This is a genomic window from Shinella sp. 20P9.1.1, assembly GCF_057798995.1.
On record NZ_JBYOLC010000002.1, the window covers coordinates 165,404 to 220,946 of the forward strand.

Consider the following 55,543-nt stretch of genomic DNA (forward strand, 5'->3'; position numbering starts at 1 on the left):
GACCATGATCGCGACGCCGCCGATCACGGCCGCAATGGCGATCCAGGTATGCGTGACGACCTTTTCGCGAAACAGCATCCAGGCCATCAGCGCCGCGATCAAGGGAACGCCGGCCTGGATCAGCATGACATTGGCGACGGTCGTATAGGCGAGCGCCAAAATGAAGGAGGTGGAGGCGGTGGCAAAGCAGATGCCGACGGCAATGCCGGCAAGCCCCATGCCCCTGAAGAGCTGGACGGTGCCGCGCGGCCCGTCACGCACCAGCATGAAGCCGAGGAGGAACAGCGCCGCGAAAAGCGAGCGCCAGAAGACGACCGTCCAGCCATCCTCGATGTGCAGGAAGCGCGCCAGCGTGCCGCCGAAGCTCCAGGCAACGGCTGCACCCAGCACCAGGGCTGCGCCGAAACCCTGTCCACGGCTTTCCGGGAGCGTGGGGGTGACCGGAAGGGTGGGGGCGGAGGACATAGGGCGCTCGCAGAAAAGGGATTGTCGCGAGCATGACAGGGATGCGCCCGCACCGCTTCCATGCCAGCGACGAGGCGATGTCGCAAGCGGGCTGGCGTGCAGGTTGAGGAGGATGCCTAGGCCCAAAAACAAAACCCCGGCACTGGGCCGGGGTCTGTGTCTCAATCCTGAAACCGTCAGGACGATGGTTTGGCTTTTTTGCCGAACAATCCCTTGATGTTGTCGAAGAGTTCGATCTTCACGCCGTGACGCTTCATGATGATCGCCTGCTGGATGATCGAGAGCGTGTTGTTCCAGGCCCAGTAGATCACGAGGCCGGCCGGGAATGTCGCCAGCATGAAGGTGAAGATCAGCGGCATCCAGGTGAAGATCATCGCCTGGGTCGGATCCGGCGGCGTCGGGTTCATGCGCATCTGCAGGAACATGGTGACACCCATGATGAGCGGCCACACGCCGATCATCAGGAAGTGCGGCACGTCGTAGGGCAGAAGGCCGAAGAGGTTGAACAGCGACGTCGGATCGGGCGCGGAGAGGTCGTGGATCCAGCCGAAGAACGGGGCATGGCGCATTTCGATGGTGACGTAGATCACCTTGTAGAGCGCGAAGAACACCGGGATCTGCAGAAGGATCGGCCAGCAGCCGGCCAGCGGGTTGATCTTCTCTTCCTTGTAGAGCTGCATCGTGGCCTGCTGCAGCGCCATGCGGTCGTCGCCGTGCTTGGCCTTCAGCTCTTCCATCTTCGGCTGCATCTTCTTCATGTTCGCCATGGAAGCGTACTGCTTGCTGGCGAGCGGGAAGAACAGGCCCTTCACGACGATCGTGGTGATCAGGATTGCGATGCCGAAATTGCCGAAATAGCGGAAGAAGAAGTCCATCAGCTGGAACATCGGCTTGGTGAAGAACCAGAACCAGCCCCAGTCGATCATCAGGTCGAAATGCGGGATCGAAAGGGACGTCTTGTAGCCGTCGATGACGGGCACTTCCTTGGCGCCGCCGAAGAACAGGTTCTTGACGTCGGTCTTCTGGCCGGGCGCGATGGTGATATCGTCCTGGCGGTAGTCCGCCTGGTAGCGCGGGCGGCCATCCGTGAAGTAGGAAAAGCGCGTCTCGTAGGGCGTGGCCTGCGGGGGCACGAGCGCGGTCGCCCAGTACTTGTCGGTGATGCCGAGCCAGCCGCCGGTCGCCTTGCCGGGCGCAACCGTCGTGTCGTCCTCGGTCGTCTTGTACTTCACCTCGTGCAGGCCGAGATCGCCGAGCACGCCGATGAAGCCTTCGTGCAGCACGTAGACCGAGGGCGTCGAAGGCTTGAAGAAGCGCGTCGTGCGGCCGTACGGCGAGAGCGCGATCGCCGCATCCGTGCGGTTCTCGATGCTGTCGTCGATGGTGAACATGTAATGTTCGTCGACCGAGATGGTGCGGGTGAAGACGACGCCCTTGTCATTGGTGAAGGTGAGCTTCACGGGGGTCGTCTGCGTCAGCTTGCCGGTGCCGTCCTGCGTCCAGACGGTCTGCGGGCCGGGAACGGTGCCCGTCGCGTCGCTGCCGACATAGCCGACTTCGGCGAAGTAGCCATGTTCGGTCTCGGCCGGGCTCAAAAGCGTGATGATCGGGCTGGTCTTGTCGACGGTCTCGTGGAATTCCTTGAGCTTCAGGTCGTCGAAGCGGGCGCCGGTCAGGCTGATCGAGCCGGCGAGCGAGGGCGTGTCGATCTCGACGCGGGCGGACTTGGCGATCGCGGCATCGCGCGTCTCGGTCGTCGTGCCCGTGGCCGCGCCGCCCGGCAGGGTGCCGTTGGTCGCGGTCGTCGTCGTTGCGGTGCCGTCGGCAGCCGTCGTCGTCTGCTGCTTCTGGGTGGCCTGCTGCGCTTCGAGCGCGGCGCGGTCCTTGTCCAGCTTTGGGTTCACATAGAGGAACTGCCACGCGACGAGGATCAGCACGGACAGTGCGATCGCCACGAAATAATTGCGGTTGTTTTCCATCACTCTTTCCCGGGAGCAGCAGGGCGCTGCTGCTTTTGTTTCTGCCGCGTCGCGATCCGGTCCTTCAGACCGGCCTGCAAGGTTTCGAAGGACGCGCCGAGCACATCCCTTCTGGCGACAACCACATAGTCGTGTCCGGGCTCCATTGCAAACCCGGCCGATAGCCGCACCGCCTCTTTCAGGCGCCGGCGCATGCGATTGCGTTCCACGGCATTGCCGTGCTTCTTGGTAACGGTGAAGCCGACGCGGGGCGGTTCGTCCGGCATCTGCCGGTCGCGCACTTCGAGAAGGAACAGCGGTCCCTTGCGCTTCTCGCCCTCGCGCACAGAAAGAAATTGCGGACGGCTTTTCAGCCGTCCGACAGCAGATTGTCTAACTTTTTTCGTCATATGCCCGTCGCCTCTGTTCGGGCAGACACGGCCTTAGGCCGAGAGGCTCGCGCGGCCGCGTGCACGGCGTGCGGACAGGACCTTGCGGCCGCCCTTGGTAGCCATGCGGGCGCGGAAGCCGTGACGACGCTTGCGAACAAGCTTGGAAGGTTGGTAGGTACGCTTCGTCATTTATTTAATACCGCGGTGTGCGGCCCTTCTTGGGTTTTGCTTTACGCAATCAGCGTTGAAAGTCCGACATAGGCTTGCCCTCGCGGGAAGCCAGGCTGTCCGGACGTGCGCGGCTTATAAGGGCAAAGACGATCAAAAGTCAATTGCGGCTTTGACGCAGCTCCGCGTGTCACATTTGTTAAGATCGCGGCCATCTGCGGTTGCGTATTGCTTGCCTTTTGTCACTTTCAGCTAACGTTACGTCAGTCTTTATTCCTGATTTTCCTCAATATTTTTTACATTAGCAATTTCAGGCGGGACTTAAATGCCTGCTATTCGGGCGGTTGTATCAAAATCTAATTAACCTTTAGCGTTTACCGTCCTGTCCATGGGGGAAGGCGGCCAAGTCGTTTTCCTGGTGGTTGCTTGTGCCTTTGGAGTGTGACGTGAAGATACGCGGCAAGATTTATCTCATCGTGGGCGTGATGGGCTTCATTTCCGTCCTCATCGGCGCCATCGCCGTTCATGTGGTCTCGGAATACAGTGAAAAGCTGCATCAATACGAGAACGCCGCCGACCGCGCCTTCCTCGGCGAGCACCTGAACCGTCAGGTCACCGCCGTCGTCATGGAAGCGCGTGGCGTCTATGCCGCCAAGGATACCGACGGCGCCAAGAAATTCGCCGAAGGCATCGCCAAGGAACTCGACGGGATCGATGCGACGCTCAAGGAATGGCAGCCGCTCGTTCCCGACGCGCAGAAGGCCGCCTTCGACGCCGTGGTTTCGCGCGCCGCCGAATTCCGCACCTTCCGCATGGAAACGGCCCGCCTCGGCACGACAGAATCGATCGCCGCTGCCAACGAGCAGGGCAACAATGAGCTGAACCGCGCCAACCGCAAGGCCTTCCAGAAGGAGATCGACGCCGTCGTTCAGACGGACAACGAGAACCTGACGACCATTAAGGATGACATCGCCTCGTTCGAGACCCTGATGCTGACGCTCGTGCTCGGCACGGTTGGCGCCGGCCTTGTGCTGGGTGGCGGCATCGCCTTCTATATCGCGACCAACGAACTCAGCCGCCCGATCCAGAAGGTCACCGACACGATGAACCGGCTTGCCGGCGGCGATCTCGAGACGGAAGTGCCCTATGCCGGCCGCCAGGACGAGATCGGCGAAATGGCTGCGGCCGTAGCCGTCTTCCGCCAGAACGCCATCACCGTGCGCGACCTCAACGCCCAGGAACAGGTGCTGCGCGAAAAGAGCGCGGACCTCCAGTCCTCCATCGCGACCGTCGTGCATGCGGCCGCCGCCGGCGACTTCTCCTCGCGCATCAGCAAGGATTATCACAACGAGGACCTCAACCGCTTCGCCCGCTCGGTCAACGAACTGGTCGGCGGCGTCGAGGAGGGCATTGCCGAAACCCGCCGCGTCATCGGCTCGCTGGCCGACGGCGACCTGACGCAGACCATGAACGGCGCGTTCCGTGGCGCCTTCGCCGAGCTTCAGCAGAACGTCAACGCGACGCTCGCCACCCTCCAGCGCACCATGCGCGAAGTGCGCGGCTCGACGGATGCCATCAATGCCAATTCCGGCGAACTGCGCAGCGCCTCGGACGATCTGTCCAAGCGCACAGAGCAGCAGGCCGCCGCGCTGGAGGAAACCTCCGCCGCGCTCGAAGAGATCACCGCCGCCGTCAAGAATTCGACGGAGCGGGCCAACGAGGCGACCTCCATGGTCGGCGAGGCGACGCAGAGTGCCAAGCAGTCCGGCGCCATCGTCCGCAACGCCATCGACGCCATGGGCCGCATCGAGCAGGCCTCCAGCGAGATCAGCCAGATCATCTCGGTCATCGACGAGATCGCCTTCCAGACCAACCTTCTCGCGCTGAATGCCGGCGTCGAGGCCGCCCGTGCGGGTGAAGCCGGCAAGGGCTTCGCGGTCGTCGCACAGGAAGTGCGCGAACTCGCCCAGCGCGCCGCCAGCGCCGCCAAGGACATCAAGGGCCTGATCACCAAGTCGGGCAGCGAAGTGGCCGTCGGCGTGAAATATGTGCAGGAGACGGGCGCGGCCCTCTCCGACATCGAGAGCCGCGTCGTCACCATCAACGACCGTATCCATGCCATCGCCACCGCCGCCCGCGAACAGGCGACCGGCCTGCAGGAAATCAGCACCGCCATCAACCAGATGGACCAGGTGACACAGCACAATGCCGCGATGGTCGAGGAAACCTCGGCTGCGACGCACAAGCTGAAGGGCGAGGCCGACAGCCTGGCCGATCTCGTCGCCCGCTTCCGCACCGGTGATGCCGCTCAATATGTGGCACCCGCCCGCGCCGAGAGCCGCCCGGTCGAATCGCCGGCCCGCCGCATGATGGGCAATGTTGCCCGTGCCTTCGGCGGCAACCGTGCCGTGGCAACGGCCGCCGTCGCCCAGGAAAACTGGGAAGAGTTCTGATCCTCTCGGGATCGTTCGAAGTGCAACGCGGCGGTGGCGACACCGCCGCGTTTTGCATTTTGAACCGGCGTTGGAAAAATCGCCGCAATCTCTTATAATTACCGCATTGGCAGGGCGGGTGGCGCAGGGATGCGCTTCCGGCCCGCTGCCATTTGCCGAGCACTGTGCCGCCGGGAGTCGAGACATGATGGATAGAGACGCATCCGCGTCCTTGACCGGGACGCCGGTGCCGGCGGCCGGATATCTGTCCGGCCTGTCCGGCAGGCTGCTGCTGCTCACCGCCGCCTTCGTGATGATCGCCGAGGTGCTGATCTTCGCCCCCTCGGTCGCCAACATGCGCCTGCAATGGCTGCGCGACCGGCTGAACACGGCGGCCGCCGCCAGCGTCGTCATCGAGGGCCTGCCGGACCAGGAGCTGCCGCGCTCCGTGCAGCAGGAAACGCTGATGGCGACCGGCGCCAAGGCGATCGTGCTCAAGAAGGCGGATGCCTCGCGCATGGTGGCCGCGCTCGACATGCCGCCGAGCATCGACGCGCAATACGACCTTTCCGACGTCTCGCTGCCCACCGCGATCTACGACGCCTTCGACACGCTGCTTTTCGGCGGCAAGCGCGTCATCCGCGTCTATGGCCCGGTCGGCGAGACGAGCACGCGCATCGAGCTTCTGCTTGACGAGCAGAAGCTGCGCCGCGCCATGCTCACCTATGCGCGCAATGTGTTCATCCTCTCGATGATCATCTCGCTGGTCACGGCAAGCCCGATCTTCTTCGCGCTCAACCGCCTGCTGATCCGCCCGGTGCGCCGGATGACGGAAAACATCCAGGCCTTCACCGCCGATCCCGCCAATCCGGCGCGCGTGCTGGTGCCGTCAGGCGGCCGCGACGAGATCGCCGTCGCCGGCATCCACCTGGCCGCCATGCAGCAGACGCTGCAACGCACGCTGAAGGAACAGAAGAACCTCGCCGATCTCGGCCTAGCCGTGTCGAAGATCAACCACGACATGCGCAACATCCTGGCGTCGGCGCAGCTGATGTCCGACCGCCTCTCCGACGTGGACGACCCTGTCGTCAAGCGCGTCGCGCCAAAACTGCTGCGCAGCATCGACCGGGCAGTGGGCTATACGAACGAAGTGCTCTCCTATGGCCGCATGCGCGAGCCGGAGCCGCGCCGCCGCTTCGTGGCGCTGCGCCCTCTCGTGCAGGAGGTCTCCGAAGTGCTGGCGCTCGATACGCGCGGCGATATCGCTTTCGTGGTGCAGATCGAACAGGCCCTGGAGGTCGATGCCGATAGCGAGCAGCTCTTCCGTGTCATCCACAATCTCTGCCGCAACGCCGTAGAGGCGCTGGCGCAGGATATCGGCGCCGAGCCGCGGGCCGTCGTGGTGACGGGCCTGCGCACCGGTGCTGTCGTTTCCATCGCCATCGACGACAACGGCCCCGGCATGCCTGCCAAAGCGCGCGAAAATCTCTTCGCCGCCTTCCGCGGCTCCGTGCGCTCCGGCGGCACCGGTCTTGGCCTCGCCATCGCCCGCGAGCTGGTGCTCGCCCATGGCGGCACGATCGCGCTCGTTGAAAAGGCGACCCCCGGCACGCTCTTCCGCATCGAGCTGCCCGACCGCCCCGTCCCCCTCGACGCCTTCCGTCACCGCGCCTGATTTATCGGGGCTTTGCTGGCCGGATATGACGGCGCGATGAAAAAAGTGTATTTTTTCTGAGAAAGACGCTTGCAATAACCCGGAGTACCCTTTAGTGAACCGCCTCACAGACGGGCACCAAACGCCCCGCTGTCAGCGCACCCGTAGCTCAGCTGGATAGAGCACCAGACTACGAATCTGGGGGTCAGGAGTTCGAATCTCTTCGGGTGCGCCATTTCTCGTCCTGAACGATCTGGTTGATTGCGTTCTGCTTGAGCAGGTTGCTGGTGCGCCGTTTCGGCGCTTTTTTGCGTTTCTCCTTTCCCCTTGAAATCCACGCTCCCGTGATGCGATCAAAAAAATCGCAATCGGCAACTTTTGGCCGTTTACAATAGTAATACAATATGATGTTTTACACGGGCTGCTGAGGAGCAGCTTTCTTTGGGAGGACATCATGAAATTCAAAATCGCACTCGCAAGTGCCACGATCCTTGCTGCCTCGATGTTCAGCGCCGCATCCGCCGCCGACCTGACGATCGGCTTTTCGCAGATCGGTTCGGAATCCGGCTGGCGTGCGGCCGAAACCACGCTCACCAAGCAGCAGGCTGAAAAGCGCGGCATCGACCTGAAATTCGCCGATGCGCAGCAGAAGCAGGAAAACCAGATCAAGGCGCTGCGTTCGTTCATCGCGCAGGGCGTCAATGCCATTCTGATCGCCCCCGTCGTCGCTACGGGCTGGGATGAAGTGCTGCAGGAAGCCAAGGACGCGGAAATCCCGGTCATCCTGCTCGACCGCACGGTCGATGCCTCGAAGGACCTTTACCTGACGGCCGTCACCTCCGACCTCGTCCATGAAGGCAATGTCGCCGGCAAGTGGCTGGTCGATACCGTTGCCGGCAAGCCGTGCAACGTCGTCGAATTGCAGGGCACGACGGGTTCGTCGCCGGCCATCGACCGCAAGAAGGGTTTTGAGGAAGCGCTCGCCGGCAAGGACAACCTGAAGATCATCCGCAGCCAGACCGGCGACTTCACCCGCACCAAGGGCAAGGAAGTCATGGAAAGCTTCCTGAAGGCGGAAGACGGCGGCAAGAACATCTGCGCGCTCTACGCCCATAACGACGACATGGCCGTCGGCGCCATCCAGGCGATCAAGGAAGCCGGCCTGAAGCCGGGCAAGGATATCCTCGTCGTCTCCATCGACGCCGTTCCGGATATCTTCCAGGCCATGGCGGCCGGCGAAGCCAACGCCACCGTGGAGCTGACGCCGAACATGGCAGGCCCCGCGCTCGACGCGCTCGACGCCTTCCTCAAGGACGGCAAGGAGCCGCCGAAGTGGATCCAGACGGAATCGAAGCTCTACACCCAGGCTGACGATCCGCAGAAGGTCTACGAGGAGAAGAAGGGCCTCGGCTACTGATCTCCTCCCGGGAGCTCCGCGTCCAGCTCCTAACTTGACGCGGGGCATCTTCCCCCTAGCATTCGGCTGACACGGTTTCTCGCCGGATCGGCCGGCTCGCCTGCCGTCTCCCCTTGGGACGGCGGGCGGCAGACGTCACACGGGTGGGATCATGCAGGCGAGTACCTTCATTCTTTCGGCAACGGCGATCGACAAGATCTTTCCCGGTGCCCGGGCGCTCGACGGCGTCGATTTTTCGCTGCAGCGCGGTGAGGTGCATGCGCTGCTCGGCGAAAACGGCGCGGGCAAGTCGACGCTCGTCAAATGCCTGACCGGCGCCTATCGCCGCGATGGCGGGCGCATCCTGCTCGATGGCGCGGATGTCGATCCGCAGAGCACGCTGGAAGCCCAGAATCTCGGCATCGGCACGGTCTATCAGGAGGTCAACCTCCTGCCGAACCTCACGGTCGCCGAAAACCTCTTCCTCGGCCGCCAGCCGAAGCGCTTCGGCTTTATCGACAGCCGCGAAATGAACCGACGCGCGCGGACGCTGCTCGCCGAATACGATCTCGATATCGACGTGACCGCCGAGCTTGCCGCCTATTCGGTGGCGGTGCAGCAGGTCATCGCCATTGCCCGTGCCGTCGATCTCTCCGGCAAGGTGCTGATCCTCGATGAACCGACGGCCAGCCTCGACGCACATGAGGTGGCGATGCTGTTTCGCATCGTGCGCCGCCTCAAGGAGCGCGGCCTAGGCATCATCTTCATCACCCACTTCCTCGAGCAGGTCTACGACATCTCCGACCGCATCACCGTGCTGCGCAACGGAAAACTCGTCGGCACGCGCGTCACGGCGGACCTGCCGCGCCGCGATCTCATCGCCATGATGCTCGGCCGCGAGCTGGTGCAGGAGGTGGCGGCGGAGCATGGCGCGAAGGGCGAGGGCGGCGAGGTCCGTTTCCGCTTTCGCAATTTCGGCCGCAAGGGCCACATCCAGGCCTTCGATCTCGATGTGCGCAGGGGCGAGGTGGTCGGTATTGCCGGTCTGCTCGGCTCGGGGCGCACCGAGACGGCGGAGATTATGTTCGGTGCCGAGCGGGCCGACAGCGGCACGGTGGAGGCCGATGGCCGCACGCTCGACCTCTCCTCACCGCGATCCGCCATTCGCGAAAAATTCGGCTTCTGCCCCGAGGATCGCAAGATCGACGGCATCATCGGAGATCTCTCTGTGCGCGAGAACATCGCGCTCGCCTTGCAGGCAAGGCGCGGCTGGGCGCGACCGATCAGCCGCGGCGAGCAGGACCGGCTCGCCGACGACTACATCAAGGCGCTCGATATTCGCACGAGCGACCGGGAGAAGCCGATCAAGCTCTTGTCGGGCGGCAACCAGCAGAAGGCGATCCTGGCGCGCTGGCTTGCCACCAATCCGGATTTCCTGATCCTCGACGAACCCACGCGCGGCATCGATGTCGGGGCGCATGCGGAAATCATCCGCCTCATCGAGGAGCTCTGCAAGAAAGGCATGTCGCTGATCGTGATCTCGTCCGAACTGGAAGAACTCGTCGCCTATTCGAGTCGCGTCATCGTGCTGCGCGACCGGGCGCATGTCGCCGAACTCATGGGCCACCAGGTGACGACCGATGGCATCGTCGAGGCGATCGCCGCCTCGGCCGGGAGGACGGACGCATGAGCAAGACACTCAAGGCCTATGCGGTCAGGCTCTTTCCGCAGGTCGCAGCACTTGCCGTCATCCTGTTGATGGTCTCCATCGCCTTTCCCGGCTTCTTCCGGCTGGAAATGCAGAACGGCCGTCTTTACGGCAGCGTGATCGATATCCTGAACCGTGGCGCGCCCGTGGCGCTCCTTGCCATCGGCATGACGGTCGTCATCGCCACAAAGGGCATCGACCTCTCCGTCGGCGCCGTCATGGCGATCTGCGGGGCGGTGGCGGCGGCGGCCATCACATCAGGCCATTCGCTCGCCATGACGCTGCTGATCACGCTCGGCACCGGCATTCTCTGCGGCCTGTGGAACGGCATCCTCGTCGCCGTGCTCGATATCCAGCCGATCATCGCCACGCTCGTGCTGATGGTCGCCGGACGCGGCATCGCGCAGCTGATCACCGAGGGTGCCATCCTCACCTTCAACGATGCCGGGCTGATCTTCATCGGCAGCGGTTCGCTGTTCGGCCTGCCCATGCCCGTCGTCATCTGGCTCGCCTTCGGGCTGCTGGTGGCGCTGCTGGTGCGGCGCACGGCGCTCGGCATGCTGATCGAGGCGCTTGGCGTCAACCGCCGCGCCTCCATGCTCTCGGGCGTCTCGACGGGCGTGCTGCTGATAGCGGCCTATGTGCTCTCGGGCCTTTGCGCGGCGCTTGCCGGCATCATCGCCGCCGCCGACATCCGCGGCGCGGATGCCAACAATGCCGGCCTATGGCTGGAACTCGATGCGATTCTCGCGGTCGTCGTCGGCGGTACGTCGCTGCTCGGCGGGCGCTTCTCGATTGCCGCCTCGCTCATCGGCGCGCTGATCATCCAGTCGGTCAATACCGGCATCCTGCTCTCGGGCTTCCCGCCGGAATTCAACCTCATCATCAAGGCGGCGATCATCGTGCTGATCCTCGTCATCCAGTCGCCGCGTGCGCAGTCGGCTTTCGTCTTCCTTTCCCGTGCCCGCGCATCGGACAAGAAGACGGCCGGGGAGGCGAAATGAACCCGCGTTACCTTCCGCTCACCGCGACGATTGCGATATTCCTGATCGCCTATGCCGTCTGCATCGCGCAATATCCCAACATGCTGTCGACGCGCGTCATCGGCAACCTGCTGACGGACAATGCCTTCCTCGGCATCGCCGCTGTCGGCATGACCTTCGTCATCCTGTCGGGCGGCATCGATCTCTCGATCGGCGCGGTCATTGCTTTTACCGGCGTCTTCCTCGCCGTGCTGCTACAGGCGACGTCGATCCACCCGCTCGTCGCTTTCGTGCTGGCGCTCGCCATCACCACGGCCTTCGGCGCACTGATGGGGGCGATCATCCACCACCTGGAAATGCCGCCCTTCATCGTCACGCTCGCCGGCATGTTTTTGGCGCGCGGCATGGCCTTCGTGCTGTCGATCGATTCGATCCCGATCAAGCACCCGTTCTACGCCACGCTGAAGAGCCTCTATTACAAGCTGCCCGGTGGCGGGCGCATCACGCTGATCGGGGGGCTGATGCTGCTGGTCTTCGCGCTCGGCATCCTGATTGCCCACCGCACCCGCTTCGGCGCCAATGTCTATGCACTCGGCGGCGGTGCGCCGACGGCGCGGCTGATGGGTGTGCCGATCGGGCGCACGACGATTGGAATCTATGCGCTGTCCGGCTTCCTCGCCGGCCTCTCGGGCATCGTCTTTTCGCTCTACACCTCGGCCGGCTATTCGCTGGCGACGGTGGGCGTGGAACTCGATGCCATCGCCGCCGTCGTCATCGGCGGTACGCTGCTCACGGGAGGCTCCGGCTTTATCGCGGGCACGCTGGTCGGCATCCTTATCCAGGGCCTCATCCAGACCTACATCACCTTCGATGGCTCGCTGTCGAGCTGGTGGACGAAGATCCTGATTGGCCTGCTGCTCTTCGCCTTCATCCTGTTGCAAAAGGGGCTGATCCACGTCACCGACCGGCGGAGGCGGCATGCCTGATTTCCTGCGCACGCCGCCTCCCGTTCGCCCTCTCTGTTCCTAGACGGAGGGCGAAGCGGTGCGGAAAACAGGTCTGCTCGAAACCATGATGAAGGGAGCGGTGGCGCGCACCAGCCACTCGCAGGTGGTGGGCGAGCTCGGAAGGGCGATCATCGCCGGCGAGTTTCCGGTGGGTTCGACCCTGCCGGGCGATGCGGAGATGGAGGCGCGCTTCGGCGTGTCCCGCACCGTCATCCGCGAGGCGATGAAGACGCTCGCCGCCAAGGGCCTCGTCGTGCCGCGCGCCCGCATCGGCACGCGGGTGACGCCGAAGGACCAATGGAACCTCTTCGACAGCGATATCCTCACCTGGCACTTCGCCGTCGGCGTCGATGATGTCTTCCTGATCCACCTCAGCGAAATCCGCCTCGGCTTCGAGCCGCAGGCCGCAGCCCTTGCCGCGCGCCACGCGACGGAGGCCGATATCAACCAGATGATGCTGCTCGCCGTCGCCATGGGTGATCCCGAGCACACGCCGGAGACGCTGGCGCTGGCGGACCTGCGCTTCCATCTCGCAGTGATGGACGCCGCGCGAAACCCCTTCATGCGCACCGTCGGCAGCCTGATCGAGGCGGCGCTGGCCGGCGTCTTCAAGCTCAGTTCGCCGGCTTCCGACCGCATCAAGATCGGCGATGTCGCGGCAAACCACATGCGCATCGTCGAGGAAATCCGCCGCCGCGACGAGGATGGTGCACGCCGAGCCATGGAAAACGTCATTCGCGTGGGCCGCGCCCGCATCACGGATGCGCTGGGCAACCGACCCGCCGGACCGGCGTGACCGATATGCCACGCCGTGGCGTCGTCGATGGCCCAACCCCTCGGCTTCTCTTCTAAACCGCGCGCCACTCCGCTAAGCAGGGCCATCGGTGCGCCGCACCGGCGAAACTTTGGAAGCGGAAGGAAGCGGGACATGATGCACCGCGAAATGCCGCGCGTATTGCGTCGCGTGATTGTCGCCGGGGTCTTTTTGCTGGCAGGCTGTGCCGGCCGGCCCGAGGGCGTGCTGGTGCCGAGCGGCGAGACGCCGCCGGGTGTTTCGACCGTCGATCTCCTCGTCGCGACCACGCGCGCGCCGTCCGAGCAGCCGGGCGTGCTGTTTTCCGGCGAGCGGGGCTCGGATCTCCAGCTGCGCGACATCGCAATCTCCATTCCGCCGGATGACAAGCGCAAGGTCGGCCAGGTGCAATGGCCGAAGAAACTGCCGGCCGATCCGCTGAAGGATTTTTCGACCGTCAGCGTGAAGACGATCGACAAGGAGAAGGCCGGTAGCGCCTGGCTCGACCGCAACCTGCCGAAAAGCCGACGTGTGCTGATCTTCGTGCACGGCTTCAACAACCGCTACGAGGATGCCGTCTATCGCTTTGCGCAGATCGTGCATGATTCCAAGACGGATGCGGCTCCGATCATCTTCACCTGGCCATCGCGCGCCAGCATCTTCGATTATTCCTACGACAAGGAAAGCACCAACTATTCGCGCGATGCGCTGGAAGAACTGCTGAGTGCTGCGGTCGCTTCGCCGAAGGTCGGCGAAATCACCATCATGGCCCATTCCATGGGCACGTGGCTGGCCGTCGAGACGCTGCGCCAGATGGCAATCCGCAATGGGCGCGTACCCAAGAAAATCCAGCAGGTCATTCTTGCCTCGCCCGATCTCGACGTCGACGTCTTTGGCCAGCAGCTGCGCGCGCTCGGCAAGGAGCGTCCGCAATTCACGCTGTTCGTCTCGCGCGACGACCGGGCGCTGACGCTGTCGCGCCGCATTTCCGGCAATGTCGACAGGCTTGGCCAGATCGATCCGTCGCAGGAACCCTATCGCTCCATGCTGGAAAAGCAGGGCATCACGGTGCTCGACCTGACGGCGCTGAAATCCGGCGACAGCCTCAATCACGGCAAATTCGCCGAAAGCCCCGAGGTCGTGCGCCTCATCGGCAACCGGCTGATCGACGGCCAGACGGTGACGGATTCCGAAGTGGGCTTCGGCGACCGCCTCGGCGCGGTGGCGCTGGGCACGGCCGAGACGGTCGGTAGCGCGGCGAGCATCGTCGTCTCCACGCCGATCGCCGTCTTCGATCCGGTCACGCGCAAGAACTACGACGACCAGTGGCGCCGCCTCGGTCGGTCGGTCGAGGATACGACGGTCACGGCGGCCGGGCAGTAGGGCGGCGAATGAAAAAGGGCGGCCCCGCAGGGAGCCGCCCTTTCGATTTTCCTCTGCGTCCGGCTTAGCGGACCCAGATCACTTCGCGCGAGCTGCGATCGACGAGCACCGGGCGCTGGTCGACATAGATGTAGCCGTAATTCGGATTTTCCGGCACTTCGACGATCTGTACCGTATCGGGGATCACTGCACCGGCCTGGACGGGACCTTCCAGCACGACGGGCTCGACCGGGTGGCGTTCCACATAGGTGATGGTCGCCTCGGGAATGTCACCCGAAATGCTCGCCGTCGTCTCGACCTCCGGCGCGTAGATCACCTGGCGGCTGTCGGAGCGCACGATGACCGGGCGGTTGTCGACATAAACATAGGCGAGATCCGGATGCTCGGGGATCGGCGTCAGCGTCACGGTATCGTTGAAGCGCGTATCGGCGGTCAGCTGGCCATCCAGCACGACCGGCGGCGTCGGGTTTTCCATCACATAGACACGGGCGTCATCGGGAACCGCCGCTTCCGCGCCGATGACGAAGCCGACGGCGCCGCCGACGACAGCACCGACCGGGCCGCCGACAACGGCACCTGCGGTCGCGCCTGCGGCACCCATCGCAGCACCGCCAAGGGCTTCCTTGTCACGGTCGTCGGCATGGGCGACGGAGGCGCCGATGAGGGCCAGAGCGGCGCCGGCCATAAGAAACTTACGCATGTCTTTCTCCTTCGAAGATTGGGTTTCCCACCCCTTCGGCGGAGACAACGTGACACCCCCAAGTCGGTTCCATGGGAACGGCGCGAGGGCATCACGATGTGTAACGCGCGGTAACCGTCGGCCTCAGGCGATTTCTGATTCCAGCTTGGCGATTTCGTAGTCCTCGTGATGCACTTGCAGGCCTTCTTCCGTCACCACGACGATGCCGTAGGCGGCGGGCTCGTCGACCGAAAGCGAGGCGTTCGGCGCGTCGAAGGGCATGGGCTGCTGATGCACCGGGCTCTTGAAGATCGAGAAGGGAATGCCGCGATGCGAACCGCCGATCGTGCGGTGCACATGGCCGGCGAAGATATGGCGGACATTGCCGTGCTTCAGCACCAGGTCGTAGAAGGCGTGTTCGTTGGAGAGCCGGATCGCATCCATGCCGGTAAAGCCCGTCTTGTGCGGCGGGTGGTGCATGAAGAGAAGGACGGGCAGGGCGCCGGCGCTCGCCAGCGTCTTGTCGAGCCAGGCAAGACGCGTCTCGCAGAGATAGCCGGCATGGCTCAAAGGATAGTCGTAGGGCGGGGCGAAAAGCGTGTCGAGCAGCACGACACGGCAATCGGGAAAATCGATCGCCTGCTGCACGAAGCCGTTCTCATCCGGCTGGACATGGGTGAAGGTTTCCAGGAAGCGGTCGCGGTAATCGTGGTTGCCGATGGTGATGGCGGCCGGCGGCACGAGTTTGGCGAGCAGGCCGTGCAGGCGCTCATAGGAGAGCGTGTCGGCGCGGTGCGTCAGGTCGCCGGTGAAGACGACCCGGTCGGCATCCGTATGGTAGCGATTGACGTGTTCGATACCGGCAAGCAGCCGGTCATAGGGATCAAGGCCGATGATCTTCGTGCCTTCGGGCACCATGTGCAGGTCGGTAAAGACAATGAGCTTGGTCATGAAAGGGTCTCGCGGCGGGGCTGTTTCGGGCGCAGAATGAGGACTGCGCCGGATGCATTCGTAGAGTTGTCAGGGAAAAGTGGGAACCGGTTTTCCCGAAAGGACAAACGAAAACAAAAGAAGCTAGACTACGTCCGGTTCAGTCTGAACCGGACGTAGTCTAGCGTGCGAACCTGTCGTATGAAAAGCAGTTGGAACGCGTGACGATCTGATATATCAGAAGGGCGAAGCAGCCGGCGGGCTGGCCAAACGGAGCATAGCGACATGAGATGGAAGCGCACGATCCAGCTGCTGGACGTTCATTGCGAGGGTGAGATCGGCAAGGTGGCGATCGGCGGCGTGCCGAAAATCCCCGGCAACACGATCGCCGAGCAGCTCAACTACATCAACACGGTCGATGACAGTCTGCGCCGCTTCCTGTGCCTGGAGCCGCGCGCGGCCGCGACCGGCTCGGTGAACCTGCTTCTGCCCGCCAAGCGCCCGGAGGCCGATGCCGGCTTCATCATCCTGCAGGCCGACCAGGCGCATGCCTCCTCGGGCTCCAACTCGATCTGCATCACCACGGCGCTCCTGGAATCCGGCATCGTCGAGATGAAGGAGCCGGAAACAGTCGTCGTGCTCGATACCGCTGCCGGTCTGGTCAAGGCGACGGCGACCTGCCGCGACGGCCGCTGCGAGAAGGTCAAGCTCACCATGGTGCCGTCCTTCGTCGAGGCGCTGGATGTCGAGATCGACACGCCGCATTGGGGCCGCGTGCGTTTCGACATCTCCTATGGCGGCATTTTCTATGCGCTGGTCGATGTCGATCAGATCGGTACGAAGATCGAAAAGGCCAATGCCCGCGCGCTGGTCGATGCCGGCATGGCGCTGAAGGATCTCATCAACAAGTCGATGAAGGTCGTGCATCCAGAGATTCCGGAAATCAACGGCATCGCCTATGTCATGTTCCGCGACCGCGACCCTGACGGCACCGTGCGCACCGCCACCACCATGTGGCCCGGCCGCGTCGACCGCTCGCCCTGCGGCACCGGCAATTCAGCGAACCTCGCCACGCTGCACGCCCGCGGCCTCGTCAAGGTCGGCGATACGTTCCGCTCGCGCTCGATCATCGGTTCGCAGTTCGAGGTGGGTCTGGAGGCTGAGACTGTTGTCGCCGGCCGCACGGCGATCATCCCGACCATCACCGGCCGCGGCTGGACCTTCGGCCTGCACCAGATCGCGCTCGACCCGACCGATCCGCTGGCCGACGGTTTCGCCATGACCGACACCTGGGGCCCGCAGGCCGGCGAAATTCGCTGAGCCGATCGAAACCTTTCTTCCGTCGGCCGGGCCAAACCTCTCCTCCGTCATGGTCGGGCTTGACCCGACCATCCACGCCGCGCGCTCAACGCTCGCAGTAGTGGGTCCTCGGCTCAAGGCCGAGGATGACGTTTCGGGTGGGGGAAGGTGTTCTCATATTACTTTGCGGCGTAGTGCTTTTCGATGGCGCCAAGGGTGATCGGGTCGATCTCCGCCGTATCGGCGTCCTCGATCAGGTCCTGGTCGGCCAGCACCTGCTTGATGGCGAGGCGCGCATCGGCAGACAGCTGGTCCGGCTGGTCGCGCAGGATGACCTCGAGATCGACGTCGCGCATCTCGAAGGCGGCGACGAGGCTGGTCACGGCCTGCTCGATGTTCTTGACGATGCCTGTGCCGCTCTGCTGCATCAGGCCGATCTTGAGCTTGCCGAAACTGTCGCCCTTGTCGGCCGCCTGCTCGAAATAGCCGGCGGCGGCGGTGAGGTCCTGGGCAACACCTTCGCCCGATTCCAGCATGAGGCCGAGATTGATCATGGCATCGATGCTGCCGCGCTCGGCGGCAAGCTTGTAGTAGGCGGCGGCCCGTGCATTGTCCTCGGCAACGAGGCTGCCGTCGTCGAGCAGCACGCCGAGATTGAAGGCGGCAGTCTCGTCGCCGCTGGCGGCGGCCTTGTCGAACCAGCGGACGGCTTCCGCACCGTTCACCTCGGTGCCGATGCCATCGCGATAGGCGACGGCGAGATTGTAGGCGCCAAGCATGTCGCCCAGTTCGGCGGCCTTCTTGTAATGGCTGAATTCGGCGGCCGGATCGCCGCGTTTTCCAAGCATCGCACCGTAGTTCACCATGGCGACCGTATGGCCGAGCGCGGCTGCTTCGGCATAGAGCTTCATGGCGTCGAGATCCTGGCCGGCGCGCTCCAGGGCGCGCGCCAGCTGGAAGGCCATGTGGGGGCTGCGAAGGGAATTATAGGCTTCGCGGCAGGCCGAGAGCGCGGCGCCGATCTCGATGTCTTCAAGCGCCACCGGCGCGAAGGTTGTGTTGCGGGTCATGTCGTAGCGGCTGCCGGCGGCGGCATCGCATTTGGCATCGATGGTGTTGGCACGGGCGCCATCGGCACCGGCCAGAAGGACCGCGAAGAAAAGGGCGCGGCCAGCCGTCTTCAGCATATTGGATCGCATGTTCATGATCCGTCTCCCTTCGTTGATGGGGGCACCTTAGACGAACGGTGCAAAACGGCTGTTTCCGCGGGAACAGTGGGATGACGGGAGGCGGCGCATAAGGGTAGTCATTGCTGGCGGTGTGCACGGTGGATGTAGCGCGGCGCCCGGGTTCAATTCATCCAGGCGGGCATCCTGTCCCGCGAAAGGTGTGTCATGCCAACGCTCGATACGTTCCGCCCCGTCACCCTCAGCCGCAGGCTGTTCATCGCCGGCAGCACGCTGGCGCTTCTCGGCGCCGGCCTGCGCGCCACGCAGGCCAATACCATCATAGGCAAGGCCGTCGAGATCACCGGCGATGTCAGCCGCAAACATGCGGAACATCAGGAAGGCCTGAAGGCCGGCGCGAGCCTGATGGACCACGACTTCGTGAAAACCGGCAAGGACAGTTTCGCCGAACTGGCGCTCGGCGAGGATACCAGCCTGATGCTCGGCAGCGAGACGGAGCTTCTGATCGACACCTTCATCGCCGGCCAGGGCGGCATCATCGAGCTCGGCACCGGCCAGATGGTCTTCGACCGGCCGGAGGGCCTTGCCAAGATCGACCTCACCATGCGCACCGCCTTCGGCATGATCGGCGTGCGCGGCACGAAATTCTTCGCCGGGCCAAGCCGGAAGGCCCCCTTCGCCGTCTTCGTCGAGCACGGCCGCGTCGAGGTCACCGGCGGTGGCGTAACCAGATCGGTTTCCGGCGGCGAGGGTGTCGAGATCAGCGCACCGGGTGCGGCCCCCGGCGACGTCATCCAATGGGGCGAGGCCCGCATCCGCGAGGCCTATGCCAGCGTCGGCATCCGCTAATCCAGCGTAAACAGGTCCATCGTGCCGAAGCCGCGAATCTCGTGGTTGCCGATGGCGCGTAGTGTGCGGCTGGTTTCACTGGCGGCGCGTGGGCCGACGCAGATCTGGGTGCCCAAAAATTTGTTGGCATCCTGCAGGCGGGCGGCGAGGTTCACGGCGTCGCCATGGGCCGTATAGTCGAGCTTGCCGCCGATGCCGACTTCGCCCAGCACCGCCATGCCCGTCTCGACGCCGATGCGCGTGCGTCCGAAATCCTTCTCCAGAAAAGTGGTGCGACGGCGCATCTCTTCGGTCAGGCTGCGGATTTCGTCGGCGCAGGTGAGCGCCTTGTCGACATGGCGGTCGAGATCGTCTGGCGCGTTGAACAGCGCGTGCACGGCGTCGCCCACCACCTTGTCGACCATGCCTCCATGGCGCGCGACCAGCGCGTTCACTTCCGAAAAGTAGATGTCGAGCAGCTTGACGAGATCGTGCGGGCCGATTTTTTGTGCGAGCGCCGAAAAGCCCTCGATGTCGGTGAAGAGGGCCGTCACCTGCCGCTCCTCGCCGGCCACGCGCGCCATGTCCGGATTGTCGATGTAGCGCGAGACGACCGATTGCGGCAGGTATTGCCCAAAGCGCTGGCGCGCCGTCGCTTCCGCACGGCGGATATGGGTGAATTGCAGGAGGCCGGTGACAAGGGCTGCCGTGGCAACGACCAGCGAGACGCCGATCGCATCGGACAACAGCGCCGTGCGCATGTAGAGCAGTACCGACGCGCCGAAGACCAAACCGACAAGGGTGACGCCCGCAACTGCCGCAAGGAGCGGGCGAAGCCGCGTCGCCGCCAGCGCCGCCGCCGCGCCCATGAGGAAAGCAAAGCCTGCCTCGACGGATGCAAGGCCGGGATCGCGCATCGGGATATGGTCCGTCAGGATGGCATTGGCGACGTCGGCATGGATCTGCACGGAGGGCTCGAGCGGCATCGAGGCGCTGGCGCGCAAACCGCCGAGATTGGGCAGGCTGCTGCCGATCAGCACGACCTTCCCGGCAATCCTGTCCGGTGGGACTTTGCCCGTGACGACATCGGCGGCGGAAAAAGTTCTGGCACCGATAGCGGCCGCGTTGCTGGCAACGAAGCGTAAGCTGCCGTCTTCATCGAGCCTGAGGATGCGCGCATCGTGGCGCAGCCAGACGGGATTGCCGCCGAGAATGGGCGTGCGGGCACCGGCCGCAAGCCGTGCGGCCTCCACGCCGAGCGCCGGATAGGCGGCATTGCCGACGATCACGTAGGCCTGCACGCGCCGCACCACGGCATCCTCGTCGCCGACGAGGAAGGAGGCCGACGCTGAGATCGCCTTGTCCTGCAGGAAGGGGCAGGAGCTTTCCGTGCCGTCGATGAACCAGAGATCGGGCACGGTGACCGGCTTTTGCAGGGCGAGCGCCGGCACGGGATGCGGCGCGCCGTCCGTCGCCTCGCCGATTAGGAAGCCCAGCACGGTCGGCACCTTGGCGATGGCGCCGGAGAGCGCGGCATTGGCCGGTTCGTCGGCCGTGCAATCGGTGCTGAAGACGAAATCGAAGGCGATGGCGGTGGGTTTGGCGGCGGCGAGGCGGTCGATGAGAGCGGCGGTCTGGCTGCGCGTCCACTCGCGGCCCGGCACGCTCTGGAAGGCCTTGCGATCGATATCGACCACGACGATCTCATCGGTTTTTGCCGCCGGTATGGCCTGGGTCAGGGCGTCGAAATAGAATTCGCGTTGCTGCTCCAGCGCCGTTTCGCCCATGAAGTACAGGGCAAGCGCGCCGGCAAGGCTGGCGAGGAGGCCGGCGGCGAGCGGTCTGTATTTCTTGGCGATCATGATCGGCCGCTCCCGTTCCGGGCCGCCGGCCTGTTAGTCGTCATCCGGCTCGGCGATGTTCTGCAGCCGGCCGATATGGCAATGGATGATGCCGTCGTTGCGGCGGATCGCGCCGGCCTCTTCCAGCGCCAGGATCGACCGGTTGATCTTCGGCCGGCTCGCGCCGACGATGCTGGCGATCTCGCCCTGGCTGAGTGAAAGCTGAAGATTGGCGCTGTCGGGCAGTTCGTCGCCATGGATATTGCGCAGGGTTGCCAGAAAGAAGCGGGCGACGCGGGAATCGAGATCGTAGAGCGCGATGGTTTCCAGCTGCTCGGTCGTCTCGCGCAGCTTGGTGCAGAGATAGTGGATGATCGCGTGCGCGGCCGTCGGGTTGCGGGTCAGCACGTCGAGGAAATCGCGCTTGGCGATGACATAACCTTCGGTCGGCGTGACGGAGGTCGCGTCCGCCGAGCGCGGCTGGCCGTCGAGGATCGCCATTTCGCCGAGGATCGAACCGGCCTCGAGCTGGCGCAGCGACAGTTCTTTGCCCTGCGGCGTGATCAGCGACAGCTTGATGCGGCCGGAGACGAGCACGATGAGATAGGTGCCCTCGTCGCCGCGCTGGAAGATGACCGTTCCCGCCGGCCAGCGGCGCCAGGTCGCGATAGATGCGATCTCGCCGATCGTTTCCTTGCTGAAGCCCTCGAAAATCGGAAAAGAACGCCAGAACGCGGCACTCTTGTTGATCTCGTTCATATCCGGTTTCCCCCGGCCGCCCCTGATACGATGAAGACGGGCCGCTCAACCGAAATCTTCGCCCAGCCGGTGAGCGCTTGCAACAGAAAAGAACGGACAGTTTGGGCTGGTCCCGTCCTATTGGCAGATCCGCACACGTTTGGTGACGGTCTTGCCTGTGCGGTCTTCCGTGCGCATGCGCTTGGTTATGCAGGTCTGCTGGTAGTGGCCGTAGTAGCCCTGCTGGGCATAGGCATAGGAGGCGCCGGCCTGGCCGGGGGCACTGAAGGCGAGAGCTGCGGAAGCGAGAACCAGGGCGAGAACAGTGTGGCGCATGGAAGATCCGAAGAAGGGAGGCGGGGTGTTGTCTCCTTTTCGCACAGGGCCGCGCCGGTTTCTGTTCCGGCGGGAACAGGCGATCGTTCACTAAATGAGAACGATCTGTCTTCTGATGTGCTGACTAGTTTGACGACGGAAAGCTGGTATCTCTCTGCCAACGCAAACGCCAAGCCTCAGGAGCTTCCCATGCCGCAGAACGTAGTCGTCCTCGTCGGACGCATTCTTCTCTCCCTCATGTTCCTCACTGCCGGCTTCCCCAAGCTGATCGATCCCTCGGGCACCGCCTGGATGATCTCCAATGCCGGCCTGCCGGCCGCCACCGCACTCGCCTATCTCGCCGGCATCTTCGAAGTCGTCGCCGGCCTGTTCATCCTTGTCGGTTTCCAGACGAAGATTGCCGCTTACCTGCTCGCTGCCTTCTGCGTGTTCACCGCTCTCGTCTTCCACAGCGGCGCGATCAACAACCCGGACTTCCCGGAAGGCGCCAACGGCCTCCTCACCGTCTTCAACGGCCTGATGATGTGGAAGAACATCACGATCGCCGGCGGCTTCCTCGTGCTCGCCGCCTTCGGCCCGGGCTCCATCTCGGTCGATGCCCGCCGCGGCGCCTAAGCCAACGGCAAAATCCGGTCCTCTCGAAACCCTCCCCGGCCTCCGGGGAGGGTTTTTCGTTGCGCGAGTGCTGGAAAGCCGCGGCTCTTGCTGCTATGCGCACGAGGACAAAATCATGCGGGAGATGCCGATGTTTTCCAATTCCTTTCCGGACCGAGACGTGATGGCGGAGCTGATGGCCCGCATGCTGTGGGAGATCAAGGCGGTGCATTTCCGCCCCGAGGAACCCTACAAACTCGCCTCCGGCATGGCCTCCCCGGTCTATATGGATTGCCGCAAGCTGCTCTCCTATCCGCGCATCCGCTCGGCCATCATGGATTTCGCCGCCGCGACGCTGACCCGCAATGTCGGCTTCGAGCGCATCGACGTGATCGCCGGCGGCGAGACGGCCGGCATTCCCTTCGCAGCACTTCTAGCCGATCGCCTCGGCCTGCCGATGATCTATGTGCGCAAGAAGCCCAAGGGCCATGGCCGCAATGCGCAGATCGAGGGCGTGATGCCTGAAGGTGCGCGCGTGCTCGTCATCGAGGATCTCGTCACCGTCGGCGGCTCGATGTTCACCTTCATCGACGCCATCCGCGCGGCCGGCGGCGTGGTCGATCACGGCATGTCGCTGTTCTACTACGGCATCTTCAAGGAGGCCGAAGCCCGCTACGCCAGTGGCGGCGTCAAGCTGCACCATATCGCCACCTGGAGGGATGTGCTGGCCGTCGCGCGCGCCGAAAAGCTGTTCGACGATGCGACGCTCGCTTCCGTCGAGGCGTTCTTCGATGCGCCGCTCGTCTGGTCGGCCGCCCATGGCGGTGTGTCGGAACTGCCGACGTCGTAAATGGCGCTGGCGCTTTGCGCCAAGATCGCTTAAATCGATTGAAAATCGGTGGGAGGAATGCTGATGATCCTATGTTGTGGTGAAGCGCTGATCGACATGCTGCCGCGGACGACGACGCTCGGCGAGGACGCCTATGCGCCCTATGCCGGCGGCGCGATCTTCAACACGGCGATCGCGCTCGGCCGCCTCGGTGTTCCCACGGGCTTCTTCACCGGCCTTTCCGACGACATGATGGGCGACATCCTGCGCAGGACGCTCGGCGAAAGCGGCGTCGACTACAGCTATTGCGCAACGCTGTCGCGCCCGACCACCGTCGCCTTCGTCAAACTGGTGAACGGCCACGCCACCTACGCCTTCTACGACGAGGGCACTGCCGGTCGCATGATCACCGAGGCCGAGCTTCCTGATCTCGGCGACGATTGCGAGGCGCTGCATTTCGGTGCGATCAGCCTCATCCCGGAGCCCTGTGGCTCGACCTACGAGGCGCTCCTGAAGCGCGAGCACGATAAGCGCGTGATCTCGCTCGACCCGAACATCCGCCCCGGCTTCATCAAGGACAAGGATGCCCATATGGGCCGCATCCGCCGCATGGCTGCGATGGCTGACATCGTCAAGTTCTCCGATGAGGACCTCGCCTGGTTCGGCCTCGAAGGCGACGAGGATGCGCTCGCCCGCCACTGGCTGCACCATGGCGCCAAGCTCGTCGTCGTCACGCGCGGCGCGGAAGGCGCGGTAGGCTACACCGCTGCGCACAAGGTCACGGTGCCGAGCGAGCGCGTGACGGTCGTCGATACGGTCGGTGCCGGCGATACGTTCGATGCCGGCGTGCTCGCCTCGCTGAAGATGCAGAACCTGCTCACCAAGCAGCAGGTTTCGGCCCTCTCGGAAGACCAGATCGCCAAGGTGCTGGCACTCGGCGCCAAGGCCGCTGCCGTCACCGTTTCCCGCGCCGGCGCCAACCCGCCGTGGGCGAAGGAAATCGGGCTGGCGTAAGCCGCTCGGCCCCTTCATTCGCCTGTCATCGCCGCATGGTCAAAGGGGCCATGTTCGATCACACCGCATCAGATTCGCTCGCTCCGGCCCGTCCTGATGGACAGTCCCCGACCATTCTCGTCGTCACGGATGCCTGGCGTCCGCAACTGAACGGCGTCGTGCACACGCTGGAAGAGCTTGCCCGCTCCATAGCGGAAGAGGGGGTCGAGGTCGTCTTCCTGACGCCGGAAAAGTTCGCGACGGTGCCGCTGCCGTCCTATCCGGAAATCCGGCTCGCGCTGACCTCGAAGCGCCAGATGCTGGCCGAGATCGAGGCGATCGCACCCGACTATATCCACATCGCCACCGAAGGACCGCTCGGCATGGCGGCGCGGCGCGCCTGCCTGCAGCGCCGGCTGCCCTTTACCACCGCCTATCACACGCGCTTTCCCGAATTCATCAGCGCGCGTCTGCCCATCCCCGAAAGCTGGAGTTACTGGTGGCTGCGCCGCTTCCACAATTCCGGCCAGGGCATGATGGTGGCGACGAAATCGCTCGGCGCAGAAATGGCGGCGCGCGGTTTTACCCGGATCAAGCGCTGGTCGCGCGGGGTCGATACGAAGCAGTTCGATCCGGGCAAACGCCGCGATCTCGGCCTGCCGCGGCCGATCTTCCTCAACGTCGGGCGCGTGGCGGTGGAAAAGAACCTGCCGGCTTTCCTCGCGCTCGATCTGCCGGGCAGCAAGGTCGTGGTCGGCGATGGGCCGGATTTGGCCATGCTGCGCCAGCGCTATCCGGATGTGCATTTCCTCGGCCGCAAGACCGGCGAGGATCTTGCATCGATCTACGCCTCGGCCGACGTCTTCGTCTTCCCGAGCCGGACGGACACGTTTGGCAATGTCATGCTGGAAGCTTTGGCGAGCGGTGTGCCCGTCGCCGCCTTCCCGGTGACGGCGCCGCGCGACGTGCTGGGCGAAGCGGGAGTGCTGTCGGAAGACCTGCGGGAAGCCGCGCTTGCCGCGCTCGACATTCCCAAGGAAGTCGCTCTTGGCCGGGCGTCGACCTACAGCTGGCGCGCCTGTGCTCTCGAATTCCTGGGTAACCTGACGCGCGTGCCGCGCGATGCTTTCGCGGCACGCCGTCTCAGCCTGCGCTAGGCTTACTTCGCCGCCTTCAGCAGCGCGGCAACCAGACCGGCCGTCGAGCTGTCGTGGCCGGCAGCGCTTTCCTTGCCTTCGACGACCGGCAGCAGACCCGTCGCCAGCTCCTTGCCGAGCTCGACGCCCCATTGGTCGAAGGAATTGATATTGAACAGCGCGCCTTCGACGAAAACGCGATGCTCGTAGAGCGCGATCAGCCGGCCGAGCGCAAAGGGCGTCAGGCTGTCATGCACCATGGTGATCGACGGGCGGTTGCCGTCGAAGACGCGGTGCGGCGCAATCCTGTCGGCCTTCGCCTCGTCCATGCCCTTGGAGGTGAGCTGGGCTTTGGCCTCTTCCAGTGAGCGCCCCTTCATCAGGGCTTCCGACTGCGCCAGGCAATTGGCGATCAAAAGCTGGTGCTGGTGGCGGAGATTTTTCTCGTGGCCGTTGGCCGCGATCATGAATTCCGTGGGGATGACCGAGGTGCCCTGATGGATGAGCTGGTAGAAGGCGTGCTGGCCGTTGGTGCCAGGCTCGCCCCAGACGACCGGGCCGGTCTTGCAGGCGACGGGCTTGGAATCCATCGTCACGGACTTGCCGTTCGATTCCATGTCGAGCTGTTGCAGATAGGCGGGGAAGCGCGACAGGCGCTGGTCATAGGGCAGGATGGCGCGCGACGGGTAGTTCAGCACGTTGCGGTGATAGTAGCCGATGAGGCCGAGCAGGACGGGGATGTTCTCCCGGATCGGCGCCTCGCGGAAATGGGTGTCGATGGCATGGCCGCCGGCGAGGAATTCGCCAAAACTCTCCTTGCCGATGGCGATCATCAGCGGCAGGCCGATGGCCGACCAGATCGAATAGCGCCCGCCGACCCAGTCCCAGAAGCCAAAGACGCGCTCCGCGCCGATCCCGAAGGCCGAAACCTTGTCGAGCGCCGTGGAGACCGCGCAGAAATGGCTGCCGACGGCGGCGTCACCGAGCTTGTCGGCGATGAACTTGCGGGCCGTTGCGGCATTCGTCATCGTCTCGATGGTCGTGAAGGTCTTCGAGGCGACGATGAAGAGGGTGGTTTCAGCTTCGAGCGTCTTCAGTGTATCGGCGATATGCGCGCCGTCGATATTGGAGACGAAGTGCAGGCGCGGGCCGTCGTGGTAGGGCGCGAGCGCCAGTGTCGCCATGACCGGGCCGAGATCGGAACCGCCGATGCCGATATTGACGACGTCCGTGATCTTCTTGCCCGTCGCACCCTTCAGCGCGCCGGAACGGATGCCGTCGGAAAAGGCGCCCATGGCGTCGAGCACGGCATTGACGTCAGGCATGACGTCCTTACCATCGACGATGACCGTCGTGTTGGAGCGGTTGCGCAATGCGGTGTGCAGCACAGCGCGCTCTTCGGTGATGTTGATGATCTCGCCCGCGAACATCGCGTCGCGCTTCTTCTCGACGCCGGCTTCCTTGGCGAGCGCTTCCAGCGCGTCGAGCACGGCGTCGTTCATCGCGCATTTGGAATAGTCGAAGAGGAAATCGCCAAGCGTGGTGCTGTAGCGGGAGAACCGCTCGGGATCGGCCGCGAAGGCCGCCCGGATGTCTGTGGCGTTGGTGTCGCGGACGATGGATTTCAGCTTTTCGACAAGCGCGTTCATCGGCGTCTTCCCTTGCTTTGGACGATGCCGCTAGCTAGTCGCTTTGGCACCGTCAAATCAAGACCGAAAACGCGCCTGCGGCTAAAAAATTAAATCGATTTAGGAGCGGTTGTGCCGGGGCTGCGCTCAGCCCCGGAGATCCTTGCGCAATATCTTGCCGACATTGGATTTCGGCAGGTCGGTGCGGAACTCGATGAAGCGCGGGCGCTTGTAATTGGTGAGGTTCGCCGCGCAATGGGCCTTCACGTCGGCCTCCGTCAGGGCCGGATCCTTCTTCACCACGAAGAGCTTCACCGCCTCGCCGGAATGCTCGTCCGGCACGCCGATCGCCGCGCATTCGAGAACGCCGGCAAGCGACATCGCCACCTCTTCCACCTCGTTCGGGAAGACGTTGAAGCCGGAGACGAGGATCATGTCCTTCTTGCGGTCGACGATCTTGGTGAAACCATCCGGCGTCATGAAGCCGATATCGCCGGAGCGGAAGAAACCATCCGGCGTCATCACTTTCGCCGTCTCGTCCGGCTGCTGCCAATAGCCGGCCATGACCTGCGGACCGCGAATGCAGATTTCGCCGACCCCGCCCAGGGCAAGCGTGTTGCCGTCGTCGTCGCGGATCGCGATCTCGGTGGAGGGGAGCGGCAGGCCGATCGTGCCGGTGAACTCCGCCCGGTCGAAGCGGTTGGCGGTCGCCACCGGCGAGGTCTCCGAGAGGCCGTAGCCTTCGATGATGGCGCAGCCCGTCATCTTCTGCCAGCGTTCGGCGACCGGCCGTTGCACCGCCATGCCGCCGCCGAGCGTCAAAAGCAGGCCGGAGAGATCGAGCTTGGCAAAGTCCGGATTGTTCATCAGCGCGTTGAACAGCGTGTTGAGGCCGGGGAAGATATGGACGCAATATTTGCCCAGTTCCTTGACGAAGGCGGGAATGTCGCGCGGGTTGGCGATCAGCACATTGTGGCCGCCGAGCGCGATGCCCATCAGCCCGTTCACCGTCAAGGCGAAGATATGGTAGAGCGGCAGCGCGCAGATGAAGACGAGCTGGTCCGGCCGCTGCTTCACATGGAAGATCGGCTCGATCCACAGCTTGATCTGCTCCATGTTGGACAAGAGGTTGGCATGCGTCAGCGTCGCGCCCTTGGAAACGCCCGTCGTGCCGCCGGTATATTGCAGAAAGGCGGTATCGCCGGGGGCGACGGCAACCGGCTTCAGCGTGCCGCGCGCACCCTCGGCCATCACTTGGCTGAACGGGATGTGCCCCGGCAGCGACCAGGCCGGCACGAGCTTCTTCACCCTACGCACGACGAGATTGACGATCAGCCCCTTGAGGCCGAGCATGTCGCCCATCGTGGTGACGACGACGTGCCTCACGGCGGTGCGCGAGACGACCTGCGCCACGGTGCTTGCGAAGTTTTCCAGCACGAACAGCGCCTTGGCGCCGGCATCCTTCAGCTGGTGTTCCAACTCGCGCGGCGTATAGAGCGGATTGACGTTCACCACCACGAGGCCGGCGCGCAGGATGCCGAAAATGATGACCGGGTTCTGCAGGATGTTCGGCATCATCACGGCGACGCGGTCGCCTTTTTCGAGCCCCCTGGCCTGCAGCCAGACGGCGATCTTTTTCGAGGCGGTCTCGAAATCGCTGAAATTCAGCGTCTTGCCCATGCTGGTAAAGGCGGGGCGGTCGGCAAATTGTGCGCAGCATCGCTCGACCAGCGCGCCGATGGAGGCATGCGCCAGCGGCGCGATGTCGCCGGCCATGCCTTCGGGATAGTTGGCAAGCCAGAAACGGCCGGCCGGCTCGGTGGAAGGGGCCTCTGATATGGCCGTCATGCGTGCTCTCCTCCTTGGGCGCGGGCATCGTCCGTCCCGCCGGCCCCGCAAGGTCCTCCAACCCGGCGATACGGACAAGATGATGCTTTTGGCAGGCGCCATCAAGGATTATCGCTATCTTACATTGACGTAAACGTCAACAAGCGCCGCGGGCGGAACAAATCGCTTTTTCGTGAGCGGAAAGCGCCGGACTGCGGCGTCTCACCGCGCCTTCCACCAAAAAACCGCGTATATGTTTAACATTCATCGGATACACCTTATCTAGGGGATCCCGGCCGGACGCCGGAGACAGTGGAGTGCATGAGTTTGCTGCATCAGGAACACCGCAGAAGTGAGCCCAGGTTTCTTGGTGCGGCGCGCACCGGCGGGGCTGCGCTCGTCTCGCCGATCTCGGCGGCGCGCTGGCTCTTGGTGCTCGTCGTCTTCGCCGGCATCTACTTCTTCCACGGCTTCGTGGTTCCCGTGCTCGCCGCCCTCGTCATCGCCTTTGCCAGTTGGCCGCTCTATACACGCCTGCTTGCGCAGGTGAACGGCAACCGCACGCTCGCCGCCTCCATCGCCATCCTGCTCATCCTCGCCTTCATCATCGGCCCGATCGTGATTGCCTCCACCTATGCCCTGCACGAGGTGCGCGACTGGGTCGGCTGGGCGGTGGAAACCAATCGCACGGGGGCCGCGACGCCGGAATGGATCCGCGTGCTGCCGGTCATCGGCGGCTGGCTGGACATGCAGTGGACGCGCTTCCTCGACCATCCCGGCGCCATCGGCGAGCTGACGCAGGTCGTCAGCGGCGCCAATATCGGCAATATCTACCGCGTGGCGCTGGCGGCCGGCGGCAAGGCCTTCAACCTGCTTCTCGCCGCGCTCTTCATGCTGATCGCGCTGTTCTTCATCTATCGCGACGGCCAGTCCTTCGCGGCCCAGGTGGACCGCCTCGGCGAACGCATCCTGCCGATGCGCTGGGAGCGCATTTCCCGCATCGTGCCGGCAACCATCAGTTCCACTGTAACGGGCATGACGCTGATCGCCATCGGCGAGGGCATCGTGCTCGGCGTCGCCTACTGGATCGCCGGCGTGCCGTCTGCCGTGACGCTCGGCGTCATCACCGGCATCATGGCGCTCTTCCCCGGCGGTGCGCCGCTCTCCTTCACGCTGGTCTCGGTCTATCTCGTCTCCAGCGGTTCGCCGGTCGCAGGCCTTGCGTTGCTCATCTGGGGCTCCGTCGAGCTCTTCATCGTCGACAAGACGCTGCGGCCGCGCCTCGTCGGCGGTCCGATCAAGCTGCCCTTCCTGCCCACCTTCTTCGGCCTCATCGGCGGCGTGAAGACCATGGGCTTCCTCGGACTTTTCATCGGCCCGGTGCTGATGGCGCTGCTCGTCGCCATCTGGCGTGAATGGATCCGCGAAGTGGAGGCGACCGATCCGCCGTCGCCGATCATTCTCGATCCCCATGCGGAGCCGCCCGCGCGGTCCGATCCGGAGCGCAATGCCGGCTGAGCCGGCAAGCGATACCCGCTAAATTGGCTGCCGCAATCGCTTGCAAAGGCAAGAGACGGAGCCATAGTGTTTCCGGCGCATTTTGCGCGACTTGAGGGGAAGACACCATGACATCCGCCAGACGGACAGCGCTTGCCGCGCTCGTCCTCACGACTGCTTTTGCAGCCTCGCAGACCTCGGCGCTCGCCTGGGGCTGCATCGCCGTGTCGGAAGAGGGCAGCTACGGCTATAGCTACAGCTATGACGACGAAGCCGATGCGCGCGAAAAGGCGCTAACGGAGTGCGCCAACCGCACGACCGAAGAAGCCGTGTGCGAAATCACCGAATGCGACGAGGACGATTGAGACAGCTCGATTGCGGAGCCCGCTAGAGTTTGTCAGGGAAAAGTGGGAACCGGTTTTCCCGAAAAGACAAACGAAAACAAAAGAATCTAGAGTATGTCTGGTTCAGCCTGAACCAGACATACTCTAGTGCGGGCTCCGTTTCTGGTCGCAATCCGGCAGGTTCGGCGCCCCGTCTCAGGAAATAGGATGCTGCGGCAACCGCCCGTTTCCGCCATCCCGGCAAAAGAGCGCAAAATCCCGCAGAAAAGCCTCCGCCGCGACCGGGGCGCTCACAAGGCGCTGAACGATGGCCTCGGGCGTTTCCTTCATGACCGGAAAACGGAAGAAAAGGCTTTCCGTGAAATTGGAGCTGATGGTCGACAGCACCGTCCTGAGCGCCGCCAGCATGTCTTCGCCGCGATGCGAGGCGTGGACGAGCGCGATCGGCTTGCCGACCACCTGGTCGCCCGAGACCAGCCAGTCGATGGCATTCTTCAGGCCGCCGGGAATGCTGCGCACATATTCCGGGCTGGACAGGATAAGTGCGTCGCATTCGGCAATGGCCTGCTGGAAGTGCCGGACGCTGTCAGGCAGATCAGCGCCTTCGAGATCGGGCGAGAAGACCGGCAAGTCTCCAATGCCGTCATAGACCTGTACGGCGATGCCGTCGGGGGCGATCACTTGGAGAGCGCGGAGCAGGGCTGTGTTGGTGGACAGTCGGCGGGCGCTGCCGGAAACGGCGAGGATCTTCATGGCGGAAGGCTAGCGCACGGCGCTGTTATCGGCAACGCAGGTCCGCCATTGCGCTCGAAAGAAAACGCCCAGCCGGAACCGGGCTCTTTTTGCGATGTCGCGGAGCCGGTCAGAACCGGCCGCGAAGACCGATCTGCAGGGACATGGTCTTGAACGATGCGCCGGATGCGTTTGCATAGTTCGTCACGCCACCGGTCGTCGTGTCGATAACCCGCGCGTCGCCCCGCTTGTTGAAGACATTCTCGAAATTGCCGGCGAAGTAAAGCGAAGCACTCGGCGTCAGCTGATAGTCGATCGCCGCATTGGCCATGACGACTGGTGCCGGCTTCATGTTACTGAAGAAATTGGTCTGGACCGCCCAATGATTGTCGATATCGTCAATTCCTTTGGTGACGCCCGCCTTGACGCCGCCAGACAGGGTCAGGCGATCGATATGCGCCGCGCCGTCCAAGCCGAGAAAGACTGTCGGGATTTTCTGCTGATAAGTGATCGTCTTGGTGCCTGCAAGGGAATCGCCGATCGTGTCGCGAAAACTGTCGGTGCTGTAGATGTACGATCCACCGTAGGAACTCCAGCGTACATCGGTATATTTGAAGCCGGCATTGATACCGAAAGTGCCGCGGTCGTCGCTGAAGATATCGCGGCCGATTTCCAGCGAGCCGTTGAAATACCGGTCGAGGCGCGTGTCGGGGCTGATGGATCGATCGCTCCAGCCATCCATGCTCTGGTCGTTTGTAAAGTCCGGATTCCAGTCGTAATCGACCATATGCCCGTTGCCGCCGAAGCCGACGTCGATCTTGCCCTTGACGGTCCAGTCGTTGCCGAGATCGGCATGGGCCGTGGCCGAATAAAGCACAACGCCCTTGGTATCCCAATCGAGCTGGCTGGCCTTGTTGGCGCCGTCCCAGACATATTCGTGCGCCTCGATGTTCATCAGGCCGACACCGCCCGACAGCCAGAAGCTGCCATCGGCGGAACTGGCAATCATATCCTCCGCATAGGCGGAAGATGCGCTCAATGCCAAAGCCATCGCGGCAAGCTTAAGAATTAGAATTTTCATATATACCATGCCCCTCGGTAAGACTTCCTTAACGTCTTGCCGTATCGCGGCCGGGGTGCCAACGGAACAATCGGGTCAAAACCGACAAAATGAAAAGGCGTGGCAAATCTGCCCCGGCGTTTCACAACGCTTGACCCGTATCATGAACAGCAAATGGGATGCATTTGGACGGCCAGCGTGATCTCGCGGCAGCAACGTGACGTCAATCGGTCGCCCGACCCCGATCTAAAACTATCGGCAGTCGCGTCCGGTGCCGCTTTTGACAGACCAGGAGGACGGCGTCCAGCCTTAAACATCGGGAGACGCGGCCTGCAAAGCCCGATGCTCGCGCGAGGAGGCTAAGCAAAGGGTATCTGTCGCATTTTGCGAGAGGCGGGACAGGGGCGGCACCACAGGCGCCGCCCCGAAAGTTTAACAAAGACGGATCAGCCGTTTGCTCTCAGCTTGGCGGCGCACAGGCTCCAGTAACCGCCGCCCTTCTGGATCCATTTCAGATCGTTGAGCGTGCCTGCTTCTTTGTTGGCGCGATAGGCATCCACGCAGGTATGAAGCCGGGCTTTTCCAGCGGCTTCACTTGCATATTTCTTATCGACGGCGCTCGGGAAGGTAACGCCCTTCGGCGCCTTCGCCGTCGATTTCGTCGGCTCTTTCTCAGGGGTCTTGGCGATGTCCGCTTCATCAGCGGCATCGGCAGCAGCCGCGTCCGCACCGCAGAATTTTGCGCGGAAGTCGTTCCATTTCACGTCGGCGGCACTGCCGTCCGCCTTCGCGGCTTTGTATTTGGCGCTGCATTCCTTCATCGTCAGTGCGGAGGCGGGCGAGCCGGCAGCGAGCGCTGTGAGAAGGGCTCCGGCAGCAATGAAAATCAGTTTCTTGGTCATGACATCACCTAGTTGAGGAGGACGTGCGATTTGGAACGATCAGGTGGGCAGGGTGCCATTCGGACTGGCCGTATCGACCATCTTTGGCAGATGTTCGGCCAGGATCTGGGGAAGCTGGCTGACGTCGACTCCAAAGGACTGCGCCAGATTGCGCAGGGTCTCGGAAGACAGCGCGGTTTTGATCTGGTCTTCGGAAATCGGCAGGTTCGAACCGGTCCCGATCCAAGAGGAGACCTGTTCTCCCAGCCCGGCTTGATTCAGCTGGCTGACGATACCGTTGAGGCCGCCGGCATTCTGCAAGACCTGCCCCGCCACTGCCATGAGATCGACCGGTTTTCCACTCAGTGCATCACCGACGATAGTCTGTAGTCCATCAAGTAATCCCATGGATTCTCCCTTTTAAAGTTTGATCGGCCCTTCGCCTACAAGAGGAAACTAAAATGTGATCAAACAAAGGCAAACGTGGCGAACCTGCAGGCCGGAAAACGCTTGTGAACCGTCATCTCAGATTTCCGTCAAAGTTGCAGCCTTGTGGGCCGATATTTCAACGGCAAGGAGAGGCGAGATGCCCCATGCTCAAAGGCAAGGGAAACAACCGCACGACAAGCCTGCGGGCGTCGAACATATTCGGATTCTGTCGCGGGATTTGATCGCGGAGCGCTTTGGCGCTTGCCGAACTATCGAGTGAATTGCTTGTAAAGAATGGTGCCGCTTACGTGACTCGAACACGTGACCCCGTCATTACGAATGACGTGCTCTACCAACTGAGCTAAAGCGGCACTTCTGTGGCCCCGAAGCGTGTCGGGACAGGAATGGGTGCGCTGATAACCGCAATGGGAACAGATTTCAAGCGGGTAGTTTCAACTTCCGCATTTTTCCCACGCGGTTTCTCTCTGCGCCGAGCTCAGCCGGCGCAAATGCGGGTGCGGGCGGTCTGGTATTCGCGGTCCAGGCGGGCGACGAGGTTTTCGACGGGGCCGATGGCCTTGACCGCGCCGATGCCCTGGCCGCAGCCCCAGATGTCCTTCCAGGCCTTGGCGCCGGTCGTTGCGGTTTCGAAGTCCATCTTGGAGGGGTCGGCTTCCGGCAGGTGATCGGCGTCCATGCCGGCGGCGGCGATGGAGGGTTTCAGGTAGTTGCCGTGGATGCCGGTGAAATAGTTGGAATAGACGATGTCGGCGGCGGCGCTGTCGACGATCATCTGCTTGTAGGCGTCGGCGGCCCGCGCTTCCTCCGTCGCGATGAAGGGGGAGCCGATATAGGCCATATCGGCGCCCATCGCCTGGGCGGCGAGGATCGCGCCGCCGGTGGCGATCGCACCGGACAGCAGGAGAGGGCCGTCGAACCATTCGCGGATTTCCTGGATCAGCGCGAAGGGCGAGAGCGTGCCGGCATGGCCGCCCGCACCGGCCGCAACGGCGATCAGGCCGTCGGCGCCCTTGCGGATCGCTGAGCTGGCATGGCGATTGTTGATGACGTCATGCAGCACGATGCCGCCATAGGAATGGATTGCGGCATTCACCTCCGGCACCGCGCCGAGCGAGGAGATGACGACCGGCACCTTATATTTCACGCACATCATCAGGTCGTGTTCCAGCCGCGTGTTGGAGCGGTGGACGATCTGGTTGACGGCGAAGGGGGCTGCCGGACGGTCGGGATGTTTGGCGTCGTGGGCGGCAAGGCCTTCGGTGATTTCCGCCAGCCACTCATCGAGCTGGGCTTCCGGCCGGGCATTCAAGGCCGGGAAGGCGCCGATGACACCGGCCTTGCATTGTGCAAGGGTCAGCGCGGGATGCGAGACGATGAAGAGCGGCGCGCCGACGACGGGCAGGCGCAGCTTGTCCTTGAGGATCGCGGGCAGGGCCATGGGAAAATCCGAATCCGATTTTTGACGTTTACGAAAACGTCAAAAGAATAGCAGCGCGAACCGCCCGTGAAAAGAGGGTCGGTGACGCGACGGCGCGTGTCGAGGCTTGTGTATCGCGGATGTTTGAGCCGGGGAGCAGGTCGCCTCCGCGCCCCGGCTGTTGGGAAACAATCTGCCCGGCCGAAGGTTATGACCTGCCCATCCGTTATCCCCATGCCCCGCTTATCCCCGGCGAAGGCCGCCGGTTTCGGCGGGGAGGCTTGCGCAACGTTGCGGTAAACGTTACGCAAAACCTAACAAAAGCCGGAAAGAAGGGCTCTTTCCACAGATGGATCATGGCCGCGTCGTCTGGCGGCTTCCGCAGAAGGGTCTCATGTGAGCGGACTGGAAACGGCAATCAGAAACGCGCTGGCGCGCTCTGAACGTGCGAATGCCGAAGTTCGCGCACGCATCTACCAGTCGGCGCGCAACGCGCTGGAGGCGGGCCTGCGCAAGCAGGAGATCAACGATCCCGAGACGATAACGGCCCAGCGCCACCGGCTGGAAGCGACCATCCACGAAATCGAGGCGGAAGAACGCGCCGCCACCACCCCGGCGCCGGTCCGTGACGTTCGCGTCGAGCCGGTCGTCGAAACGCGCCCACAGCCCGAATTGCGCGCCGAACGGGACATCAGGCCAGAGCCGATGCTCGATGCGGAGCCGAGGGCCGAGGCCCGCCACGCTACGGCGAGCGATATCGGCGCCATTCGCCCCGAGCGCGCCGACGGCTTTGCCAAGGATACCAGGCCCGCTACCGAAAGCGCCACCGTCAACGAAGCGTCGGATTTCAAGCCCGAGCGCGTGGCCAAGGCCCGCAAGCGCCGTGGCCGCCTGTTCTCCTTCCTGCTGGTCGTCGCAACCCTGATCGCAGCTTTCGGCGCGCTTGCCTGGTGGGTGCAGTCGAGCGGCCTCCTGAGGGACTTGCAGAACGGTGCCGACGACTCGACCCCGCCGGCCACCGTCGCGGGCGAGGATTTTTCCGGCGACGATCCGATCAAGAAGGCGCTCGACACGCAGAACCGTTTCTCCGCCGACTGGCGCGCGATCTTCTCTCCCGGCGACACGGCAAAGATTTCGGCGGGCGCTGCCGGCCGTTTCGAGGCCGTCAGCACCAATGAGGGGCCGGCGGCGCGCATCACGTCCACCAATCCGGATCGCGACGGCGCAGTGCGCATCGAGGTTTCGCCCGAGGTGCTGAGCGAAATGGGCGGCAAGACCTCGACGGTGGCGCTGACGGTCCAGTCCGCGGGTGACAAGCCGGTGCAGGTGTCGGTGGAGTGCGACTTCTCCACCATGGGCGGCTGCGGCCGCCACCGGTTCACCGTCTCGGAGCGTACCGACATCCTGTTCCAGGTCGATTTCGACCGTTCGCTCTCGCCGAGCGAGCCGGGTCATCTGCTCATCAACAGCGATATCACCGGCGGTGATGCGAGCGTCAATCTCTATGCCGTCCGCATCCAGCCGGGTGAATAAGCGCCGGGCTTACTTCACGAAACCGAGTCCCGCGCCGACGATCTTGTCGTCGATGTCGCCGATCACCTTGTCCTTGCCCTCGTAGTCGAGCGTCTTCAGGATGTGGCGGATCAGGTTGATGCGGGCGCGGCGCTTGTCGTTGGCGCGGATCACGGTCCAGGGCGCATGGTCCGTGTGCGTCTCCTTGAGCATACGATCGCGCTTTTCCGTATAATCGTCCCACTTGTTGAGGGCGGCGATATCCATCGGCGACAGTTTCCAGACCTTCAAGGGATCGTGCCGGCGATCGTGAAAACGCTTCAGCTGCATCTCGCGGCCGATATTGAGCCAGAACTTGAAGAGATGAATGCCTTCCGAGGTGATCATCTTCTCGAAGCGCGGCGTCTCCTTGAGGAATTTTTCGTATTGCTCCGGCTTGCAGAAGCCCATGACGGGCTCGACGCCGGCGCGGTTGTACCAGGAACGGTCGAACAGCACGAACTCGCCTGCCGTCGGGAATGTCGAGACGTAGCGCTGGAAATACCACTGGCCAAGCTCGGTCTCCGTCGGCTTGGTCAGCGCCACGACGCGGGCGGAGCGCGGGTTCATGTAGGACATGGTGGCGTGGATCGCGCCGCCCTTGCCGGCGGCATCGCGGCCCTCGAAAACGGTCATGATGCGCGTGCCGGTCTTCTGCTGCCAGAACTGCACCTTGACCAGTTCGATCTGGAGAAGCTTCAGCGTCTTCTCGTAGTCCTTGTTGTCGAGCTTTTTGTCATAGGGATAGTCGTCGGAGCCGAAGGCCTTGTTCTCGATCCAGTCGGGCAGCTTCGGATCGTCTATGTCGAACACCCGCTTCTTGCCGTGGATATCCAGCTCCACCGCCCGGCTTTCGGCCTTTTCCGCCATGGTTCACTCCTTCGGATAGGGGCACGGCTCACGCCGCGTAAACCGGAAGGTGGCCACAACCGCATTGCGAATTCAAGCGGACCGTGAAAAACATGTCATGAAACCGCGCTATTCCTCCAGAATCGGTGGAGGCGCGGAGGACATGATGCTTGCGAGGGAATGGGTGGCGGTTTCGGATCAGCGGACGGGTTTCGGCTGGCTGGCGGCGCAACTGTGGGGCGTGCGGGTTCTGATCGCCTCTGCTGTTTTTGTCGGCTTCATGATCTGGCTTGCCGGCCTGCATCTGGGCTGGGTGTCGTTCACCGTTCTTCTGCTCGTCATCGCCGGCCTGCTGCGCACCGACCGGCGCATGGTCGAGACGGGCCGGACCATGGCCGTCGGTCCATCCGCCCTCGCGGTGCCGGAAACGCCGCCGGCCGATCCGCACAGGCAGGAGCTTGCCGCCATCGCCGCCGTGCTCGGTGCGCTCGATGCACCGGCCATCCTCTTGTCCGGCCGCGAGACGATCAAACTCCAGAACCGCGCCGCCGAGGCGATTTTCGGCGTGATCCCCGCGGGCAGCGATCTTGCCGGCCGCATCCGCGCGCCCGGCATTCTCGACATGGTGCGCGATGCGATCGCCGCCGGCCAGCCGCGCGAGACGGAACATGCCGAGCGCCTGCCGTCGGAAACGGTCTATGTCGTGCGCATCGCCCCGCTCGTCGAAAACACCACAGGCGAACCGCTCTGGCTCCTCACCTTCCGCGACGTCTCCCAGGCGCGGCGCATCGACCGCATGCGCTCCGACTTCATCGCCAATGCCAGCCATGAGCTGCGCACGCCGCTCGCCTCGCTGCGCGGCTTCATCGAAACCCTGCAGGGGCCGGCGAAGAACGACGTGAAGGCGCATGAGCGTTTTCTCGGCATCATGCATGAGCAGGCGACGCGCATGAGCCGCCTCGTCGATGACCTCCTGTCGCTGTCGCGGCTTGAACTGCGCTCGAACCTCACGCCCGACCAGACGGTGGATCTGGTGCCGCTGATCGCCCATGTGCGCGACAGCCTGCAACCGCTTGCGACCGATCTCGGCGTCGAGATCGCCCTCGACCTGCCCGGGCATGCCCTCATGGTCAACGGTGACCGCGACGAGCTGGTCGAGGTCATGGAGAACCTGATCGAGAACGCCTGCAAATACGGTCAGGAGGGCAAGCGGGTGGATGTGGCGCTGACAGGCGGCGGCGGTGCGCCGGTCGAATTGTCGGTCACCGACTATGGTCCGGGTATTCCACCCGAACATGTCCCGCGCATCACCGAACGTTTCTACCGGGTTAACGTGGAAGCGAGCCGGTCCAAGAAGGGCACAGGGCTCGGTCTTGCCATCGTCAAGCACATCCTCACCCGCCACCGGGCGCGTCTGGTGGTGAAGTCCGAAGTGGGCAAGGGCACGGTCTTTACCGTGCGTTTTTGACATAAAAGGACGCGGTCCTTTCGTGCCGCTGAAAATATGTTAGTATTTTCAGTGGCTTGGTGTGTCACAAATGTTTCGTCAAACCGACATAAAAGAGAGGGCGTCCGGGGTTTAGAGAAGAGCCGCCGGTCAACGGCAGACAGCGCGAAAACAGCGCTTTCCACACACGTCCTCTTCGGGAGAACCCAGATGAAATCTCTTAAGCTCACCCTCGCGGCGCTCGTTGCCTCCGCCGCATTCGCAGGCGTTGCCGTTGCGCGCGACCAGATCCAGATCGCCGGCTCGTCCACCGTTCTTCCCTATGCCAAGATCGTCGCCGAGACGTTCGGCGAGACCTTCCCCGACTTCAAGACCCCGATCGTCGAATCCGGCGGCACGGGTGGCGGCCTCAAGGAATTCTGCAAGGGCGTCGGCCCGGAGACCCTCGACATCGCCAACGCGTCGCGTCCGATGAAGGACAGCGAAATCGAGGCCTGCAAGGCAGCCGGCGTCACCGAGATTCAGGAAGTGAAGATCGGCTATGACGGCATCGTCTTCGCAACCGATAGCGGCAATGCCGACCTGAAGCTCGAGCCGAAGGACCTCTACCTCGCGCTCGCCGCTGAAATCGTCGTCGACGGCAAGCTCGTCGCCAACCCGAACAAGAAGTGGTCGGACGTCAACAAGGACCTGCCGGACGCTGAAATCGCCGCCTACATTCCGGGCGAAAAGCACGGCACCCGCGAAGTCTTCGACGAGAAGATGCTGGCCGCAGGCTGCAAGGCCACCGGCGCTCTCGACGTGATCAAGGCTGCCGTTGCCGACGAAAAGGAACAGCATGCCAAGTGCATCGCCGTTCGCAAGGACGGCCTGGCTGTCGACATCGACGGCGACTACACCGAAACGCTGGCCCGCATCGCCGCCAACAAGACCGGCCTTGGCGTGTTCGGCCTCTCCTTCTACGAAAACAACGCCGACAAGCTGAAGGTCGCGACCGTCAGCGGCATCGTTCCGTCGACCGAGACGATCGCTTCCGGCGAATACCCGGTTTCGCGCCCGCTGTTCTTCTACGTCAAGAAGGCACATCTTGGCGTCATCCCCGGCCTGAAGGAATATGTCGAGTTCTTCACGAGCGACGACATGATCGGCCCCGACAGCCCGCTCGCCGAATACGGCCTCGTTCCGGCTCCGGACGCCGAGCGTGAAGAGGTCCGCAAGGCCTTCGTCGACGGCAAGATCATGTAATTGACGTTGGCCGGCGCGCTAGACACGCGCCGGCCGCTTCCTTTCGGGCAAATTTCGCCCGTCGCATGAATGACACCGCGGATGATCTCGCCGGGAGAATTTCCTCAATGAGTATTTCCCTTCTTCTGCTCGTCGTCGCCGCAATCGGCGTGGTGGGCTATCTTATTGGCAGCTGGCGCGCCAACGCGCTTGCCGGCGGCAAGCTTTCAAACCTGCATTCGCGGCCGGGCTATTACGGCTCGTTCGTTGCCCTGTGGGCCATTCTTCCGGCGGTTGTTGTCGTGTTCGTCTGGGTCATCGCCAGCCCGATCTATATCAGCTCGACCGTCCGCGCCGGCTTCCCTGAAGAGGTGAAGGCCGAGCCGCAGGCCACGCAGAACCTCAACTACAACATGATCTCGGCCATCGCCCGCGGCTTCAAGGTGCTGACGGCGGAAGAGCGTGAGGCCCTGTTCAAGGACGGTGCCGCCGCTCGCGACGTGCTCGCCAGCAAAGGCGTGCCGGTCGCCGCCGAGCCCGCGCCCTACATGCTGAAGTCGGCCGACGACCTCAACCGCATGACGAACACGAGCGGCACCATGCTGTCGATCCTCGTCGTTATCGTCGCCGCCGTCGGTGCGTTCTTTTCCTATCGCTCGATCGCGCCAAAATTCCGCGCCCGCAACCGCGTCGAAGGCATGATGCTGGTCGGCCTCATCGGCGCCTCGTCGATCGCCATCCTTACGACGGTCGGCATCGTCGCCTCGATGTTCACGGAAGCCGTGCACTTCTTCAACATGGTGCCGGCCTGGGAATTCTTCTTCGGCACGGTCTGGGATCCGCGTTTCGCCGCTGCGGGTGCCACGGCCTCCGCCGGCCAGTTCGGCCTGATCCCGCTGCTTGCCGGCACGCTCTATATCGGCTTTGTCGCTATGCTGGTCGCCGTGCCGGTCGGCCTCTTCGCCGCTATCTACATGTCGGAATATGCCTCGCGGCACGTCCGTTCGGTGGCCAAGCCCCTGCTCGAAGTGCTCGCCGGCATCCCGACCATCGTTTACGGCTTCTTCGCGCTGGTGACCGTCGGCCCGTTCCTGCGCGATATCTCCGCCCAGCTGAACGGCCTCGTCACCGGCAACTACACGAACTTTATCCAGGCGCAGAGCGTTCTGACCGCCGGTTTCGTCATGGGCATCATGCTGATCCCTTACGTCTCCTCGCTGTCGGACGACATCATCACCGCCGTGCCGCGGGCGCTGCGTGACGGTTCGCTTGGTCTGGGTGCCACGCGTTCGGAAACGATCAAGCGCGTCATTCTGCCGGCAGCACTTCCGGGCATCGTCGGCGCGCTGCTGATGACCGCCTCGCGCGCCGTCGGCGAAACCATGATTGTGGTGCTTGCCGCCGGTGTTGCCGCCCGCATGCAGCTCAATCCCTTCGAGCCGATGACAACCGTGACCGTCAAGATCGTCAACCAGCTGACGGGTGACCTCGAATTCACCTCGCCGCAGACGCTGGTGGCCTTCGCACTCGGCATCACGCTGTTCTTCATCACGCTTTGCCTGAACATCTACGCCCTTTACATCGTGCGCAAATACCGGGAGCAGTACGAATGAGCCAGGTCTCCACGAGCCCTTCGATGGCCGCCCTTGGCGTCACCGCCAAACCCGAACGCCGCGACATCGGCCTTCGCCGCCGCTACGCCGCCGAGCGCCGCTTCCGCCTCTTCGGCATGGCAGCGATCGCCTTCGGTCTGCTCTTCCTGTTCCTTCTGCTGTTTTCTGTGGTCTCCAAGGGCTACACCGCATTTCAGCAGTCGATGATCACCATTCCGGTCGAGTTCTCCGAACAGGTCATCGACAAGAACAACGAGCGCGCCACCAACCCGCAGAAGCTGGTCTCGGCCAACTATCCGGTCGTTGCCCGTAACGCGCTCGCCAAGGTTCTCGGCGTCGATGAAAAGGACCGTGCCGGCCTCAAGGCCGTCAACGGCATGATCTCGGACAGCGTTCGCACGCAGTTCCGCGACATGGTCGTCGCCAATCCGGCGATCATCGGCACCACGCAGACGGTGACATTCCTTGCGCACGGTGATCTCGACTCGGCCTTCAAAGGCCAGATCGATCTCTCGGTAGCGGAAAACAACCGCAAGATCTCCGACAAGCAGGTCGGCTGGATGAACACGCTCGTCGAAAGCGGCGCGCTCTCCAAGCACTTCAACACTGGCCTCTTCATCAACGGCGCATCGAGCCGTCCGGAAGCGGCAGGCCTCGGCGTTGCCATCGTCGGCTCGCTCTACATGATGCTGATCGTTCTGGTGCTGTCGCTGCCCATCGGCGTCGCCGCTTCGATCTATCTCGAGGAATTCGCCCCGAAGAACCGCTTCACGGATCTGATCGAGGTGAACATCAACAACCTCGCCGCCGTGCCGTCGATCGTTTACGGTCTGCTCGGTCTCGCCGTCTTCGTCAATTTCGCGGGCTTCCCGCGCTCGGCAGCCCTCGTCGGTGGCCTGGTGCTGACGCTGATGACGCTGCCGACGATCATCATCGCGACCCGCGCTGCCCTCAAGGCCGTGCCCCCGTCGATCCGCTCCGCCGCCCTCGGCCTCGGCGCATCCAAGATGCAGACCGTGTTCCACCACGTCCTGCCGCTCGCCATGCCGGGCATCCTGACAGGCACGATCATCGGTTTGGCGCATGCGCTCGGCGAAACCGCACCGCTGCTGCTCATTGGCATGGTCGCCTTCGTCGCCGATATTCCCGGAACGCCGCTGGAACCCTCCACGGCTCTGCCGGTACAGATCTACATGTGGGCGAACGAGGCCGAGCGTGCCTTCGTGGAGCGCACCTCGGGCGCCATCATGGTGCTCCTCATCTTCCTCATCCTCATGAATGTTGGCGCCATCCTGTTGCGCCGCCGTTTCGAACGGCGCTGGTAGAAGGACCGATCCTATGAACATGATGTTAGAAGCAGCAGTCGAGAAAGCGCTGGACAAGAAAATGAACGACATTTCCTACAAGATGATCGGCAAGGACGTTTCGGTCTATTACGGCGACAAGCGCGCCCTCTACGACGTCAATCTCAACGTCCGCGAAAACACCGTGACGGCGCTGATCGGCCCGTCGGGTTGCGGCAAGTCGACCTTCCTGCGCACGCTGAACCGCATGAACGACACGATCGACGGCTGCCGCGTCACCGGCCGCATCACGCTCGATACGGACGATATCTACGACCCGAACATCGACGTCGTCGAACTGCGCGCCCGCGTCGGCATGGTCTTCCAGAAGCCGAACCCGTTCCCGAAGTCGATCTACGAAAACGTCGCCTACGGCCCACGCATCCACGGTCTTGCCAAGTCGAAGGCCGACATGGACGCCATCGTGGAAAAGAGCCTTCAGAAGGCCGGCCTGTGGAACGAGGTGAAGGATCGCCTGCAGGAAGGCGGCACGGGCCTCTCCGGCGGCCAGCAGCAGCGCCTGTGCATCGCACGCGCCGTCGCCGTCAGCCCCGAAGTCATCCTGATGGACGAACCCTGCTCGGCACTCGACCCGATCGCGACGGCCAAGGTCGAGGAGCTCATCCACGAGCTGCGCGCCAACTTCACCATCGTCATCGTGACGCACTCCATGCAGCAGGCGGCCCGCGTCTCGCAGCGCACCGCCATGTTCCACCTCGGCAACCTCGTCGAGGAGAACGACACCGACAAGATGTTCACCAACCCGGATGACCAGCGCACGCAGGACTACATCATGGGCCGCTTCGGCTGACGCTTTCGTCGCTGACGCCCCTGAAACCCGAGCGCATTAAGGACAGAACGATGTCATCGACCCATATTGTTTCGATTTACGACGAAGAACTGAAGTACCTCTCCCGCCGCATCTCCGAAATGGGCGGCACGGCCGAGCAGATGGTGGCGGATTCCGTCCGCGCCCTCGTTTCCACCGACGTGGCGCTGGCCCAGAAGGTCATTTCCGAGGATGTCATCCTCGACAATGCCGAGCGCCAGATCAACGAAAAGGCGATCGTCACCATCGCCAAGCGCCAGCCGATGGCGGCGGACCTGCGCGAAATCATGGGCACGATCCGCATCGCTGCCGAACTGGAGCGCGTCGGCGACCTCGGCAAGAACACCGCAAAGCGCGTGATTGCCGTGCAGAGCTCGGGCATGCCGCGCAAGCTCGCCCGCGGCCTCGAGCATCTCGCCGAACTGGCGTTGATGCAGCTCAAGGAAGTGCTCGACGTCTTCGCCACCCGCTCGGTGGACAAGGCCAAGGCCATCCGCGAGCGCGACGACGAGATCGATGCGATCTACACCTCGCTGTTCCGCGAACTGCTGACCTACATGATGGAAGACCCGCGCAACATCACGCCCTGCACGCATCTTTTGTTCTGCGCCAAGAACATCGAGCGCATCGGCGACCACGCGACCAACATCGCCGAAACCATCTACTACATGGCGACCGGCTCCCAGCCGGAAGGCGAGCGCCCGAAGGACGATACATCGACATCGGTCGTCGCGGCCGACATCGCCGAAGCGTCCGAGTAAGTTTGAGCAGGAACCCTGTCCATGGTGCCCAGAATAGCCGTCGTGGAAGACGAGGAGGCGCTGAGCGTTCTCCTGCGCTACAATCTCGAAGCCGAGGGTTTCGAGGTCGATACGATCCTATCGGGTGACGAGGCGGAAATGCGCTTGCAGGAGCGCATGCCCGACCTCCTCATCCTCGACTGGATGCTGCCGGGCGTTTCCGGCATCGAGCTGTGCCGGCGCCTGCGCCAGCGGCCGGAAACCGAGCGCCTGCCGATCATCATGCTGACGGCGCGCGGCGAGGAGAGCGAGCGAGTGCGTGGTCTGGCCACCGGCGCCGACGATTATGTCGTCAAGCCCTTCTCGACGCCGGAACTGGTGGCGCGCGTGCGCGCCATGCTGCGCCGTGCCAAGCCCGAGGTCGTCTCGACGGTGCTGCGCTGCGGCGATATCGAGCTCGACCGCGAGACCCACCGCGTCCACCGTCGCACCCGCGAGGTTCGCCTCGGCCCGACGGAGTTCCGCCTCCTGGAATTCCTGATGACCTCGCCGAGCCGCGTCTTCTCGCGCTCGCAGCTGCTGGACGGTGTATGGGGCCACGACATCTATGTCGACGAGCGCACCGTCGACGTGCATGTCGGCCGTCTGCGCAAGGCGCTCAACTTCGCCAATATGCAGGACGTCATCCGCACTGTCCGCGGCGCCGGCTATTCGCTGGAAACCTGAGCGATCCGCCATTCCTCCCAAGGACGGAAATGGGCCCTGCGGGGCCTGTTTGCGTTTTGGGGCTGCCATCCATCGCCTCAAACAAAAACGGAGCCTTTCGGCTCCGTTTTCATTTCATATCGATTGCTGTCAGCGCATCCGGCGGCGCTCGGCCGAGGGCTGGTAGGCGAGGCGCTGGTGGTAGGTGCAGTAGGGCGAATTGTCAGGGGATTCGTTGCCGCAGAAATGGAAGTCTTCGTTCAGCGGATCGCCGATCGGCCACTTGCAGGTGCGCTCGGTGAGCTGCGTCAGTTCCAGCTTGCGCGACATCGGCACGACGACATTGTTGCCGTTGGCGGGAACCGGGAGCTGTTCGGCGACGGCCTCGAATTCCGTGTCCATGTCGTCCTTGGCGATCGCTGCCGGACGGGCTGCGGTGCGCGGCGTGACGGCACGGGCCTGGAAGGTCGCGGGGCGGGGGGCCGCCGGCGCCGGGCGCTTCGGGCGGGCGGTGGCCTGCGTTCCGCCGGCCTTGGCGCGGCCCGGCAGGTTCAGCCGGTGCACTTTGCCGATGACGGCATTGCGGCTGACGCCGCCGAGTTGTGCCGCGATCTGGCTCGCGCTCAAACCCTCGGCCCAGAGCTTCTTGAGTCTTTCGACGCGCTCGTCTGTCCAGTTCATGTTTTCGTCTCCGCTCGGCGTTCGATGCGGGAATCCCTCGTCGCGTCCCGGACAGATCCGGAACCTGAACGCCTTCAACTCTTTTGGTGACTAGTTCCGCCGCATGCAGTCTAGTAATTGGTCTTTAACCTAGAGACCGGGGGACTCTGTGACAAGAGTCGCGGGAATCGGCGCGAATCGATTTCGAGGTTTTCCCCAACTTGCTGGTCGGGTGTGACTCGATGGAGACACCTTCCGCGCGTGCCGTGAATCCTCACCTTGCGGGAGGTTCAGCGTCACTCGGGGTGCGATTTTGTTGACATCCCCAGGTGAAATGCCGATAGTGCCGCATGCCGCCGAAAGGCGGCTTTTGATTTTTCTGGAGCCCGGAAAAGTCAAGTGTCAGACGTCTTTTTTCGCATCTCTTTTCGGAGGATACGCGCCATGGCCGATGCCGCGCCGCTCTATGAAACCTATATGCGTGCGCCGCTCCGGTTCACGCGCGGGGAGGGCGTCTGGCTGATCGCCGAAGATGGCGAGCGATATCTCGATTTCGCCGCCGGCGTCGCCGTCAATTCGCTGGGCCATGCGCATCCTCATCTCGTCGCCGCGCTGAAGGATCAGGCCGACAAGGTCTGGCACCTGTCCAACCTCTATGAGGTGCCCGGCCAGGAAAGCCTCGGCCGCCGGCTGACGGACGCGACCTTCGCCGACAAGGTGTTCTTCACCAATTCGGGTGCCGAAGCGCTGGAATGCGCGATCAAGACCGCGCGCCGCCATCACTTCGCCAAGGGCCATCCCGGCAAGTTCCATATCATCACCTTCGACGGCGCCTTCCATGGCCGCACGATCGCGACGATCGCGGCCGGCGGACAGGAGAAGTATATCGAAGGCTTTGGCCCCAAGGCTCCCGGCTTCCTGAAGCTGCCCTTCGGCGATATCGCCGCCGTCAAGGATGCGATCACCGAGGAAACCGCCGGCATCCTGATCGAGCCGGTGCAGGGCGAGGGCGGCATCCGTCCCGTCTCGAAGGAATTCATGCAGGAGTTGCGCCAGCTCTGCGACGAATACGGCCTGCTGCTGATCCTCGACGAGGTCCAGTCCGGCGTCGGCCGCACGGGCCGCCTCTTTGCCCATGAATGGGCGGGCGTGACGCCCGACATCATGGCGGTCGCCAAGGGCATCGGCGGCGGCTTTCCGCTCGGCGCCTGCCTTGCCACCAATGAAGCCGCCTCCGGCATGGTCGCTGGCACGCATGGCTCGACCTATGGCGGCAATCCGCTTGCCATGGCCGTCGGCAATGCCGTGCTCGACGTCGTGCTTGAAGACGGCTTCCTCGAACATGTGCGCGACGTGGCGCTGGTCTTCCGTCAGGGCCTTGCGGCGCTGAAGGATCGTTTCCCCGAGGTGATCGAGGATGTGCGCGGCGAGGGCCTGATGCTCGGCATCAAGGCGAAAATCCCCGTCGCCGACCTCCTGAAGGCCGTTCGCGCGGAAAAACTGCTGGGCGTGCCGGCCGGCGACAATGTGCTGCGGCTGCTGCCGCCGCTCACCGTCACCGCCGAAGAAGCACGCGAAGGGCTCGCCCGCATCGAGCGCGCAGCCGAAAAGCTGACGGCGGCGAAAGCCGCCTGATCAGAGACCAGGACAGACAGGACACATCATGGCCAAGCATTTCCTCGACCTTTCCGCCGTTTCGGAAAGCGATCTCCGCGTCATCATGGACGATGCGCACAAGCGCAAGGCAGCCAACAAGGCCGGCAAGGAAGAGCGACCGCTCGCCGGCAAGATGCTCGCGATGATCTTCGAGAAGCCCTCCACCCGCACGCGCGTCTCTTTCGATGTCGGCATGCGCCAGCTCGGGGGCGAGACGCTGTTCCTGTCGGGCACGGAAATGCAGCTCGGCCGCGCCGAGACGATCGGCGACACCGCCAAGGTGCTGTCGCGTTATGTCGATGCCATCATGATCCGCACGACGGACCACAACCGCTTGCTGGAGCTTGCCGAGCATGCCACCGTTCCCGTCATCAACGCGCTGACGGACCTGACGCATCCCTGCCAGATCATGGCCGACGTCATGACCTTCGAGGAGCATCGTGGTCTCGCCAAGGGCAAGACGTTCGCCTGGACCGGCGACGGCAACAATGTGCTGCATTCCTTCGTCGAGGGCTCCGCCCGCTTCGGCTACACGATGAAGATGGCCGTGCCGATGGGCTCGGAGCCCGACGACAAGATTTTGAACTGGGCGCGCGACAATGGCGGCAACATCCTGCTCGGCCATGATCCTGACGCCATCATCGACGGCGTCGATCTCGTCGTCACCGACTGCTGGGTCTCGATGAACCAGGAGCATCGCGCCCGCGGCCACAACATCTTCCAGCCTTATCAGGTCAACAAGCAGCTGATGGCGCGCGCCGACAAGGATGCGCTGTTCATGCACTGCCTGCCGGCCCATCGCGGCGAGGAGGTGACGGACGAGGTCATCGACGGCCCGCAGTCCGTGGTCTTCGACGAGGCGGAAAACCGCCTGCACGCACAGAAGTCGATCCTCGCCTGGTGCCTCGGCGCCGTCTGAGACGCGTCTTGAAAAACCGTGCCGCCCGCACGATCTAGGGGCCATCACGAAGCGCCGGAAGGCGCTTTCTCTGGCGTATGCCCGCCCGGTATGGAATGATCGGGCAAGAGCGCGCTCAAATCACGGTAGAACGCCGGTCGAAAGCAGCCGGGCCCATGGCCCGGTGGCTTCCCGATGTGCAAGGAGCAGAACGATGATGGCTGAAAGTGCCCTGAAACTCGGTGAAGTCGGCTTTGCCGGCGACGACCATGTCCTGCCGTTCCAGGTCGAAGGCCTCGACGTGCGCGGCCGTGCCGTGCAGCTCGGCCCGATGCTCGACACCATTCTCGGCCGGCACAACTATCCCGCGCCCGTCGCGCGGCTGCTTGCTGAAGCCATCACGCTCACCGTGTTGCTCGGCACCTCGCTGAAGTTCGAGGGCAAGCTGATCGTCCAGACAAAGGGCGATGGCCCGGTCGACCTGCTGGTGGCGGATTTCGCCGCACCGGAGAACGTGCGCGCCTATGCCCGCTTCGATCAGGACGCGCTCGATGCCGCGATCGCGGCCGGTGCGACGGAGCCGCACGAGCTGCTCGGAAAGGGCATCCTCGCCTTCACCATCGACCAGGGCGCGCATACGCAGCGCTACCAGGGCATCGTTCCGCTCGACGGCCACACGCTCGAAGAGATCGCCGGCGTCTATTTCCGCCAGTCGGAGCAGATTCCGACCAAGGTGCGGCTGGGTGTCGCCGAACTCTACGACCGCGACGAGGCCGGCAAATCCCGCCATCGCTGGCGGGCCGGCGGCATGGTCGCGCAGTTCCTGCCACAGGCACCGGAACGCATGCGCCAATCGGACCTTCCGGGCGGTGACGGTGATGAGGCCGGCCACAAGATCGCCGAGGACGACAACTGGGCCGAAGCCAAGGCCATGGTCGAGACGATCGACGCCGACGAGTTGACGGATCCCAATGTCGGCACCGAACGGCTGCTGTTCCGTCTCTTCCATGAGCGCGGCGTGCGCGTTTACGAACCGCAGCAGGTCTTCGACCGTTGTTCCTGCTCGCGTGAGAAGCTGAAGGGCGTGCTTGCCGGCCTCAGCGCCGACGACATCGCGCATACGGCCGACGACAAGGGCGAGATCGCGGTGACCTGCGAATTCTGCTCGACGACCTACCGCTTCGAAGTGGTGGAGGTTTTGCCGCAGTAAGGCGGTGCACGCCCCTCATCCGGCTGCCGCCACCTTCTCCCCGCAGGCGGGGAGAAGGGAGGGATGCAAGATCCCGCCTTGCGTCCACGAAAGTGATTTCAGGAAAACAGTCCGACTGAGTCCCTTCGCCCCGACTGCGGGGAGAAGGTGGCCGGGAGGCCGGATGAGGGGCAATCGCTCACCGCTCAATTCAGCGTGCGCGACTGCCCCGGCGTATCCAGCGAAAAGGCGGGAATGGCGACGTCGAAGGCTTCGCCGTTTTCCGCTTCCATGCGGTAGCGGCCGAACATGATGCCGGACGGCGTCTCCAGTGGGCAGCCGGAGGAATATTCGTAGGTATCGCCAGGGCGCAGCACCGGCTGCTCGCCGATCACGCCGGGGCCGTTGACCTCGTCCACCTGGCCGTTCTGGTCGGTGATGTTCCAGTAGCGTGTCACGAGCCGCACGGCGATGGAGGAATGATTTGAAATGACGACCCTGTATCCCCAGACGTAACGGCTGTCGTCGGGATCGGACTGATCGGCCAGATAATACGGCTCTACGGTCACTTCGATGTCGCGGGTCAGCGCACGATACATAGGCAAGCCTTGAACTGATTAGGTCCTGCTATTGTACAGGATTATGGTTTCGTCAAGGATAAGCAAAGAAGGCACCGGCTTTGTCGGCCGGTGCCTCCGCATTTGTCCGTTCTGTGTGGGCGAAATCAGGCCTGGACCTTGGAAAGCGCGCGGGCGAAATCTTCGAGCAGATCGTCGCTGTCCTCGATGCCGGCCGAGAAGCGCACGGTGCCGGCGGACATGCCAAGCTCGGTGCGTGCCTCGTCCGTCAGGTTCTTGTGCGTCGTCGTCGCCGGATGCGTGATCAGGCTCTTGGCGTCGCCGAGATTGTTCGAGATCTTCACGACTTCCAACGCATCCTGCAGCGCGAAGGCGGCTTCCTTGCCGCCCTTCATCTCGAAGCAGACGAGCGTCGAGCCGCCCGACATCTGCTTGGCGATGATATCGGCCTGCGGATGGTCCTTGCGGCCCGGATAGATCACGCGGGCGATCTGCTTCTGGTCGGCGAGGAAGTCGGCGATGCGGCTCGCATTCTCCGTCTGCTGCTTTACACGCAGCGGCAGCGTCTCGATGCCCTTCAAGAGCGTCCAGGCATTGAACGGCGACATGGCCGGGCCGGTGTGGCGGAAATAGTCGTGCAGGTTTTCGTCGATCCACTCTTTGTCCGAAAGAACGACGCCGCCCAGGCAACGGCCCTGGCCGTCGATATGCTTGGTGGCGGAATAGACGACGATATGCGCGCCCAGTTCCAGCGGCTTCTGGAAGAGCGGCGTCGCAAACACGTTGTCGACGACGACCTTGGCGCCGATCTGGTTGGCGAGCTTCGCAACGCCTGCGATATCGATCACTTCGAGCGTCGGGTTGGTCGGGCTTTCCAGGAAGAAGACCTTGGTGTTCTTCTGGATCGCGCCTTCCCAGTTGGCGAGGTCGCGGCCGTCGATCAGCGTACATTCGATGCCGTATTTCGGCGCGAGCGTCTCGACCACCCAGCGGCAGGAGCCGAAGAGGGCACGGGCGGCGACGATATGGTCGCCGGCCTTCAACTGGCAGAGGATTGCAGCGGAAACGGCGGCCATGCCGGAAGCGGTGGCGCGCGCATCTTCGGCGCCTTCCAGCATGCACATGCGCTTTTCGAACATGTCGTTGGTCGGGCTGCCGTAGCGGGCGTAGATGAAACCATCCGTCTCTCCCTTGAAGCGGGCTTCGGCCGCCGCCGAGGTGTCATAGACAAAGCCCTGCGTGAGGAAGATCGCTTCGGCGGTTTCGCCGTGCTGGGAGCGGGTGGTTCCGCCGTGAACGAGTTGGGTGGCCGGGCGCCAGGACTTGCTCATGTGATCGTCGCCTTCAAACAAAAAAACCGGCCGCAAAAGCAGGCCGGTTTTGAACCCGGCCTTTTTAGCTACTTGTTTAACGTGGCTGCAAGCCGGCCGGCCAAATCACCACGGGATAATCTGCTAATACTGCGCGCCCGCGCTTGCGTCAATTGCCGGCATTTGGTTTTGTGCGAGCCCTCTGACAGGACGGGATTATCATGGCTTCTGCGATACGCAGCACGGGCATTCTGGCGGACAACGCCATCAGCGGCTTGTTCGACAGCGGGCGGCTGAAAAGCGAGGCCGCGCTCGACAAGGACCAGATCCAGCCCGCAAGCCTCGACCTGCGCCTGGGCGCCAAGGCGTTTCGCGTGCGCGCCAGCTTCCTGCCGGGGCCGTCCCATCTCGTCGCCGACAAGCTCGACCGGCTGCAGCTGCACGTCATCGATCTCTCCGAAGGCGCCGTGCTGGAAACCGGCTGCGTCTATATCGTGCCGCTGATGGAAAGCCTCGACCTGCCGGCGGACCTTGCCGCCTCCGCAAACCCGAAGAGCTCCACCGGCCGCCTCGATATCTTCACCCGCGTCATCACCGACCGTGCGCAGGAATTCGACAAGATCCCGGCCGGCTATTCCGGCCCGCTCTATCTCGAAATCTCGCCGCGCACCTTCCCCATCGTCGTGCGCCGCGGCTCGCGCCTGTCGCAGATCCGCTTCCGCAAGGGCAAGGCCCTGCTCAATGAAAGCGAGCTGCTGGCGCTCCATGGGTCCGATACGCTCGTCGCCAGCGAGACGCCGAACGTCTCGGGCGGCGGCATCGCGCTCTCCATCGACCTCAAGGGCACAGGCCCGCACGGCCTGATCGGCTATCGCGGCAAGCACCACACCTCCGTGGTCGATGTCGACCGCAAGAACCAGCACGACATCTTCGATTTCTGGGAGCCGCTGTTCAGCCGCGGCCGCAATGAGCTCATCCTCGATCCCGACGAGTTCTATATCCTCGTCTCGCGCGAGGCCGTGCATGTGCCGCCGCTTTATGCCGCCGAGATGACGCCTTTCGATCCGTTGGTCGGCGAGTTCCGCGTGCATTATGCCGGCTTCTTCGATCCCGGCTTCGGCCATGCACCGGCCGGCGGCTCGGGCAGCCGCGCGGTGCTGGAAGTGCGCAGCCACGAGGTGCCCTTCATCCTCGAACATGGCCAGATCGTCGGCCGCCTCGTCTATGAGCACATGCTTGAGGCTCCCGAAGGGCTCTACGGTTCCGGCCTCGGCTCGAACTACCAGGCGCAGGGCCTGAAGCTCTCCAAGCATTTCCGCGCGGGCTGAACCCCGGCGCCGGGCGCTTTACAAGCAGGTTAAACGTTTTTATTGTGCGGTGAGCCGTGCTTCTTTTGCGGCGCCACGGCCAAGACGGGCTTTCCATGTCAAGACCCACGATCAAGACCATCGCGCAGGAAACCGGCCTTTCGATCGCCACCGTATCGAAGGCGCTGAACGACAGCCCACAGGTGCGGCCGGAAACCCGCGCCCTCGTCGTGGCGGCTGCCGAGCGTGTCGGCTACCAGCTCAACATGCATGGCGTGCAGCTGCGCACGGGAAAAACCTATCAGGTCGCCGCCATCATGACGGCGCCCGGCCCCAAGCAGAACGAGTGGGAAGGCGTCGAATATGCCCAGCTGCTCAGCGGCATTTCCTGGGCGCTGGAGGATAGTCCCTATCGTGTCTCGCTCTATGCGGTGCGTTCTTTCGAGGAGAGCATCGCCACGATCCGCCAGATCGTCTCGCTGAAAAAGGCCGACGGCATCATCGTGTCGGGAACCCATGCCGACGATCCGCGCGTGCGCCTCATGCAGGAAGCGGACTTCCCCTTCGTCACCTATGGCACGACGATCCACAACGCCCCGCACGCCTATGTCGATGCCGACAACGAGCAGATGATCCGCCTGTCGGTGGCGCGCCTTGCCGAACGCGGCCACAACCGCATCGCACTGATCAACCCGATGGCCGACCTCACCTATGCGCTGACCCGGCTGGAAGCCTATCGCGAAGCCCTCGATATTGCAGGCCTCACCTTCGATCCGGCGCTCACCGCACACGGCCACCTCACCCCCGCCTTCGGCCGCGAAAACGTGCTGCACATGTCGGACCTTTCAAACCCACCGACCGCCTATATCTGCGCCAACGAAGCCTCTGCGCTTGGCGCCTTCTCCGGCTTCCACGCCCGCGGCCTCGTGCACGGCCGCGACGCCGTGATCAACGCGACCGACGACCTCAATGTCAGCCAATATTTCGCCCCGCCTATCACCACCTATTTCCTGCCGATCCACGAACCGAGCGAGATGCTCGGCCGCTATATCCTGCGCCGGATGGAGGGCGAGGCGCCGGAAGCGCTCCAGACGCTGATCATGCCGAAGTTGATCGAGCGGTCGGATGATCGATTGGTGAGAGGCTGACTGTTTGATCCGAAGGTTATCTAATACAATGGTGGATGCTAAGGAGTGAAGGTCTTGCCTATCAAGGCCCCCGATCGCCCCTCCGCCTTGACACACCCCGCGAACTGTTGAATGACTGCGGCCTCGGCGCTGCCCTGCGGGTATGATGTAATGGTAGCCTGTCAGCTTCCCAAGCTGAACGCGCGGGTTCGATTCCCGCTACCCGCTCCAGCTGTCTGATGTGATTTCTCAATAATTTCCATCTCTCGTTCCGCGCCCGGCGAGGCTTGCTGCGTTGCGTGAAAAACTCATGATAAAAACGTTTATATTTCTTATTGAAAACGTTTTTATTCCTTGTTAGGGTTCGTGAACAGGATGGCGGCGTCGTTCGCGTGCTTGCCGAGGAATTTGTCGAGTGCTGGCCGTAGGGGGCGGTGCCGATGGTTGAGGAGGAAGAGATGAGGAAATTCGTTGCGACTTTGGCGCTGGCCGTTCTTGCGGCAGGCGGCGTTCATGCGGCCGATCTGGGCGGCAAGCTTCTGAAGGTCGGGTCCGACACGACGTCGCCGCCGATGGAGAGCGTGGATCCGGCCAGCGGCCAGATCGTCGGCTTCGACATCGACGTGGTCAATGCCATCTGCGCCAAGATCAATTGCCAGGCCGAATTCGTGACGACCGGCTGGGACGGCATCTTCGCCGCGCTCGACCAGGGCAATTTCGATCTCGTCGCTTCCGGCGTCTCGATCACCGAAGAGCGCAAGAAGGCGATGGATTTCTCCGATCCCTATATCGTCAACAGCCAGGCCGTGCTGACGCGCGCCGAGGACCAGGGCATCACGCTGGAAAAGTTCAAGGCCGAGGGCCGCAGGCTCTCCGCCCAGGCCAACACGACGGATGCGCAGGTCGCCGAAGGCGTCGTCGGCAAGGAAAACGTCGCGGCCTATGACAGCTT

General features: G+C 63.4%; 51 protein-coding genes, 3 tRNA genes and 1 riboswitch (2 of these 55 cut by a window edge). Of the genes, 32 read left to right on the forward strand and 22 right to left on the reverse strand.

Features of this window, described 5'->3' with window-relative positions; genetic code table 11:
• The 4 genes from AC27VQ_RS04405 to rpmH all read right to left on the reverse strand — a co-directional run.
• On the reverse strand, positions 1-465 hold the 5' portion of the coding sequence (locus tag AC27VQ_RS04405) for a DMT family transporter (RefSeq protein ID WP_488715372.1). 450 nt of this gene lie to the left of the window's left edge; the window shows 465 of its 915 coding nt (coding positions 1-465); the start codon lies at positions 463-465; its stop codon lies off the left edge, out of view.
• A gap of 176 nt (positions 466-641) precedes the next feature.
• On the reverse strand, positions 642-2,444 hold the full coding sequence (yidC, locus tag AC27VQ_RS04410) for a membrane protein insertase YidC (RefSeq protein WP_313526450.1): 1,803 nt from the start codon (positions 2,442-2,444) through the stop codon (positions 642-644).
• Positions 2,444-2,833, reverse strand: a complete 390-nt coding sequence (gene rnpA / locus AC27VQ_RS04415; RefSeq protein WP_488715373.1) for a ribonuclease P protein component — start codon at positions 2,831-2,833, stop codon at positions 2,444-2,446. The genes yidC and rnpA overlap by 1 nt, the downstream gene beginning before the upstream one ends.
• A 33-nt stretch (positions 2,834-2,866) precedes the next feature.
• Positions 2,867-3,004: a 50S ribosomal protein L34 gene (rpmH, locus tag AC27VQ_RS04420; RefSeq protein WP_083242913.1), complete on the reverse strand. Its 138-nt coding sequence runs from the start codon at positions 3,002-3,004 to the stop codon at positions 2,867-2,869.
• 425 nt (positions 3,005-3,429) lie between these two features.
• Between rpmH and AC27VQ_RS04425 the strand changes: the two genes are divergently transcribed.
• The 9 genes from AC27VQ_RS04425 to AC27VQ_RS04465 all read left to right on the forward strand — a co-directional run bounded on the left by AC27VQ_RS04425 (position 3,430) and on the right by AC27VQ_RS04465 (position 14,339).
• Positions 3,430-5,436, forward strand: coding sequence for a methyl-accepting chemotaxis protein (locus AC27VQ_RS04425; protein ID WP_313526441.1), 2,007 nt, complete (start codon positions 3,430-3,432; stop codon positions 5,434-5,436).
• Positions 5,437-5,620: 184 nt separating this feature from the next.
• Positions 5,621-7,090, forward strand: coding sequence for a sensor histidine kinase (locus AC27VQ_RS04430; protein WP_488715374.1), 1,470 nt, complete (start codon positions 5,621-5,623; stop codon positions 7,088-7,090).
• 137 nt (positions 7,091-7,227) lie between these two features.
• Positions 7,228-7,304 (forward strand) — tRNA-Arg (locus tag AC27VQ_RS04435).
• 219 nt (positions 7,305-7,523) lie between these two features.
• Positions 7,524-8,486: a galactofuranose ABC transporter, galactofuranose-binding protein YtfQ gene (ytfQ, locus tag AC27VQ_RS04440; RefSeq protein ID WP_313526350.1), complete on the forward strand. Its 963-nt coding sequence runs from the start codon at positions 7,524-7,526 to the stop codon at positions 8,484-8,486.
• Between the two features lie 151 nt (positions 8,487-8,637).
• Positions 8,638-10,155 carry a galactofuranose ABC transporter, ATP-binding protein YtfR gene (ytfR, locus tag AC27VQ_RS04445; protein ID WP_488715375.1) on the forward strand — a complete coding sequence of 506 codons (1,518 nt, stop codon included), beginning with the start codon at positions 8,638-8,640 and terminating at the stop codon, positions 10,153-10,155.
• Positions 10,152-11,177 (forward strand): ABC transporter permease, encoded by a 1,026-nt coding sequence (locus tag AC27VQ_RS04450; RefSeq protein WP_488715376.1) that lies wholly within the window; start codon positions 10,152-10,154, stop codon positions 11,175-11,177. Before ytfR ends, AC27VQ_RS04450 begins: the two co-directional genes overlap by 4 nt.
• Positions 11,174-12,142, forward strand: coding sequence for a galactofuranose ABC transporter, permease protein YjfF (gene yjfF / locus AC27VQ_RS04455; protein WP_488715377.1), 969 nt, complete (start codon positions 11,174-11,176; stop codon positions 12,140-12,142). Before AC27VQ_RS04450 ends, yjfF begins: the two co-directional genes overlap by 4 nt.
• Positions 12,143-12,227: 85 nt before the next feature.
• Entirely contained in the window at positions 12,228-12,959 is a 732-nt protein-coding gene (locus AC27VQ_RS04460) for a FadR/GntR family transcriptional regulator (protein ID WP_488715562.1), read from the forward strand.
• A gap of 132 nt (positions 12,960-13,091) precedes the next feature.
• A complete protein-coding gene (locus AC27VQ_RS04465) occupies positions 13,092-14,339 on the forward strand; it encodes an alpha/beta hydrolase (protein WP_488715378.1) in 1,248 nt (415 codons plus the stop codon).
• 64 nt (positions 14,340-14,403) lie between these two features.
• Here AC27VQ_RS04465 and AC27VQ_RS04470 read toward each other — a convergent pair whose 3' ends face one another.
• A complete protein-coding gene (locus AC27VQ_RS04470) occupies positions 14,404-15,039 on the reverse strand; it encodes a DUF1236 domain-containing protein (RefSeq protein WP_488715379.1) in 636 nt (211 codons plus the stop codon).
• Between the two features lie 123 nt (positions 15,040-15,162).
• A complete protein-coding gene (gene spdA / locus AC27VQ_RS04475) occupies positions 15,163-15,969 on the reverse strand; it encodes a 2', 3'cyclic nucleotide phosphodiesterase SpdA (RefSeq protein WP_488715380.1) in 807 nt (268 codons plus the stop codon).
• Between the two features lie 264 nt (positions 15,970-16,233).
• Here spdA and AC27VQ_RS04480 point away from each other — a divergent pair, with 264 nt between their 5' ends.
• Positions 16,234-17,268 carry a proline racemase family protein gene (locus AC27VQ_RS04480; protein WP_488715381.1) on the forward strand — a complete coding sequence of 345 codons (1,035 nt, stop codon included), beginning with the start codon at positions 16,234-16,236 and terminating at the stop codon, positions 17,266-17,268.
• Between the two features lie 158 nt (positions 17,269-17,426).
• Here the strand turns inward: AC27VQ_RS04480 and AC27VQ_RS04485 are convergent, their stop codons facing one another.
• Positions 17,427-18,452: a tetratricopeptide repeat protein gene (locus AC27VQ_RS04485; RefSeq protein ID WP_488715382.1), complete on the reverse strand. Its 1,026-nt coding sequence runs from the start codon at positions 18,450-18,452 to the stop codon at positions 17,427-17,429.
• A 189-nt stretch (positions 18,453-18,641) separates the two neighbouring features.
• Here AC27VQ_RS04485 and AC27VQ_RS04490 point away from each other — a divergent pair, with 189 nt between their 5' ends.
• Positions 18,642-19,283: a FecR family protein gene (locus tag AC27VQ_RS04490; RefSeq protein ID WP_488715383.1), complete on the forward strand. Its 642-nt coding sequence runs from the start codon at positions 18,642-18,644 to the stop codon at positions 19,281-19,283.
• Here the strand turns inward: AC27VQ_RS04490 and AC27VQ_RS04495 are convergent.
• The 3 genes from AC27VQ_RS04495 to AC27VQ_RS04505 form a co-directional block, all read right to left on the reverse strand.
• Complete coding sequence (locus AC27VQ_RS04495; RefSeq protein ID WP_488715563.1) at positions 19,280-21,121, reverse strand: CHASE2 domain-containing protein; 1,842 nt, start codon at positions 21,119-21,121, stop codon at positions 19,280-19,282. The two genes, AC27VQ_RS04490 and AC27VQ_RS04495, sit on opposite strands and share 4 nt — an antisense overlap.
• A 36-nt stretch (positions 21,122-21,157) precedes the next feature.
• Complete coding sequence (locus AC27VQ_RS04500; RefSeq protein WP_117367807.1) at positions 21,158-21,862, reverse strand: Crp/Fnr family transcriptional regulator; 705 nt, start codon at positions 21,860-21,862, stop codon at positions 21,158-21,160.
• Between the two features lie 117 nt (positions 21,863-21,979).
• A complete protein-coding gene (locus AC27VQ_RS04505) occupies positions 21,980-22,177 on the reverse strand; it encodes a hypothetical protein (protein ID WP_421577806.1) in 198 nt (65 codons plus the stop codon).
• A gap of 189 nt (positions 22,178-22,366) precedes the next feature.
• On the opposite strand from AC27VQ_RS04505, the gene AC27VQ_RS04510 reads away from it, so the two are divergent.
• The 4 genes from AC27VQ_RS04510 (at position 22,367) to AC27VQ_RS04525 (ending at position 25,750) form a co-directional block, all read left to right on the forward strand.
• Positions 22,367-22,792, forward strand: a complete 426-nt coding sequence (locus AC27VQ_RS04510) for a DoxX family protein (RefSeq protein WP_488715384.1) — start codon at positions 22,367-22,369, stop codon at positions 22,790-22,792.
• Positions 22,793-22,922: 130 nt separating this feature from the next.
• The gene (locus AC27VQ_RS04515) at positions 22,923-23,621 is read left to right on the forward strand and encodes an orotate phosphoribosyltransferase (protein WP_488715385.1); all 699 of its coding nucleotides are present in this window, start codon (positions 22,923-22,925) and stop codon (positions 23,619-23,621) included.
• A gap of 63 nt (positions 23,622-23,684) precedes the next feature.
• On the forward strand, positions 23,685-24,614 hold the full coding sequence (locus AC27VQ_RS04520) for a carbohydrate kinase family protein (RefSeq protein WP_488715564.1): 930 nt from the start codon (positions 23,685-23,687) through the stop codon (positions 24,612-24,614).
• A 50-nt stretch (positions 24,615-24,664) separates the two neighbouring features.
• Positions 24,665-25,750: a glycosyltransferase family 4 protein gene (locus AC27VQ_RS04525; RefSeq protein WP_488715386.1), complete on the forward strand. Its 1,086-nt coding sequence runs from the start codon at positions 24,665-24,667 to the stop codon at positions 25,748-25,750.
• A 2-nt stretch (positions 25,751-25,752) separates the two neighbouring features.
• Here AC27VQ_RS04525 and pgi read toward each other — a convergent pair whose 3' ends face one another.
• Both pgi and AC27VQ_RS04535 read right to left on the reverse strand, forming a co-directional pair.
• Positions 25,753-27,378, reverse strand: a complete 1,626-nt coding sequence (gene pgi, locus AC27VQ_RS04530; protein WP_488715387.1) for a glucose-6-phosphate isomerase — start codon at positions 27,376-27,378, stop codon at positions 25,753-25,755.
• 126 nt (positions 27,379-27,504) lie between these two features.
• A complete protein-coding gene (locus AC27VQ_RS04535; protein WP_488715388.1) occupies positions 27,505-29,205 on the reverse strand; it encodes a long-chain-fatty-acid--CoA ligase in 1,701 nt (566 codons plus the stop codon).
• 300 nt (positions 29,206-29,505) lie between these two features.
• On the opposite strand from AC27VQ_RS04535, the gene AC27VQ_RS04540 reads away from it, so the two are divergent.
• A complete protein-coding gene (locus AC27VQ_RS04540; RefSeq protein WP_488715389.1) occupies positions 29,506-30,702 on the forward strand; it encodes an AI-2E family transporter in 1,197 nt (398 codons plus the stop codon).
• A 107-nt stretch (positions 30,703-30,809) separates the two neighbouring features.
• Positions 30,810-31,046, forward strand: a complete 237-nt coding sequence (locus AC27VQ_RS04545; protein ID WP_421591244.1) for a DUF4189 domain-containing protein — start codon at positions 30,810-30,812, stop codon at positions 31,044-31,046.
• Positions 31,047-31,220: 174 nt separating this feature from the next.
• Here AC27VQ_RS04545 and AC27VQ_RS04550 read toward each other — a convergent pair whose 3' ends face one another.
• From AC27VQ_RS04550 to AC27VQ_RS04575, 6 genes are all read right to left on the reverse strand, one after another.
• Positions 31,221-31,778 (reverse strand): NADPH-dependent FMN reductase, encoded by a 558-nt coding sequence (locus AC27VQ_RS04550; protein ID WP_488715390.1) that lies wholly within the window; start codon positions 31,776-31,778, stop codon positions 31,221-31,223.
• Between the two features lie 109 nt (positions 31,779-31,887).
• Positions 31,888-32,838 carry an omptin family outer membrane protease gene (locus AC27VQ_RS04555; RefSeq protein WP_488715391.1) on the reverse strand — a complete coding sequence of 317 codons (951 nt, stop codon included), beginning with the start codon at positions 32,836-32,838 and terminating at the stop codon, positions 31,888-31,890.
• A gap of 425 nt (positions 32,839-33,263) precedes the next feature.
• The gene (locus AC27VQ_RS04560) at positions 33,264-33,719 is read right to left on the reverse strand and encodes a hypothetical protein (RefSeq protein ID WP_421591246.1); all 456 of its coding nucleotides are present in this window, start codon (positions 33,717-33,719) and stop codon (positions 33,264-33,266) included.
• 39 nt (positions 33,720-33,758) lie between these two features.
• A complete protein-coding gene (locus tag AC27VQ_RS04565) occupies positions 33,759-34,106 on the reverse strand; it encodes a YidB family protein (RefSeq protein WP_488715392.1) in 348 nt (115 codons plus the stop codon).
• A gap of 316 nt (positions 34,107-34,422) precedes the next feature.
• Positions 34,423-34,498 (reverse strand) — tRNA-Thr (locus AC27VQ_RS04570).
• 125 nt (positions 34,499-34,623) lie between these two features.
• Complete coding sequence (locus tag AC27VQ_RS04575) at positions 34,624-35,586, reverse strand: NAD(P)H-dependent flavin oxidoreductase (protein WP_488715393.1); 963 nt, start codon at positions 35,584-35,586, stop codon at positions 34,624-34,626.
• Positions 35,587-35,961: 375 nt separating this feature from the next.
• Here AC27VQ_RS04575 and AC27VQ_RS04580 point away from each other — a divergent pair, with 375 nt between their 5' ends.
• Positions 35,962-37,098: a biotin transporter BioY gene (locus tag AC27VQ_RS04580; protein ID WP_488715394.1), complete on the forward strand. Its 1,137-nt coding sequence runs from the start codon at positions 35,962-35,964 to the stop codon at positions 37,096-37,098.
• Positions 37,099-37,107: 9 nt separating this feature from the next.
• On the opposite strand, the gene ppk2 is transcribed toward AC27VQ_RS04580, so the two are convergent.
• Positions 37,108-37,986: a polyphosphate kinase 2 gene (ppk2, locus tag AC27VQ_RS04585; RefSeq protein WP_488715395.1), complete on the reverse strand. Its 879-nt coding sequence runs from the start codon at positions 37,984-37,986 to the stop codon at positions 37,108-37,110.
• A 142-nt stretch (positions 37,987-38,128) separates the two neighbouring features.
• Here ppk2 and phoR point away from each other — a divergent pair, with 142 nt between their 5' ends.
• The 7 genes from phoR (at position 38,129) to phoB (ending at position 45,887) form a co-directional block, all read left to right on the forward strand.
• Positions 38,129-39,433 (forward strand): phosphate regulon sensor histidine kinase PhoR, encoded by a 1,305-nt coding sequence (gene phoR, locus AC27VQ_RS04590; RefSeq protein WP_421591251.1) that lies wholly within the window; start codon positions 38,129-38,131, stop codon positions 39,431-39,433.
• A gap of 189 nt (positions 39,434-39,622) precedes the next feature.
• Positions 39,623-40,657 carry a substrate-binding domain-containing protein gene (locus tag AC27VQ_RS04595; RefSeq protein ID WP_488715396.1) on the forward strand — a complete coding sequence of 345 codons (1,035 nt, stop codon included), beginning with the start codon at positions 39,623-39,625 and terminating at the stop codon, positions 40,655-40,657.
• A gap of 107 nt (positions 40,658-40,764) precedes the next feature.
• Positions 40,765-42,249 (forward strand): phosphate ABC transporter permease subunit PstC, encoded by a 1,485-nt coding sequence (pstC, locus tag AC27VQ_RS04600; protein WP_488715397.1) that lies wholly within the window; start codon positions 40,765-40,767, stop codon positions 42,247-42,249.
• A 23-nt stretch (positions 42,250-42,272) separates the two neighbouring features.
• The gene (gene pstA, locus AC27VQ_RS04605; protein WP_488715565.1) at positions 42,273-43,574 is read left to right on the forward strand and encodes a phosphate ABC transporter permease PstA; all 1,302 of its coding nucleotides are present in this window, start codon (positions 42,273-42,275) and stop codon (positions 43,572-43,574) included.
• A 13-nt stretch (positions 43,575-43,587) separates the two neighbouring features.
• Complete coding sequence (gene pstB, locus AC27VQ_RS04610; RefSeq protein WP_488715398.1) at positions 43,588-44,403, forward strand: phosphate ABC transporter ATP-binding protein PstB; 816 nt, start codon at positions 43,588-43,590, stop codon at positions 44,401-44,403.
• A gap of 50 nt (positions 44,404-44,453) precedes the next feature.
• Positions 44,454-45,182, forward strand: coding sequence for a phosphate signaling complex protein PhoU (gene phoU, locus AC27VQ_RS04615; RefSeq protein WP_313531239.1), 729 nt, complete (start codon positions 44,454-44,456; stop codon positions 45,180-45,182).
• Between the two features lie 21 nt (positions 45,183-45,203).
• Complete coding sequence (phoB, locus tag AC27VQ_RS04620) at positions 45,204-45,887, forward strand: phosphate regulon transcriptional regulator PhoB (RefSeq protein WP_117367838.1); 684 nt, start codon at positions 45,204-45,206, stop codon at positions 45,885-45,887.
• A gap of 129 nt (positions 45,888-46,016) precedes the next feature.
• Here phoB and AC27VQ_RS04625 read toward each other — a convergent pair whose 3' ends face one another.
• A complete protein-coding gene (locus tag AC27VQ_RS04625) occupies positions 46,017-46,547 on the reverse strand; it encodes a GcrA family cell cycle regulator (RefSeq protein WP_488715399.1) in 531 nt (176 codons plus the stop codon).
• A gap of 423 nt (positions 46,548-46,970) precedes the next feature.
• On the opposite strand from AC27VQ_RS04625, the gene AC27VQ_RS04630 reads away from it, so the two are divergent.
• The 3 genes from AC27VQ_RS04630 to AC27VQ_RS04640 all read left to right on the forward strand — a co-directional run bounded on the left by AC27VQ_RS04630 (position 46,971) and on the right by AC27VQ_RS04640 (position 50,290).
• A complete protein-coding gene (locus AC27VQ_RS04630; RefSeq protein WP_488715400.1) occupies positions 46,971-48,161 on the forward strand; it encodes an aspartate aminotransferase family protein in 1,191 nt (396 codons plus the stop codon).
• 28 nt (positions 48,162-48,189) lie between these two features.
• Complete coding sequence (argF, locus tag AC27VQ_RS04635; RefSeq protein WP_313531705.1) at positions 48,190-49,101, forward strand: ornithine carbamoyltransferase; 912 nt, start codon at positions 48,190-48,192, stop codon at positions 49,099-49,101.
• Positions 49,102-49,297: 196 nt separating this feature from the next.
• Positions 49,298-50,290 carry an Hsp33 family molecular chaperone gene (locus tag AC27VQ_RS04640; RefSeq protein ID WP_488715566.1) on the forward strand — a complete coding sequence of 331 codons (993 nt, stop codon included), beginning with the start codon at positions 49,298-49,300 and terminating at the stop codon, positions 50,288-50,290.
• A 185-nt stretch (positions 50,291-50,475) separates the two neighbouring features.
• Here the strand turns inward: AC27VQ_RS04640 and apaG are convergent, their stop codons facing one another.
• On the reverse strand, positions 50,476-50,868 hold the full coding sequence (apaG, locus tag AC27VQ_RS04645) for a Co2+/Mg2+ efflux protein ApaG (protein ID WP_488715401.1): 393 nt from the start codon (positions 50,866-50,868) through the stop codon (positions 50,476-50,478).
• Positions 50,869-50,993: 125 nt separating this feature from the next.
• Positions 50,994-52,178, reverse strand: a complete 1,185-nt coding sequence (locus tag AC27VQ_RS04650; protein WP_488715402.1) for an O-succinylhomoserine sulfhydrylase — start codon at positions 52,176-52,178, stop codon at positions 50,994-50,996.
• Positions 52,179-52,221: 43 nt separating this feature from the next.
• Positions 52,222-52,300: riboswitch (SAM riboswitch) on the reverse strand.
• Between the two features lie 78 nt (positions 52,301-52,378).
• On the opposite strand from AC27VQ_RS04650, the gene AC27VQ_RS04655 reads away from it, so the two are divergent.
• The 4 genes from AC27VQ_RS04655 to AC27VQ_RS04670 all read left to right on the forward strand — a co-directional run.
• Positions 52,379-53,485, forward strand: coding sequence for a 2'-deoxycytidine 5'-triphosphate deaminase (locus tag AC27VQ_RS04655; RefSeq protein ID WP_313531698.1), 1,107 nt, complete (start codon positions 52,379-52,381; stop codon positions 53,483-53,485).
• A 95-nt stretch (positions 53,486-53,580) separates the two neighbouring features.
• Positions 53,581-54,612 (forward strand): LacI family DNA-binding transcriptional regulator, encoded by a 1,032-nt coding sequence (locus tag AC27VQ_RS04660; RefSeq protein WP_488715403.1) that lies wholly within the window; start codon positions 53,581-53,583, stop codon positions 54,610-54,612.
• 136 nt (positions 54,613-54,748) lie between these two features.
• A tRNA-Gly gene (locus AC27VQ_RS04665) sits at positions 54,749-54,822 on the forward strand.
• A gap of 227 nt (positions 54,823-55,049) precedes the next feature.
• On the forward strand, positions 55,050-55,543 hold the 5' portion of the coding sequence (locus AC27VQ_RS04670; protein WP_421590786.1) for a transporter substrate-binding domain-containing protein. Its footprint extends 253 nt past the window's final position; the window shows 494 of its 747 coding nt (coding positions 1-494); the start codon lies at positions 55,050-55,052; its stop codon lies beyond the right edge, outside the window.

Excerpts from the sequence above, each read along its gene's own strand:
- ytfR (WP_488715375.1), top strand. The coding sequence starts at position 8,638 with ATGCAGGCGAGTACCTTCATTCTTTCGGCAACGGCGATCGACAAGATC.
- apaG (WP_488715401.1), bottom strand. The coding sequence starts at position 50,868 with ATGTATCGTGCGCTGACCCGCGACATCGAAGTGACCGTAGAGCCGTAT.
- AC27VQ_RS04480 (WP_488715381.1), top strand. The coding sequence starts at position 16,234 with ATGAGATGGAAGCGCACGATCCAGCTGCTGGACGTTCATTGCGAGGGT.
- AC27VQ_RS04630 (WP_488715400.1), top strand. The coding sequence starts at position 46,971 with ATGGCCGATGCCGCGCCGCTCTATGAAACCTATATGCGTGCGCCGCTC.
- pgi (WP_488715387.1), bottom strand. The coding sequence starts at position 27,378 with ATGAACGCGCTTGTCGAAAAGCTGAAATCCATCGTCCGCGACACCAAC.
- AC27VQ_RS04490 (WP_488715383.1), top strand. The coding sequence starts at position 18,642 with ATGCCAACGCTCGATACGTTCCGCCCCGTCACCCTCAGCCGCAGGCTG.
- AC27VQ_RS04660 (WP_488715403.1), top strand. The coding sequence starts at position 53,581 with ATGTCAAGACCCACGATCAAGACCATCGCGCAGGAAACCGGCCTTTCG.
- AC27VQ_RS04515 (WP_488715385.1), top strand. The coding sequence starts at position 22,923 with ATGTTTTCCAATTCCTTTCCGGACCGAGACGTGATGGCGGAGCTGATG.
- AC27VQ_RS04595 (WP_488715396.1), top strand. The coding sequence starts at position 39,623 with ATGAAATCTCTTAAGCTCACCCTCGCGGCGCTCGTTGCCTCCGCCGCA.
- AC27VQ_RS04465 (WP_488715378.1), top strand. The coding sequence starts at position 13,092 with ATGATGCACCGCGAAATGCCGCGCGTATTGCGTCGCGTGATTGTCGCC.
- AC27VQ_RS04460 (WP_488715562.1), top strand. The coding sequence starts at position 12,228 with ATGATGAAGGGAGCGGTGGCGCGCACCAGCCACTCGCAGGTGGTGGGC.
- AC27VQ_RS04655 (WP_313531698.1), top strand. The coding sequence starts at position 52,379 with ATGGCTTCTGCGATACGCAGCACGGGCATTCTGGCGGACAACGCCATC.
- pstB (WP_488715398.1), top strand. The coding sequence starts at position 43,588 with ATGAACATGATGTTAGAAGCAGCAGTCGAGAAAGCGCTGGACAAGAAA.
- AC27VQ_RS04510 (WP_488715384.1), top strand. The coding sequence starts at position 22,367 with ATGCCGCAGAACGTAGTCGTCCTCGTCGGACGCATTCTTCTCTCCCTC.
- AC27VQ_RS04450 (WP_488715376.1), top strand. The coding sequence starts at position 10,152 with ATGAGCAAGACACTCAAGGCCTATGCGGTCAGGCTCTTTCCGCAGGTC.
- AC27VQ_RS04540 (WP_488715389.1), top strand. The coding sequence starts at position 29,506 with ATGAGTTTGCTGCATCAGGAACACCGCAGAAGTGAGCCCAGGTTTCTT.
- AC27VQ_RS04535 (WP_488715388.1), bottom strand. The coding sequence starts at position 29,205 with ATGACGGCCATATCAGAGGCCCCTTCCACCGAGCCGGCCGGCCGTTTC.
- pstA (WP_488715565.1), top strand. The coding sequence starts at position 42,273 with ATGGCCGCCCTTGGCGTCACCGCCAAACCCGAACGCCGCGACATCGGC.
- phoU (WP_313531239.1), top strand. The coding sequence starts at position 44,454 with ATGTCATCGACCCATATTGTTTCGATTTACGACGAAGAACTGAAGTAC.
- AC27VQ_RS04505 (WP_421577806.1), bottom strand. The coding sequence starts at position 22,177 with ATGCGCCACACTGTTCTCGCCCTGGTTCTCGCTTCCGCAGCTCTCGCC.
- AC27VQ_RS04550 (WP_488715390.1), bottom strand. The coding sequence starts at position 31,778 with ATGAAGATCCTCGCCGTTTCCGGCAGCGCCCGCCGACTGTCCACCAAC.
- argF (WP_313531705.1), top strand. The coding sequence starts at position 48,190 with ATGGCCAAGCATTTCCTCGACCTTTCCGCCGTTTCGGAAAGCGATCTC.
- AC27VQ_RS04470 (WP_488715379.1), bottom strand. The coding sequence starts at position 15,039 with ATGCGTAAGTTTCTTATGGCCGGCGCCGCTCTGGCCCTCATCGGCGCC.
- AC27VQ_RS04575 (WP_488715393.1), bottom strand. The coding sequence starts at position 35,586 with ATGGCCCTGCCCGCGATCCTCAAGGACAAGCTGCGCCTGCCCGTCGTC.
- rnpA (WP_488715373.1), bottom strand. The coding sequence starts at position 2,833 with ATGACGAAAAAAGTTAGACAATCTGCTGTCGGACGGCTGAAAAGCCGT.
- spdA (WP_488715380.1), bottom strand. The coding sequence starts at position 15,969 with ATGACCAAGCTCATTGTCTTTACCGACCTGCACATGGTGCCCGAAGGC.
- AC27VQ_RS04485 (WP_488715382.1), bottom strand. The coding sequence starts at position 18,452 with ATGAACATGCGATCCAATATGCTGAAGACGGCTGGCCGCGCCCTTTTC.
- AC27VQ_RS04625 (WP_488715399.1), bottom strand. The coding sequence starts at position 46,547 with ATGAACTGGACAGACGAGCGCGTCGAAAGACTCAAGAAGCTCTGGGCC.
- AC27VQ_RS04640 (WP_488715566.1), top strand. The coding sequence starts at position 49,298 with ATGGCTGAAAGTGCCCTGAAACTCGGTGAAGTCGGCTTTGCCGGCGAC.
- AC27VQ_RS04545 (WP_421591244.1), top strand. The coding sequence starts at position 30,810 with ATGACATCCGCCAGACGGACAGCGCTTGCCGCGCTCGTCCTCACGACT.
- AC27VQ_RS04565 (WP_488715392.1), bottom strand. The coding sequence starts at position 34,106 with ATGGGATTACTTGATGGACTACAGACTATCGTCGGTGATGCACTGAGT.
- AC27VQ_RS04430 (WP_488715374.1), top strand. The coding sequence starts at position 5,621 with ATGATGGATAGAGACGCATCCGCGTCCTTGACCGGGACGCCGGTGCCG.
- pstC (WP_488715397.1), top strand. The coding sequence starts at position 40,765 with ATGAGTATTTCCCTTCTTCTGCTCGTCGTCGCCGCAATCGGCGTGGTG.
- AC27VQ_RS04520 (WP_488715564.1), top strand. The coding sequence starts at position 23,685 with ATGATCCTATGTTGTGGTGAAGCGCTGATCGACATGCTGCCGCGGACG.
- AC27VQ_RS04525 (WP_488715386.1), top strand. The coding sequence starts at position 24,665 with ATGTTCGATCACACCGCATCAGATTCGCTCGCTCCGGCCCGTCCTGAT.
- AC27VQ_RS04555 (WP_488715391.1), bottom strand. The coding sequence starts at position 32,838 with ATGAAAATTCTAATTCTTAAGCTTGCCGCGATGGCTTTGGCATTGAGC.
- ppk2 (WP_488715395.1), bottom strand. The coding sequence starts at position 37,986 with ATGGCGGAAAAGGCCGAAAGCCGGGCGGTGGAGCTGGATATCCACGGC.
- yidC (WP_313526450.1), bottom strand. The coding sequence starts at position 2,444 with ATGGAAAACAACCGCAATTATTTCGTGGCGATCGCACTGTCCGTGCTG.
- rpmH (WP_083242913.1), bottom strand. The coding sequence starts at position 3,004 with ATGACGAAGCGTACCTACCAACCTTCCAAGCTTGTTCGCAAGCGTCGT.
- AC27VQ_RS04650 (WP_488715402.1), bottom strand. The coding sequence starts at position 52,178 with ATGAGCAAGTCCTGGCGCCCGGCCACCCAACTCGTTCACGGCGGAACC.
- phoR (WP_421591251.1), top strand. The coding sequence starts at position 38,129 with ATGATGCTTGCGAGGGAATGGGTGGCGGTTTCGGATCAGCGGACGGGT.
- ytfQ (WP_313526350.1), top strand. The coding sequence starts at position 7,524 with ATGAAATTCAAAATCGCACTCGCAAGTGCCACGATCCTTGCTGCCTCG.
- phoB (WP_117367838.1), top strand. The coding sequence starts at position 45,204 with ATGGTGCCCAGAATAGCCGTCGTGGAAGACGAGGAGGCGCTGAGCGTT.
- yjfF (WP_488715377.1), top strand. The coding sequence starts at position 11,174 with ATGAACCCGCGTTACCTTCCGCTCACCGCGACGATTGCGATATTCCTG.
- AC27VQ_RS04560 (WP_421591246.1), bottom strand. The coding sequence starts at position 33,719 with ATGACCAAGAAACTGATTTTCATTGCTGCCGGAGCCCTTCTCACAGCG.
- AC27VQ_RS04500 (WP_117367807.1), bottom strand. The coding sequence starts at position 21,862 with ATGAACGAGATCAACAAGAGTGCCGCGTTCTGGCGTTCTTTTCCGATT.